Genomic DNA, 57,671 nt, shown 5'->3' on the forward strand with positions numbered 1-57,671 from the left:
GACGCACTGAACCTGCGACTGCGCACGCAGGCGCGGCAGCTCGGCGTGAGCGTGGCAAGCCTGATGCACCTGGCGCTGGCGCGGGTATTGGGCCAGTTGTCCGGGCGCACCTCGGTGGTGTTCGGCACCGTGTTGCTGGGGCGCATGGAGGCGGGTGACGGCGGCGAACAGGCGCTGGGCATGTTCATCAACACCTTGCCGCTGCGGGTCGATGTCGGCGCGCAAAGCGTTTACGACGGCGTGCTCGCCACGCATCGTCGCCTGAGCGCCTTGCTCGCCCATGAACAGGCTTCGCTGGCACTGGCCCAGCGTTGCAGCGCGTTGAGTGCGCAGACGCCGTTGTTCAGCGCCATGCTCAACTATCGCCACAGCGCTGTCGGTGATGTTGCCGCGGTGATCGAACTGGCCCCCGGCGTCCAGGTCCTGAGTGGCAAGGAGCCGACCAACTATCCGCTGACCCTGAGTGTCGATGACCTGGGCAGTGGTTTCCGGCTGTCCGCCATCGCCCCGAGCGGCATCGGCGCCGAACGGGTCTGCGCCTATGTGCAAACCGCACTCGACGCCTTGCTCGATGCCCTCGAGCAATCGCCCGAGACGCTGATCAATCAGTTGCCGGTTTTGCCGGAGCTGGAGCGGCAGCAATTGCTGGTGGGCTTCAATGACACACGTGTCGATCTTGATCTGGAGCCGACCGTTCATGGCCTGTTCGAGGCTCAGGTCCAGCGTTCGCCGCAGGCCGTTGCATTGCAGGCCGATGCGCAATCACTGACGTATGTTGAACTCAATGCCCGGGCCAATCGTCTGGCTCACCGCTTGCGTGAGCTGGGAGTCGGGCCGGATACGCCGGTGGCGATCTGCGTAGAGCGCGGGCCTGAACTGGTGATTGGCCTGCTGGGCATCCTCAAGGCCGGCGGCGCTTATGTGCCGCTGGACCCGGCGTACCCGGCGGAACGCCTGAACTACATGCTCAAGGACAGCGCCCCGGTGGCGCTGCTGGCGCACGGCGCGACCCGGGCGCTGTTCGAGGCGGGTGGCGTGCCGCTGCTCGATTTCGATCAGGATCACTGGCAGGACTACCCCGATCAAAACCCTCAGGTGCCGGGCCTGAACGCTTCGAACCTGGCCTACGTGATCTACACCTCGGGCTCCACCGGCACGCCGAAAGGGGTGATGGTCGAGCATCGTGGCCTGGGTAATCTGCTGCATTGGAGCTCGCAGGTGTGCCCGCCTGTGACAGACGGCGCCCTGTTGCAGAAAACCCCTTACAGTTTCGACGCCTCGGTCTGGGAGCTGTTCTGGCCGCTGACATCGGGTCTGCGTCTGGTACTGGCGCGCCCCGACGCGCACTTCGAACCGGCGTACTTGACGCAAGTGGTGCGCGAGCAGCGCATCAGCGTGATCCAGTTCGTGCCGGCGCTGTTGCAACAGTTCCTCGACGTGGAAGACATCAGCCAGTGCACCAGCCTCACGGATGTGTTCTGTGGCGGCGGCGAGCTGACGCCGGCGTTGGCCCGTCAAGTCCGCGAGCGTCTGCCGCAGGTGCGCTTGCATAACGTCTACGGCCCGACCGAAACCACGGTCGACAGCACGGTGTGGACGCTGGAGCCGTCGATGCCAGTGCCTGAAGTGCTACTGCCCATCGGCCGGCCGGTCAGCAATACCCGTTTGTACATCCTCGATGAACAGTTGCAACCGTTGCCGCTGGGCGTGGCCGGCGAGCTGTACATCGGTGGCGTGCAGGTGGCGCGTGGATACCTGAATCTTGCGTCGCTCACCGCCGAGCGTTTTCTCGACGATCCATTCAGCGACCAGCCCAATGCGCGGCTGTACCGCACGGGCGACCTTTGCCGTTACCGGGCTGACGGCAACCTCGAATACCTCGGTCGCAACGACGATCAGGTGAAGATTCGCGGCTTGCGTATCGAGCTCGGGGAAATCCAGGCGCGGCTGATGCAACTCGACACCGTGCTCGCCGCCGAAGTACTGGTGCGCGAAGACGTGGCCGGCGATCCACGGCTGGTGGCGTACTACAGCGGTGAGCCGCTGGACATCGGCGAACTGCGCAGTCATTTGCTGGAGCAACTGCCGGATTACATGGTGCCGACGGCGTTCGTCCATCTCGACGCCATGCCCCTGAGCCCCAACGGCAAACTCGACCGCAAGGCGTTGCCGGCGCCGGATCAAAGCGCCCAGTTGCTGCGTGGGTACGAGGCGCCGGTCGGCGAGGTGGAATGCCGTATCGCCGAGATCTGGCAGACCCTGCTGAACGTCGAGCAGGTCGGGCGCCATGACAATTTCTTCGAGCTGGGCGGCCATTCCTTGCTGGCGGTGAAACTGGTAGAGCGCATGCGCCAACAGGAAATGAGCTGCGATGTCCGGGTCCTGTTCGGTCGGCCTACCGTGGCAGGACTGGCGGTAACCCTGGGCGCGTCGTCCGGCGTTCAAGTTCCGGTCAATCGCATCACCCCTGACTGCCAACACATCACGCCCGACATGCTGCCCCTGGCTTCACTCGATCAGGCCGGCATCGACCGGATCGTGGAAAGTGTCCCCGGTGGCGTCGCCAACGTGCAGGACATCTACGCCCTGGCGCCGTTGCAGGCGGGGATTCTGTATCACCACATGGCGGCAACTGCCGGTGATCCTTATGTGTTGCAGGCGCAGTTCGTGTTTGACGGGATCAAGTCGATCAAAGCGTTCGTCCGCGCCGTCAACGTGGTGATCGCGCGCCACGACATCCTGCGTTCAAGTGTGGTCTGGGAAGGCCTCGAAGAGCCGGTGCAAGTGGTCTGGCGTGCGGCGCCATTGGCGCTTGAACGGGTGGATGACGAAGCACTGGCAGGCGACGTGCTGCAACAGATGCAGGCGCGTTTCGACCCGCGTCACTACCGTCTGAACCTGGGCCGCGCACCGATGATGCGTTTTGCCTACACCGAGGATCCGCAGCACAAGCGCTGGGTCGGCATCCTGCTGATGCATCACCTGATGCTCGACCACACCGCGCTGGAAGTGCTGGTGAGCGAGATGAACAGCGTGCTGCACGGTCACGCCGCCGAACTGGCGACCCCGGTGCAGTACCGCAACTACGTCGCACAGGCCCGGCTTGGCGCGGATGCCGAGGCGCATGAAGAATTTTTCCGCGACATGCTCGGCGACATCGACGAGCCGACCCTGGCGTTCGGTGTGCAGGACGTGCACGGCGACGGCAGCGCGGTGCTCGACAGCCAACTTACGCTGGACACCGCGCTGGCCTCGCGTCTGCGTGAACAGGCGCGCCGGCTCGGTATCAGCGTGGCGAGTCTGGCGCACCAGGCCTGGGCGCAGGTCCTGGCGCAGATCAGCGGCCGGGACGAAGTGGTGTTCGGCACCGTACTGCTGGGCCGGATGCAGGGCGGCGAGGGCGCCGACCGGGCGCTGGGCCTGTTCATCAACACCTTGCCGCTGCGCGTCAGCGTGACCGCCACGGCGGTGCGCGACAGCGTGCTCGCCACCCATGAACGGCTGGCGCAATTGCTCGCGCATGAGCAAGTGTCGCTGGCGCTGGCCCAGCGTTGCAGCGGGGTTTCCGGTTCGCTGCCGTTGTTCGGCACGTTGCTCAACTATCGCCACAGCGCACCGCAGGCTGCGGGGCTGACGCTGGATGGCATTGAACTGCTCAGCTCCCGCGAGCGCAGCAACTATCCGCTGGTGGTCAGCGTCGATGACCTTGGCGAAGGTTTGCGTCTGAGTGTGCAAGCGGTGCCGGGCATCGACGGTGCGCGGATCTGCGAGTACATCAACATTGCCTTCGACAGTCTGGTGCAGGCGCTGGAGCAGACGCCGTATGTGGGCGTCGATCAACTGTCGATCCTGCCGCAGGATGAGCGGCGGGAGTTGTTGGTCGGGTTCAATGCCACTGAGCGGGAATACCCGTCAGGTTCGACGGTTCATGGTCTGTTCGAACAGCAGGTGAAACTGCATCCGCAAGCTGTGGCGGCGGTGCATGGCCACACAGCGCTGACGTATGAGGAACTGAATCAACGGGCCAACCGACTGGCCCACCATCTGATCGGGCAGGGCGTGCAGCCGGGGGATCATGTGGCGATCCTGCTGCCGCGCTCGCTGGATCTGCTGGTCGCACAACTGGCCATCGGCAAATGCGCGGCGGCTTATGTGCCGCTGGACATCAATGCGCCGGCTGAACGTCAGGCGTTCATGGTTGAGGACTGCGGGGCGAAAGCGCTGTTGACCTTGAGCACGGAGTCAGTCGACTACACCGTGCGCCGGATCGATCTGGATGCGCTGAAACTCGACGCGCAACCGACGGACAACCCGGACCTGCCGCAGTCTTCGGAATCCGTGGCCTACATCATGTACACCTCCGGCTCCACCGGTACGCCGAAAGGGGTGATGGTGCCGCACCGGGCCATCGGGCGACTGGTGATCAACAACGGTTACGCCGATTTCAATCCGCAGGACCGCGTGGCATTTGCGTCCAACCCGGCGTTTGACGCCAGCACCATGGATGTCTGGGGGCCGTTGCTCAACGGCGGGCGAGTGGTGGTTATCGATCATGACACCTTGCTTGATCCAGACGTGTTCGGGCAGGTATTGGCCGCTTCGGGCGTCACGATCCTGTTCGTCACTACTGCGTTGTTCAACCAGTATGTGCAGTTGATCCCTGAAGCCCTGAAGGGCCTGCGCATGGTGCTCTGCGGCGGTGAACGTGCCGATCCGGCTGCGTTCCGCCGCTTGCTGGCCGAGGCGCCGGATCTACGCATCGTCCACTGCTACGGCCCGACCGAAACCACGACTTACGCCACGACGTTTGAAGTGCGCGAAGTGGCAGAAACCGCCGACAGCGTGCCGATTGGCGGCCCGATCTCCAACACCCAGGTCTACGTGCTCGACGCCCGTCAGCAACCGGTGCCGATGGGCGTGACCGGCGAGTTGTACATCGGCGGCCAGGGCGTGGCGCTGGGCTATTTGAATCGCCCGGACCTGACTGCCGAAAAATTCCTGCAAGACCCGTTCGGCGATCAACCGGGTGCGTTGCTGTACCGCACTGGCGACCTCGCACGCTGGCTCGCACCGGGGCAACTGGAATGCATCGGCCGCAACGACGATCAGGTGAAAATCCGTGGTTTCCGTATCGAACTGGGAGAAATCGAAAACCGTCTGCTGAACTGCGAAGGGGTCAGGGAAGCCATCGTGCTGGCGCGTCAGGACGGCCAGGAGCCGCTGCGTCTGGTGGCGTATTTCACCGCCGAAGAGGGCGTGGACAGCGCCAGCCTGCGCGAACAATTGCAGGCGCGCCTGCCGGAATACATGGTGCCCTCGGCCTGGGTGCAGCTCGACGCCTTGCCGCTGAACAACAACGGCAAGGTCGACCGCAAAGCCTTGCCAATGCCGGAACCGGGGGCCTGGCTCAGCCAGGCATACGAAGCCCCGCAAGGCCCGGTGGAAACTGCGCTGGCGCAGATCTGGGCCGATGTCCTGAAGCTGGAAAAGGTTGGTCGCCACGACAACTTCTTCGAGCTGGGCGGGCACTCGTTGCTGGCGGTGAGCCTGATCGAGCGCCTGCGCCGGATCGGCCTGAGCACCGACGTGCGCGTGCTTTTCAGCCAGCCAACCCTGGCCGCGCTGGCGGCAGCGGTGGGCAGTGGTCGCGAAATCGAAGTACCGGCCAACCGCATTCCTGCCGATTGCACGCGCATCACCCCGGACCTGCTGAGCCTGACCGCACTGGACCAGGCCGGCATCGACCGGATCGTCGCCACGGTGCCGGGCGGCGCCACCAACGTGCAGGACATCTATCCGCTGGCGCCGTTGCAGGAAGGCATCCTTTATCACCACTTGAGCGCCGAGCAGGGCGACCCGTACCTGCTGCAATCGCGGCTGGCCTTCGACAGTGTCGAACGCCTGCGCACCTTCACCGACACCTTGCAACAGGTCATCGCACGCCACGACATCCTGCGCACCAGCGTTGTCCACGAAGGCCTGGCGAACCCTCATCAAGTGGTGTGGCGCCACGCCGAACTGGTGGTTCAGCACGTCGCGCTGGATTCAGCAAACGGCGACATCCTTGAACAGTTGCACGAGCGCTTCGATGCCCGTCACTACCGCCTCGACATCAGCCAGGGGCCGTTGCTGCGCATGGTGTATGCCGAAGATCCGAAGCAGCAGCGCGTGGTGGCGATCCTGCTGTCCCATCACCTGATCCTCGATCACACCGCGCTGGAAGTGATCGTCGAAGAAATGCGCGGTGTCATGTTCGGTGAGATCGACCACCTTTCGGCGCCGATCCCCTATCGCAACTATGTGGCTCAGGCACGCCTGGGGCTCGGCGAGCAGGAGCACGAAACGTTCTTCCGCGAGATGCTCGGTGACATCGACGAGCCGACGCTGCCGCTGGGACTGCGGGACGTGCAGGGCGACGGTCACGGCATCGAGGAAGCGCTGCAACCGGTGGCCACCGAGCTCAACGTGCGTCTGCGTGAACAGGCGCGGCAACTGGGCGTAAGTGCCGCCAGCCTGATGCACCTGGCCTGGGCGCAAGTGCTGGGCGTGCTGTCGAACCGCCGCGATGTGGTGTTCGGCACGGTGATGATGGGACGGATGCAGGGCGGCGATGGCGCCGACCGGGCGCTGGGGGTGTTCATCAACACCTTGCCGCTGCGTATCGATGTTGGTGCCGGCGCGCGGGACGGGGTCAAGGCGACTCACGCACGACTGACCGCGTTGCTGGGGCATGAACATGCCTCGCTGGCGCTGGCCCAGCGTTGCAGCGGTGTCGCGGCATCGTCGCCGCTGTTCAGTGCCTTGTTCAACTACCGTCACAGCGCCCCCGCGCAGTCGTCGCAGAACGGGCAGGGCATTTGGGAGGGTGTGCAGAAACTCGGTGGCGAAGAACGCACCAACTACCCGCTGACCCTGAGCGTGGACGATCTGGGCGAAGGGTTCGCCTTGTCGGTTCTGGCGGTGAGCCAGATCGGTGCGCAGCGGATTTGCAGTTACATGCACACCGCGCTGGAGCAACTGGTGCAGGCGCTGGAACAGACGCCGCAAAAACCGTTGAACCGTTTGCCGATCCTTTCGACTGCGGAGCTGGAACGTCTGGTCGAGGGTTTCAATCCTCCGGTCACGGCCTATCCCCGTGGCGCAACGATTCACGCAATGGTCGAGGCGCAGGCCGAGCGCAATCCGAATGCCCTCGCCGTGATTCAGGGCGCGCAACAGCTGACCTACGGGCAGCTCAATCAGCGCGCCAACCAACTGGCCCATCACTTGATCGGCCTCGGTGTGCAACCGGACGACCGCGTCGCCATTTGCGTGCGTCGCGGCCCGCAGATGCTGGTGGGGTTGCTGGCGATTCTCAAGGCCGGCGCCGGTTATGTGCCGGTGGATCCGGCGCACCCGGCGGAGCGCATTGCCTACCTGTTGCAGGACAGCGACCCGGTGGCCGTGCTGGTCCAGGCCTCGACCCGGGATCTGCCGGGCATGATGCCGGTGATCGATCTGGACAGCGACGCCTGGCAACACCTGCCCGACAGCAACCCGCAACTGCCGTACCTGACTCCGGCAAATCTTGCGTACGTGATCTACACCTCGGGCTCCACCGGCCAGCCGAAAGGGGTGATGGTCGAACACGCGACTTTGGAAAACCTCGTGCACTGGCACGCCGAAGCCTTCGACCTGCACGCCGGCAGCCACACCGCCAGCGTTGCCGGTTTCGGTTTCGACGCGATGGCCTGGGAAGTCTGGCCGGCACTGTGCGTCGGCGCGACCCTGCATCTGCCGCCGGAATCGGTGAGCAATGAACACCTGGACGAATTGCTCGACTGGTGGCGGGCGCAGCCGTTGCAGGTGAGCTTCCTGCCGACGCCGGTGGCCGAATATGCGTTCAGCCGCGAGCTGCAACACCCGACCCTGCGCACCTTGTTGATCGGTGGCGACAAACTGCGCCAGTTCAACCGTGCACAAACCTTCGCGGTGATCAACAACTACGGCCCGACCGAAGCCACGGTGGTCGCGACCTCCGGGCCGGTGGAGGTCGGTCAGCCGCTGCACATTGGCAAGCCGATGGCCAACGCCCGCATCTATCTGCTGGATGACCAGCAACGTCCGGTACCGGTGGGTGTGACGGGCGAGTTGTACGTCGCAGGCGCCGGTGTGGCGCGGGGTTACCTGAATCGTCCGGAAATGACCGCCGAACGCTTCCTCGCCGACCCGTTCAGCGACCAGCCGCAGGCGCGGATGTACCGCACCGGCGACCTCGCACGCTGGCTCGCTGACGGCAATATCGAATACCTGGGCCGCAACGATGATCAGGTGAAACTGCGCGGCGTGCGGGTCGAACTGGGGGAAATCGAAGCCGCGCTGGCCAGCCATCCGACGGTGCAGGACGCCGTGGCGCTGGTGCGCGACGGGCAGTTGCTGGCGTGGTTCACCGAGCGTGCACCGGCCGATATCGAAGCCCTGCGCAATCATCTGCAAGGGCTTCTGCCGCAAGCCTTGATCCCGGCAGCTTACGTGCGACTCGACGCCTTGCCGCTGACCGCCAACGGCAAACTCGACCGCAAGGCCTTGCCGGAGCCGGATCAGAACGCCTGGCTCAGCCGTGAATACGAAGCTCCGCAAGGCCCGGTGGAAACCGCACTGGCGCAAATCTGGGCCGACGTCCTGAAACTGGAAAAGGTTGGTCGTCACGACAACTTCTTCGAACTGGGTGGTCATTCGCTGCTGGCCGTGAGCCTGATCGAACGTCTGCGCCAGATCGGCCTGAACACCGACGTGCGTGTGCTGTTCAGCCAGCCAACGCTGGCTGCACTGGCCGCTGCGGTGGGCAGTGGTCGTGAGATCGAAGTACCGGCCAACCGCATTCCCGTGGACTGCACTCACATCACTCCGGACCTGCTGAGCCTGGCCGAACTGGATCAGCCGAGCATCGACCGCATCGTTGCCACGGTGCCCGGCGGCGCCGTGAACGTGCAGGACATTTACCCGCTGGCACCGTTGCAGGAAGGCATCCTTTATCACCACTTGAGCGCCGAACAGGGCGACCCGTACCTGCTTCAATCGCGGCTGGCCTTCGACAGCGTCGAACGTGTGGACGCGTTCGCGGCGGCGTTGCGTCAGGTCATTGCCCGCCACGACATCCTGCGCACGGCGGTGATCTGGCAGGAACTGGCCGCGCCGATGCAGGTGGTGTGGCGTCACGCCGGACTGGCGGTGCAGGAGATTGTGCTCGACCCGGCGGATGGCGACGTCCTTGAACAGTTGCACGGGCGTTTCGATGCCCGTCACTACCGCCTCGACATCAGCCAGGCACCGTTGCTGCGTCTGGTGTATGCCCGTGACCCGGCTCACGATCGGGTGGTCGCGATGTTGCTGTTCCACCATGTCGTGATGGATCACACCGCGCTGGACGTGGTGCAGCACGAAATGCTCGCCTGCCTGCAAAGGCGCGAAGCCTCACTGGGTGCGGCGGTGCCTTACCGCAACTACGTGGCGCAGGCGCGGCTGGGTGTCAGCGAGCAGGACCACGAAACGTTCTTCCGCGACATGCTCGGCGATATCGACGAGCCGACTCTGCCGTTCGGCTTGCAGGATGTGCAAGGCGACGGTCGCGACATCGAGGAAACGCAACAGGCCCTGACGGCTGCAACCGGCCAGCGTCTGCGCAGTCTGGCGCGGCAACTGGGCATCAGCGTGGCCAGCCTGTTCCACCTCGCATGGGCGCAGGTGCTGGCGGCGACATCCGGGCAGGATCGTGTGGTATTCGGCACGGTGCTGATGGGCCGGATGCAGGGCGGCGAGGGTGCCGACCGGGCGTTGGGGATGTTCATCAACACCTTGCCGCTGCGGGTCGATCTCGGTGAAACCCCGGTGCGTGACGGGGCTCGGGCGACGCATGCACGTCTGAGCGCATTGCTCGGCCATGAGCATGCGTCACTGGCGCTGGCCCAGCGTTGCAGTGGGGTGGCCGCGCCGTCGCCGCTGTTCAGTTCGATGCTCAACTACCGGCACAGCGCCGACGAAGCGCAGCAGCAAAACCTGCGTCAGGCCTGGCAAGGCATCGAGACCCTGAGCAGTGAAGAACGCACCAACTATCCGCTGAGCCTGGGCGTCGATGATCTGGGCAACGGTTTCGTGCTGACTGCCATGACCCCGGCGAGCATCGGTTCACAGCGCATCTGCAACTACATGCAGACCGTGCTGGAGAAACTGGCGGATGCCCTGGAACAGGCACCGGATCAGCCGCTGAATCGCTTGCCGATCCTCGACGGTGCAGAGCGTCAGCAGGTGCTGTACGACCTTAACGCCACCGGCACCGCAGACAATCTGGAGCAGACCGTTCACGGGCTGTTCGAAGCGCAAGTCCAACGTACGCCGCAAGCCATCGCGTTGCAGGCCGGTGAGCGGCGGCTGACCTACGCCGAACTCAACGCTCAGGCCAACCGTCTGGCCCATCACCTGCGCGAACTGGGCGTGGGGCCGGATTCGCGGGTGGCGATCTGCGTCGAACGCGGGCTGGAACTGATGGTCGGTCTGCTCGGCATCCTCAAGGCGGGCGGTGCCTATGTACCGCTGGACCCGGCGTACCCGGCGGAGCGTCTGGATTACATGCTCAAGGACAGCGCCCCGGTGGCGGTGCTGGTACATGGGGCGACTCGCGCATTGCTCGACGAAAGCACCGCGCTGGTGATCGATCTGGATCAGGACCACTGGACATTCAACCCGCAGGACAATCCGCAAGTACCGGGCCTCAACGCTTCGAACCTGGCCTACGTGATCTACACCTCCGGTTCGACCGGGGCGCCGAAAGGCGTGATGGTCGAGCATCGCGGCGTGGGCAACCTGCTGCACTGGAGTTCGCAGCTGTGTCCCGTCGTGACGGACGGCGCGCTGTTGCAGAAAACCCCGTTCAGTTTCGATGCCTCGGTCTGGGAGCTGTTCTGGCCGTTAAGCGCCGGGCTGCGTCTGGTGCTGGCGCGTCCTGACGGGCACCGCGAGCCGGCGTATCTGGCGCAGGTGATTCGCGAGCAGCGGATCAGCGTGATCCAGTTCGTGCCGGTGCTGTTGCAACAGTTCCTCGAGCAGGACGACGTCAGCCAGTGCAGCAGCCTCACGGATGTGTTCTGTGGCGGCGGCGACCTGACACCGGCGCTGGCGCGCCTTGTGCGCGAGCGTCTGCCGCAGGTGCGCTTGCACAACGTCTACGGCCCGACCGAAGCCACGGTCGACAGCACGGTGTGGACGCTGGAACCGTCGATGCCGGTGCCGGACGGCGCCTTGCCGATCGGGCGGCCGATCAACAACACCCGTCTGTATGTACTGGATGCCGCCGAGCAGCCGGTGCCGATGGGCGTTATCGGTCAGTTGTTCATTGGTGGTGCCGGGATCGCGCGGGGCTATCTGGGATTGCCGCAATTGATGGCCGAACGGTTTATCCCGAGCCCGTTCGTGGCCGGCGATCGGCTGTACGCCACGGGCGACCTGGTGCGCTACCGCGCTGATGGCCAGCTCGAATTCATCGGGCGCAACGACTTCCAGGTCAAGGTGCGTGGCCTGCGCCTTGAACCGGGTGAAATCGAAGCGCAACTGTTCAGCCATCCGGCCCTGCGTGAAGCCGTGGTGCTGGTGCGTGAAGATCGTCTGGTGGCGTACTTCACCTGGCACGCCGAGGCCGGGCAACCGGGGATCGAGGCGTTGCGCGAACACTTGCTCGCACGCCTGCCGGACTACATGGTGCCGTCGGCCTTCGTCGCGCTCCACAGCCTGCCGCTGAGCCCCAATGGCAAGGTGGATCGCAAGGCACTGCCGGCTCCCGGCGCCGAGTCGGTGCTGGTGCGCGAGTACGAGGCTCCGCTCGGCGAGACCGAAATCGCCCTGGCCCGACTGTGGGGCGAGGTGCTGAACGTCGAACGGGTGGGGCGCCACGATCACTTCTTCGAACTGGGCGGGCACTCGCTGCTGGCGGTGAGCCTGATCGAACGCATGCGCCAGATCGGCCTGAGCACCGATGTGCGCGTGCTGTTCAGTCAACCGACCCTGGCCGCGCTGGCTGCGGCCGTGGGCAGCGGTCGAGAAATCGAAGTACCGGCCAATCGCATCGCGGCCGATTGCACCCGCATCATTCCGCAGATGCTGACGCTGGTTTCGCTGGATCAGGCCGCCATCGACCGCGTGGTGTCCAGCGTGCCGGGCGGCGCAGCCAATGTGCAGGACATCTATCCGCTGGCGCCGTTGCAGGAAGGCATTCTTTATCACCACTTGAGCGCGGGAGAGGGCGATCCGTACCTGCTGCAATCGCGTATCGCGTTCGACAGTCTTGAGCGTGTGCAGCGTTTCACTGCGGCATTGCAGCACGTCATCGACCGCCATGACGTGCTGCGCACGGGCGTGGTGTGGGAAGGCTTGAGCGTGCCGGTGCAAGTCGTGTGGCGAAAGGCTGAGCTGGTGGTGCAGGAGGTCGTGCTGGATCCTGCGGCCGGCGACATCCTTGAACAGTTGCATGCCCGCTTCGATGCCCGGCATTACCGCCTCGACATCGCCCAGGCGCCGTTGTTGCGTCTGGTGTATGCCCGGGATGCGGCCCGTGGCCGGGTGGTGGCGATGCTGCTGTTCCATCACATTGTGCTCGACCACACCGCGCTGGAAGTGGTGCGCCACGAAATGCAGGCGTACTTGCGCGGGGCCGACGAGCCGTTGCCGGCGGCGGTGCCGTATCGCAATTACGTGGCGCAGGCGCGGCTGGGTGTCACCGAGCAGGAGCATGAAGCGTTTTTCCGCGACATGCTCGGCGACATCGACGAGCCGACCCTGCCGTTCAGCCTGCGCGATGTGCGCGGCGACGGACGCGGCATCGAGGAAGTGCAGCAGGTCCTCGACAGCGGCCTGAATCTGCGCCTGCGCAGTCAGGCGCGGCAGATGGGCATCAGTGTGGCCAGCCTGTTCCACCTTGCCTGGGCCCAGGTACTGGCGGCGACCTCCGGGCAGGACAACGTGGTATTCGGCACCGTGCTGATGGGCCGGATGCAAGGCGGCCAGGGCGCCGACCGTGCACTGGGCATGTTCATCAACACCTTGCCGTTGCGGGTCGATCTGGGCGAAACCCCGGTGCGCGAGGCGGTCAAGGCGACGCATCAGCGTCTCACCGCGTTGCTGGGCCACGAACACGCTTCGCTGGCACTGGCCCAGCGTTGCAGCGGGATCGCGGCGCCGTCGCCGTTGTTCAGCGCGATGCTCAACTATCGACACAGCCACGGTGCAGAGCATGCGGACAGCGTGGTTCAGGCCTGGCAAGGCATCGAGACCCTGAGCAGCGAAGAGCGCACTAACTACCCGCTGAGCCTGAACGTCGATGACCTGGGCAACGGCTTCTCGCTGATTGCCATGGTGCCGGCGGACATTGGCGCGCAGCGGATTTGCGGCTACATGCAGACGGCGTTGATGGCGTTGGTGGAGGCGCTGGAACAGGCACCGACGCAAGCGATGAATCGTTTGCCGGTTCTTGAGGGGGCGGAGCGGCAGCGGCTGCTGTTCGACTTCAATGCGACCGATGTCGGTTATGACCTTCAGCAGAGCATCCATGGCTTGTTCGAGGCGCAGGTCTTGCGGTCGCCGCAGGCTGTGGCGGTGCTTTCCGGCGAGCAGCGACTGAGTTATGCCGAGCTGAATGCTCGGGCCAATCGCTTGGCCCATCACTTGCGCGGACTGGGTGTTGGCCCGGATGCGCGGGTGGCGATCTGCGTCGAGCGGGGGCTGGAAATGGTGGTCGGGCTGCTGGCCATTTTGAAGGCTGGCGGCGGTTATGTGCCGCTGGATCCGGCGTATCCACTGGAACGGCTGGCCTACATGTTGGAGGACAGCGCGCCTTCGGCGGTGCTGGTGCAGGATTCGACTCGCTCGTTGCTGGGTGAAGTCGCGGTGCCGGTGGTCGATCTGGATCACGACACCTGGCAATCGTTGTCGGCGGATAACCTTTCCGTCGATGGGCTGACTCCGCAACACACGGCTTACGTGATCTACACCTCGGGCTCCACCGGCCAGCCGAAAGGTGTGATCAACGAGCATTCCGGGGTGGTCAACCGCCTGCTGTGGATGCAGAACGCTTATCGCCTGACATCTGAAGATTCGGTGCTGCAAAAGACCCCGTTCAGCTTCGACGTGTCGGTGTGGGAATTCTTCTGGCCGTTGATGACCGGCGCGAGACTGGTGATGGCCCGTCCGGGCGGCCATAAAGATCCGCTCTATCTCAGCGAAGTGATTGAAGCCGAACGCATTACCACGCTGCACTTCGTGCCGTCGATGCTCGACGTGTTCCTCGCCCATGGCGACACCGCACGTTGCCACGGTTTGCGTCAGGTGATGTGCAGCGGTGAAGCGCTGCCGGGCAGTCTGGTGCGGCGCTTCAAGCAGCAATTGCCGAACAGTGGTTTACACAACCTCTACGGCCCGACCGAGGCGGCAGTGGACGTCACCGCCTGGGATTGCTCTGGTCCGCTGGAGCAAACCCCGGACAACACGCCCATCGGCAAACCGATTGCCAACACCCGCATGTACATCCTCGATGCCCAGCAACAACCGGTGCCGCAAGGCGTGGTCGGCGAGCTGTACATCGGTGGTGTGCAGGTGGCGCGGGGTTACCTGAATCGTCCTGAACTCAGCGCTGAACGGTTCCTTCAGGATCCGTTCCAGCCCGATGGCCGCCTGTACCGCACCGGCGACGTCGCCCGTTATCTGGCGGACGGCAACATCGAATACCTGGGCCGCAACGACGATCAGGTGAAGATCCGTGGTCTGCGCATCGAACTGGGTGAAATCCAGTCACGCCTGACCGACATCGGCGGCGTGCAGGAAGCGGCGGTGCTGGCCCGCGAAGATGTGCCGGGGGACAAGCGACTGGTGGCCTATTACACCGGCGCCCGACTGGAAATCGATGTGCTGCGTGGTCATCTGCTGGAGCACCTGCCGGACTACATGGTGCCGGCGGTGTTCGTGCATCTCGATGCATTGCCGCTGAGTCCGAACGGCAAGCTCGACCGCAAGGCCTTGCCGGTGCCGGATCAGGCCTCGGTCGTCACTCGTGAATACGAAGCGCCGGTCGGCGAGGTGGAAATCCTGCTGGCCGGACTCTGGGCCGAACTGCTCAACGTGGAGCGGGTAGGGCGACACGACAACTTTTTTGAACTGGGCGGGCACTCATTGCTGGCGGTCAGTCTGATCGGCCGGTTACGTCAGGAAGGCATGGAAGCCGAGGTCAGGGCGTTGTTCGAACAACCGACCCTGGCCGGATACGCCGCAATTACGGAAAGAATGGAGATCGTCCTGTGAACGTGATCGAACTGTTGGCAACACTTAAAGCGAAAGACATCCAGTTGGCGGTCACCGACGACCAGTTGCGCGTACAGGGCAACAAGCAGGCGCTGAGCGATCCGGCGGTGCTGGCGCTGTTGCGCGAGCACAAACCAGCGCTGATCGAGCTGATCAAGGCCGGGCAATATTCAGCGACCAAGAGCGGTCAGGTCGACGTGCCGGCCAATGGCATTGCACCCGGCACCACGCGCATCACTCCGGCGATGCTGACCCTGGCCGAACTCGATCAGGTGACCATCGACCGTCTGGTCAAAGACGTGCCGGGCGGCGCGGCCAACGTGCAGGACATCTACCCGCTGGCGCCGTTGCAGGAAGGCATCCTTTACCACCATGTCAGCGCTACCCAGGGCGATCCGTACGTGATGCAAGCGCATTTCGCCTTTGCCGATCGCGGGCGTTTGAACGCGTTCGTTGAGGCCTTGCAGGCCGTCATCGATCGCCACGACATCCTCCGTACGGCGGTGGTCTGGGAGGGGCTGGATACACCGCAGCAAGTGGTCTGGCGTAAGGCCGAGTTGCCGGTGGAAGAGATCGATGCCGAAGGCGATGCGCTGGCGTACTTGCACGAGCGTTTCGACGCCCGGAAATTCCGTATGGACGTGAGCCGGGCGCCGATGATGCGCCTGGCCCATGCCTGGGACGAAGCCGGGCAACGAGTCGTCGCGACGCTGCTGTTCCATCACATGGCGCTGGATCACTCGGCGCTCGATGTGGTGCGCCATGAGATGCGCGCGTTCCTCACAGGGCAGGGCAATCTGCTGGGCCGGCCGGTCGCGTTTCGTGACTACGTGGCGCAGGCACGGCTGGGTGTCAGCGAAGCCGAGCACGAAGTGTTTTTCCGCGACATGCTCGGCGACATCGACGAACCGACCCTGCCATTCGGCCTGCAGGATGTGCAGGGTGACGGGCACGGCATCACCGAACTGAGCGTGCCGGTCGATCCGGCCTTGGGCCAACGCCTGCGGGGGCAGGCACGGCAGCTCGGGGTGAGCGCGGCCAGTCTGTTCCACCTGGCCTGGGCGCAGGTGCTGGCCACGCTTGCCGGCAAGCAACGCGTGGTGTTCGGCACGGTGCTGATGGGCCGTCTGCAAGGCGCCGAAGCCACCGACCGGGCGCTGGGCATTTTCATCAACACCTTGCCGGTGCGGGTAGACGTCGATGCTCAGAGTGTGCGCAGCGCCGTGCAGGCAACCCACGCACGCCTGACCACCTTGATGCGCCATGAACACGCGCCGCTGGCGCTGGCCCAGCGCTGCAGCAGCGTGGCCGCACCGACGCCGTTGTTCAGCGCCTTGCTCAATTACCGTCACAGCCATGGCGCCGCTTCGGCCAGCGCACAAACCCTGTCGGCATGGGAAGGCATCACCACCCTGCACTCGGAAGAGCGCACCAACTATCCGCTGACCCTGAGTATCGACGACCTGGGCGACACCTTCAGCCTGACCTTGCTCGCCACCAATGAGGTCGCCCCGCAACGGGTGTGCGATTACATGCTCGGCTCCCTGAACGGTCTGGTGTCCGCGCTGGAGCAGGCGCCGGATTCGCCGATCAGCCAGGTGCCGATCCTGCCGGAGGCGGAGCGCGAGCAGATCCTGCGCGGCTTCAACGCCACTCGGGCCGAATATCCGCAAGGGCTGACGATTCATCAGCGTTTCGAGGCGCAAGTCATCGAACGGCCGGAAGCGGTGGCGGCGGTGTTCCTTGGTGAACAAGTGACCTATGCCGAGCTGAACCTGCATGCCAACGCCCTGGCCCATCATCTGATCAGTCTGGGCGTTCGCCCTGATGATCGCGTGGCCATCGTCGCCCGCCGCGGGCTCGATACGCTGGCGGGGCTGCTGGCGATTCTCAAGGCCGGGGCCGGTTATGTGCCGGTTGACCCGGCGCATCCGCCCGAACGCCTGAGCTACCTGCTCAGCGACAGCGCCCCGGCGGTGGTGCTGACCCAGAGCGATCTGCGTGATCGGTTGCCGACACTGGACGTCCCGGTGATCGACCTCGACCGCCGCACCTGGCCACTGAGCCTGGCCCTTGATCCGCAGGTGCCGGGCCTGACCGCCGAGCATCTGGCCTACGTGATCTACACCTCGGGCTCGACCGGTCTGCCCAAGGGCGTGATGGTCGAACACCGCACCCTGTCCAACCTCGTCGACTGGCATTGCGGCGCGTTTGACCTGTGCGCCGGCCGCCACACTTCAAGCCTTGCCGGCTTCGGCTTCGACGCCATGGCCTGGGAAGTCTGGCCCGCCCTGTGTGCCGGCGCGACGCTGCACCTGGCCCCGACCCGCGACGGCAACGAAGACATCGACGCCTTGCTCGACTGGTGGCGTGCGCAACCGCTGGATGTGAGCTTCTTGCCGACCCCGGTGGCCGAATACGCCTTCAGTCAAAACCTCGAACACCCGACCTTGCGCACACTGCTGATCGGCGGGGATCGCTTGCGGCAGTTCAGCCGTCACCGGCATTTCGACGTGATCAACAATTACGGCCCGACCGAAACCACGGTGGTGGCGACCTCGGGCAAGGTCGAAGCCGGGCAGGCGCTGCATATCGGCCGGCCGGTGAGCAATGCCACGGTGTATCTGCTGGACGAGCAGCAACGTCTGGTGCCCATCGGCGTAGCGGGGGAGTTGTATGTCGGTGGCGCCGGGGTTGCCCGGGGTTATCTGAACCGTCCGGACCTGACGGCCGAACGCTTTCTCGACGATCCGTTCAACGGCGGGCGCATGTACCGCACCGGTGACCTGGCGCGCTGGCAGGACGACGGCACCCTCGAATACCTGGGACGCAACGACGATCAGGTGAAAATTCGCGGGGTGCGCATCGAACTGGGCGAGATTGAAACCCGTCTCAACCAGCTCCCCGGCATTCAGGAAGCGGTATTGCTGGCCCGTGAAGACGAACCCGGCCAGCCGCGCCTTGTCGCCTATTACACCGAACAGGCTCAAGTCGAACCGCAACCGGTGGCTGAGCTGCGCGCCTGCCTGCTGGCGCAGTTGCCCGAGTACATGGTGCCAGCGGCCTTCGTGCGCCTGGACGCATTGCCGCTGACCGCCAACGGCAAGGTCGACCGCAAGGCCTTGCCGGCGCCGGATCGCGCGGCGTTGTTCACCCGTCATTACGAAGCACCGCACGGCGAACTGGAAATCGCGCTGGCACGGATCTGGGGCGAAGTGCTGCAGGTCGGACAGGTCGGGCGCCGGGATCACTTCTTCGAACTGGGTGGCCACTCGTTGCTGGCGATGCGCATGGTGTCCCAGGTGCGCCAACGTCTGGGCGTCGAACTGGCCCTGAGCGACTTGTTTGCCAATGCCGAACTGGCAGCGGTCGCCGAGGTACTGGCCCAGGCCGGTCGTAGCTCGCAACCGGCCATGTTGCCGGTGCCACGGGACGGCGCGCTGCCGCTGTCGTTCGCCCAGCAGCGGCTGTGGTTCCTGGCGCGCATGGAAGGGGTCAACACCGCCTACAACATCCCGCTGGGCCTGCGCTTGCGCGGTCATCTCGACGAGGCGGCGCTGCAACGGTCACTGGCGCGGATCATCGACCGCCACGAAACCCTGCGCAGCCGTTTTGTCCCGCACGACGATGATGTGCAGGTGATGATTGCGGCCGCCGACAGCGCAGTGCTGCTGCGGGTCGAAGATCTGCGTCAGCATCCACACGCCGACGACGCCATGCAGACGTTGATCCGTGAACAGGCCTCGACCCCGTTCGATCTACAACACGATCCGTTGATTCGCGGATGTCTGGTGCGGTTGGCCGACGATCACCATGTTTTGCTGCTGACCCTGCACCACATCATTTCCGATGGCTGGTCGATGGGCGTGCTGACCCGCGAGCTGATGGCGTTGTATCAAGCGTTCAGCCAGGGCGAGGCCGATCCGCTGCCGCCACTGGCGCTGCAATACGCCGACTACGCGATCTGGCAACGCCGCTGGTTGAGCGGCGAAGTGCTGCAGCAACAGAGCGATTACTGGCAGCAGACCCTGGCCGGGGCCCCGACCTTGCTGGTGTTGCCAACCGACCGTCCGCGTCCGGCGCAGCAGGATTACACCGGCAGCAGCGTCGAGTTCCGGTTGGACGAGCCACTGAGCGCCGGCCTCAAGGCACTCAGCCAGCGCCATGGCGTGACGATGTACATGACGATGGTGAGCGCCTGGGCCCTGTTGCTCAGTCGCTTGTCCGGTCAGTCGGACGTTGTGATCGGCTCGCCGGTTGCCAACCGTGGTCGCGCGGAAGTCGAAGGGCTGATCGGCTTGTTCATCAATACCCTGGCCCTGCGCATCGACACGTCCGGCGGGCTCAGCGTCGAGGCGCTGCTGGCCCGGGTCAAGACGCTGACATTGCAGGCCCAGGCCCATCAGGACCTGCCGTTCGAGCAGGTGGTGGAAGTCACCCGGCCGGCGCGCAGCCTGTCCCACAGTCCGTTGTTCCAGACCACGTTGAGCTGGGAAAACAGCGTCGGGCCGGCGCTGGAACTGGGGGAGATGGCGCTGGAAAACGTGGGCGGTCCGGCGCGGTTTTCCAAGTTCGACCTGTCGCTGACGTTGGGCGAAACCCGCGATGGCATTCGCGGCGTGCTGGAATACGCCACGGCGCTGTTCGATGAATCGACGATCCAGCGTTATGTCGGCTACTTCGAGCAACTGCTGCACGCGATGGTCGCCAACGATCAGGCGCAGCTGGAACAGCTCGATATGGTGCAGGCTCACGAGCGTGAACAGTTGCTGGTTGCGTTCAACGACTCGCACGTGGAGTTTGTGTCGGGGCTGACCATTGCGCAGCGATTCGAAGCGCAAGTGATCGAGCGGCCTGAAGCGGTCGTGGCGGTCTGTCAGGGGCAGGCGTTGACCTTTGCCGAGCTGAACCGGCAGGCCAACACCTTGGCCCATCACCTGATCGGGCTGGGCGTTCGTCCTGATGATCGCGTGGCCATCGTTGCCCGACGCGGGTTGGATACGCTGGTCGGGCTGGTGGCCATTCTCAAGGCCGGGGCCGGTTATGTGCCGGTGGATCCGGCGCACCCTGCGGAGCGTTTGAACTATTTGCTGAGCGACAGCGCGCCGGTGGCGGTGCTGTGCCTGAGTGATTTGCGTGAACGACTGCCGGCGCTGGACGTGCCAGTGATCGACCTCGATTTGCAGGCCTGGCCGGACACCGAAACCGGCAATCCGCAGGTGCCGGGCATGACCCGCGAACACCTGGCCTATGTCATCTACACCTCGGGCTCCACCGGCCTGCCCAAAGGCGTGATGGTCGAACACCACACCTTGAGCAACCTCGTCGACTGGCACTGCAAGGCTTTCGACCTGTGCGCCGGGCGCCACACGTCGAGCCTCGCCGGATTCGGTTTCGACGCCATGGCCTGGGAAGTCTGGCCGGCCCTGTGCGCCGGCGCGACCCTGCATCTGGCGCCGGCCCGCGACGGCAGCGAAGACGTGGATGCGCTGCTCGACTGGTGGCGCGCGCAGCCGCTGGACGTGAGCTTCCTGCCGACACCCGTGGCCGAATACGCGTTCAGCCAGAACCTCGAACATCCGACCCTGCGCACGCTGCTGATCGGTGGCGACCGTCTCCGTCAGTTCAATCGTCAGCAGTCGTTCGATGTGGTCAACAACTACGGCCCGACCGAGGCCACGGTGGTTGCCACCTCGGGCATCGTCGAGGCGGGACAGGCGCTGCACATCGGCAAACCGATCGCCAACGCGACGGTGTATCTGCTCGATGAACAGCAGCGTCCGGTGCCGGTTGGCGTGGCTGGAGAACTTTATGTGGGTGGCGCCGGTGTGGCCCGGGGTTACCTGAATCGTCCGGACCTGACTGAAGAGCGCTTCCTGCGCGACCCGTTCAACCAAGGGCGCATGTACCGCACCGGCGACCTGGCGCGCTGGCGCGCGGACGGTTCCATCGAGTACCTGGGGCGCAACGACGATCAGGTGAAAATCCGTGGCGTACGCGTCGAGCTGGGGGAAATCGAAACCCGCCTGAACCAGTTGCCCGGCATCCAGGAAGCGGTGCTGGTAGCCCGCGAAGATGAACCCGGGCAAGTGCGGCTGGTGGCGTATTTCACTGAACAGGCGCAGGGCGAAGCGCTGGCGGTGTCCGACCTGAGGGCGCACCTGCTCGGTCAACTGCCGGAATACATGGTGCCGGCGGCCTTCGTCAGACTCGACGCGCTACCGCTGACCGCCAACGGCAAAGTCGATCGCAAGGCCTTGCCGGTGCCGGATCGCAGCGCCTTGTTCACCCGCGACTATCAGGCACCGCAAGGTGAACTGGAAACCACCCTGGCGCAGATCTGGGCCGAGGTGCTGCAGGTCGAGCAGGTCGGACGGCAGGATCATTTCTTTGAACTGGGCGGCCACTCGCTGCTGGCGATGCGCATGCTGTCTCAGGTGCGCCAGCGGCTGGGGGTGGAACTGACCCTCGCCGAACTGTTTGCCAACGCCGAACTCGCCGCTGTGGCCGAGGTGCTGGCCCAGGCCGGACGCTGCACGCAACCGGCGATCATGCCGGCGCCGCGTGACGGCATGCTGCCGTTGTCGTTTGCCCAGCAACGGTTGTGGTTCATGGCGCAACTGGAAGGGGCGAATACCGCCTACAACATTCCCCTCGGGCTGCGCCTGCGCGGTCGCCTCGACGAAGCGGCCCTGCAACGGGCATTGGCGCGGATCGTCGAGCGTCACGAAACCCTGCGCAGCCGCTTCGCCCAGTTCAACGATGAAGCCCAGGTGCTGATCGCGCCCCTCGACAGCGGAGTGCTGCTGCGGGTCGAAGACTTACGCCGGCACCCGCAGGCCGACGACGCCTTGCTCGCGCTGATTCAGGGCGAAGCCTCGGGGCCGTTCGATTTGCAGGACGATCCGCTGATTCGCGGGCGTCTGGTGCGACTGGCCGATGACCATCATGTGTTGCTGCTGACCCTGCACCACATCGTCTCCGATGGCTGGTCGATGGGTGTGCTGACCCGCGAGCTGATGGCGCTGTACCAGGCGTTCAGTCACGGCGAGGCCGATCCGCTGCCACCGCTGGCGTTGCAGTACAGCGACTACGCCGTGTGGCAGCGCCGCTGGTTGAGCGGCGAAGTCTTGCAGCGACAGAGCGACTACTGGCAGCAGACCCTGGCCGGTGCGCCAGCACTGTTGATGCTGCCAACGGACCGTCCACGACCGGCCTTGCAGGATTACGCCGGCAGCAGTGTCGACATCCGGCTGGATGAGCGTTTGAGCGCCGGTCTCAAGGCGCTGTGCCAACGCCACGGCGTGACGCCGTACATGGCGGTGATGAGCGCCTGGGCGATGCTGCTCGGTCGCTTGTCCGGGCAGCCGGATGTGGTGATCGGTTCGCCGGTCGCCAACCGTAACCGGGCGGAAATCGAAGGGTTGATCGGGCTGTTCGTCAACACGCTGGCCGTGCGCATCGACACCTCGGGCGCGCTCACCGTCGAGGCGTTGCTGGCTCGGGTCAAGGCTCGCACGCTTGAGGCGCAGGCCCATCAGGATCTGCCGTTCGAACAAGTGGTGGAAATCACCCGGCCGGTGCGCAGCCTGTCCCACAGCCCGTTGTTCCAGACGTTGCTGAGTTGGGACAGCGGCAGCGGTGCGACCTTGGCCCTCGGTGACCTGACACTGGAAGGCGTGGCCGAGCCGAGTCACTTTGCCAAGTTCGATCTGTCGTTGACGTTGGGCGAGGCCCAGGGCGTGATCCGGGGTTCGCTGGAATATGCCACGGCGCTGTTCGATGAATCGACGATCCAGCGTTACGCCGGTTACTTGCAGCAGTTGCTGCAGGCCATGGTCAGCAATGATCAGGCATTGCTGGAGCAGGTCGATGTGCTGGCGGAGGATGAGCGCCGGCATTTGCTGTACGGCTTCAATGCCACTGACGTTGATTACAACCTTCAGCAAAGCATTCACGGTCTGTTCGAGGCGCAGGTGTTGCGCACGCCGCAGGCTGTGGCGGTGCTTTCCGGCGAGCAGCGACTGAGTTATGCCGAGCTGAATCAGCGGGCCAACCGTCTGGCGCATCACTTGCGCGGTCTGGGTGTTGGCCCGGATGCGCGGGTGGCGATCTGTGTCGAGCGCGGGCTGGAAATGGTGGTCGGGCTGCTGGCGATTCTGAAGGCCGGCGGTGGCTATGTGCCGCTGGATCCGGCGTATCCGCTGGAGCGGCTGGCGTACATGCTGGAGGACAGCGCGCCGTCGGCGGTTTTGGTGCAGGGTTCGACCCGCTCGTTGCTGGGTGAAGTCGCGGTGCCGGTGGTCGATCTGGATCACTGCACCTGGCAATCGCTGTCGAGCGAAAACCCTTCGGTCGATGGACTGACCCCGCAACATACGGCCTATGTGATCTACACCTCGGGCTCCACCGGCCAGCCGAAAGGTGTGATCAACGAGCATTCCGGGGTGGTCAACCGCCTGCTGTGGATGCAGGACGCCTATCGCCTTGGTTTCGAAGATGCGGTGCTGCAGAAAACCCCGTTCAGCTTCGACGTCTCGGTCTGGGAGTTCTTCTGGCCGCTGATGATCGGCGCGAGACTGGTGATGGCCCGTCCGGGCGGCCATAAAGATCCGCTCTATCTCAGCGAAGTGATTGAAGCCGAACGCATCACCACGCTGCACTTCGTGCCGTCGATGCTCGACGTGTTCCTTGCCCATGGCGACACTGCGCGTTGCAACGGTTTGCGGCAGGTGATGTGCAGCGGCGAGGCGTTGCCGGGCAGTCTGGTGCGGCGCTTCAAGCAGCAATTGCAGGGCTCTGGATTGCACAACCTGTACGGCCCGACCGAAGCGGCGGTGGACGTTACCGCGTGGGATTGCGCCGGGCCTGTCGACACTACGCCGGACAACACGCCGATCGGCAAACCGATCGCCAACACCCGCATGTACATTCTCGATGCCCAGCAACAACCGGTGCCGCAAGGCGTGGTCGGCGAGCTGTACATCGGTGGTGTGCAAGTGGCACGGGGTTATCTGAACCGTCCTGAGTTGAGCGCCGAGCGGTTCCTCAACGATCCGTTCCAGCCAAACGGCCGCCTGTACCGCACCGGCGACGTCGCCCGTTATCTGGCGGACGGCAACATCGAATACCTGGGTCGCAACGACGATCAGGTGAAGATCCGTGGTCTGCGCATTGAGTTGGGTGAAATCCAGTCACGCCTGACCGACATCGGCGGCGTGAAGGAAGCGGCGGTGCTGGCCCGCGAGGACGTGCCGGGAGACAAGCGACTGGTGGCCTATTACACCGGCGCCCGACTGGAAATCGATGTGCTGCGTGGTCATCTGCTGGAGCACCTGCCGGACTACATGGTGCCGGCGGTGTTCGTGCATCTCGATGCATTGCCGCTGAGCCCCAACGGCAAGCTCGACCGCAAGGCCTTGCCGGTGCCGGATCAGGCCTCGGTCATCACTCGCGAATACGAGGCGCCGGTCGGCGAGGTGGAAATCCTGCTGGCGGGGCTCTGGGCCGAACTGCTCAACGTGGAACGGGTAGGGCGCCACGACAACTTCTTCGAACTGGGCGGACATTCGCTGATGGCGGTCAATCTGGTTGCGCGGATGCGCCATGTCGGGCTGACGGCCGATGTGCGTGTGCTGTTCAGCCAGCCGACGCTCGCCGCTCTGGCCGCTGCGGTCGGCGATGAGACGGAGGCCGAAATCCCGGCCAACCGGATTGCGCCGGACTGTAGACACATCACCGCTGACATGCTGCCACTGGTTGCACTGGATCAGCCCGCCATTGACCGCATCGTCGCCAGCATTCCCGGCGGCGCCGCGAATGTGCAGGACATTTACCCGCTGGCACCGTTGCAGGCCGGCATCCTGTTCCATCACTTGTCGGCACCTCAGGGCGATCCGTATGTGTTGCAGGCGCAATTCGCGTTCGCCGATGAATCCCGTCTGCGGGTGTTCGCCGAAGCCTTGCAGGCCGTGATCGAACGCCATGACATCCTGCGCACGTCGCTGTTCTGGGACGGGCTGGAAGAACCGGTGCAAGTGGTCTGGCGTCAGGCGTCGCTGGTGTGTGAAACGGTGGAGCTGGACGAGAGTGAAACGGATGCATTGAGCCAGTTGCGCAGCCGGTTCGATACCCGGCACTACCGCATGGCCGTCACTCAGGCGCCGCTGATGCGCGTGGTGCACAGCTGGGACGCGGTCAATCGGCGTGTGGTGGCGCTGCTGCTGTTCCATCACCTGGTCATGGACCACATTGCGCTGGAGGTGCTGCGCCACGAGATGCAGTCGGTCCTGCTCGGCCAGGTGCGGCAGCTGGCCGAACCGGTGCCGTATCGCACCTATGTTGCCCGCACTCGCTCGGGGCTGAGCGAGGAGGAACATGAGACGTTCTTCCGCGACATGCTCGGCGATATCGACGAACCGACCCTGCCGTATGGTCAGGGCTCCGTTGCTGACAGCGGCAACGGGCATGCGCAGCGGCTACTGAACACCGCGCTGAGCCAGCGGGTCAGGGTCAAGGCCAGGCGTCTGGGCATCAGTGCTGCCAGCCTGATGCACCTGGCCTGGGCCAGCGTGCTGGGGCAACTGTCGGGGCGTGAAAACGTGGTTTTCGGCACCGTGATGCTCGGCCGCTTGCACGGTGGTGAAGGTGCCGAACGGGCGCTGGGCGTGTTCATCAACACCTTACCGCTACGCATCGATCTGGGCGGGAAAACGGTGAAAGAAGCCGCGTTGGCGACCCATCAGCGCTTGAACCGCTTGCTGCATCACGAACACGCGCCGCTGGCGCTGGTACAACGTTGCAGCGCCATGGCGCCGGGGGTTCCGCTGTTCAATGCCTTGTTCAATTACCGCCACAGCGGTGGCGGGGGCACGCCGTCCGACGAAGTCGTGGCGGCATGGCAGGGCATGCAGTTGCTCGATGCCGAAGAACACAGTAACTACCGCCTGAGCCTGAGCGTCGATGACCTGGGCGAAGACTTCAGCCTGACCGCGTTGACCATGGCGGGGATCGACGCCGGTCGGATCTGCGACTACATGGAACTTGCGGTCGAGAGCCTGTTGCAGGCGCTGGAGCGGACGCCGCAACTGGGCATCGACCAATTGTCGATCCTGCCGCGGGATGAGCGGCGGCAATTGCTGGTCGAGTTCAACGCCACGCAGCGGGATTACCCGGCGACGTTGACGGTTCATCGACTGTTCGAGCTGCAGGTGACGAAGCAACCGCAAGCGGTGGCGGTGGTGCATGGCCGGGCGGCGTTGACTTATGAAGAGTTGAATCAACGGGCCAATCTCCTGGCCCATTACTTGATTGGACATGGTGTGCAACCGGGTGATCATGTGGCGATCCTGTTGTCGCGTTCGCTGGATCTGTTGATCGCACAACTGGCCATCGGCAAATGTGCGGCGGCTTATGTGCCGCTGGACATCAATGCGCCGGCTGAACGTCAGGCATTCATGGTTGAGGATTGCGGGGCGAAAGCGCTGTTGACCTTGAGCACTGAGTCAGTCGGCTACAGCGTGCGCCGGATCGATCTGGATGCACTGAAACTCGAGGCGCAACCGACGCACAACCCGGACCTGCCGCAGTCCTCGGAATCCGTGGCCTACATCATGTACACCTCCGGTTCCACCGGCACACCGAAGGGTGTGATGGTGCCGCACCGGGCCATCGGTCGACTGGTGATCAACAACGGTTACGCCGATTTCAATCCGCAGGACCGCGTGGCATTTGCGTCCAACCCGGCGTTTGACGCCAGCACCATGGATGTCTGGGGGCCGTTGCTCAACGGCGGGCGCGTGGTGGTCATCGATCACGACACCTTGCTTGATCCAGACGTGTTCGGGCAGGTATTGGCGGCTTCGGGCGTCACGATCCTGTTCGTCACTACTGCGTTGTTCAACCAGTATGTGCAGTTGATCCCTGAAGCCCTGAAGGGCCTGCGCATGGTGCTCTGCGGCGGTGAACGCGCCGACCCGGCTGCGTTCCGCCGCTTGCTGGCCGAGGCGCCGGATCTGCGCATCGTCCACTGCTACGGCCCGACCGAAACCACCACCTACGCCACAACCTTCGAAGTGTGCGAAGTAGCAGAAACTGCCGACAGCGTGCCGATTGGCGGCCCGATCTCCAACACCCAGGTCTACGTTCTCGACGCCCGTCAGCAACCGGTGCCGATGGGTGTAACCGGCGAGCTGTACATCGGCGGCCAGGGCGTGGCGCTGGGGTATTTGAATCGCCCGGACCTGACCGCCGAGAAATTCCTGCAAGACCCGTTCGGCGATCAGCCGGGCGCGCTGCTTTACCGCACCGGCGACCTCGCACGCTGGCTGGCACCGGGGCAACTGGAATGCATCGGCCGCAACGACGATCAGGTGAAGATCCGTGGTTTCCGTATCGAACTGGGAGAAATCGAAAACCGTCTGCTGAACTGCGAAGGGGTCAGGGAAGCCATCGTGCTGGCGCGTCAGGACGGCCAGGAGCCGCTGCGCCTCGTGGCCTATTTCACAGCCGATGAGGGCGTCGACAGCGCTACTTTACGCAGCCAATTGCAGGCGCGTCTGCCGGAATACATGGTGCCCTCGGCCTGGGTACAACTCGACGCGTTGCCGCTGAACAACAACGGCAAGGTGGATCGCAAGGCCTTGCCGATCCCGGCGCAGGACGCGCTGCTCAGCCGCGCCTATGAAGCCCCGGCCAATCCGCTGGAGGAAACCCTCGCTCAGTTGTGGGCCGAGGTGTTGCAGGTCGAGCAGGTGGGTCGTCACGACAACTTCTTCGAACTGGGCGGGCATTCGTTGCTGGCGATTCGTCTGGTCAATCTGATGCAGCAGAACGGGCTGGAAGTGACGCTGGCCGAGCTGTTCCAGCACGCCAGCATCGAGTCGCTCGGCACGTTGCTCAGCCAGCGCACCGGTGCAGAACAACAGGATGACGGGCTGGTCGTGGTGCGGGCCGGTGGTGCAGGCACGCCGCTGTTCCTGATGCATGAGTTCAGCGGGATGGACGCGTACTTCCCGGCGCTGGGCCTGCACATCGAGGGCGATTTTCCGATCTACGGCCTGCCGGGCATCCCGTTCGGCCAGGCACCGCTGCGCACCATGGAATGCCTGGCGGCGCGCCTGGTGGAGATCATCCGTACGGTGCAGCCGCACGGGCCGTATCGTCTGGCCGGCTGGTCGTTCGGCGGGGTGCTGGCTTATGAAGTGGCGATGCAGTTGCTCGGCATGGATGAGACGGTGGCGTTCGTCGGCCTGATCGACAGTTTCGTGCCGCGCCTGACCGATCAGGGCAAGGCGCGCTGGAGCGACGAACATGCGCACAAGCGCCAGTTGCTGCAGCACTGCACGATGTACCGGGCCTCTCTTGGCGACGCGGGGCAAGCCGCACTGGCGCATCTGGCGCTGTTGCAGACCGAACTGGAACAGATCGACTTCCAGCCGCTGTTGCAACGCTGTCGGGACGAGCAATTGCTGCATCCGGAGATGGCCGCCGCTGCACCGCAAGACCTTTGGCATTACCTCGACCGCGAGGTCGCCCACGGGCATGCGCTGGCGCATTACCGGATCAATCCATTGGGCTTGCCGCTTTACCTGTTCCGGGCGCAGGAGCATCCGACGGAGCTGTCTCGTCGTCATCCGACCCTGGGCTGGTCGGATGAAGTGCCGGCCACGCTCCTGCACTGCATCGATGTGCCGGGCGATCACCAGAGCATGATGCAGGCGCCGCATGTGCAGGTGCTTGGTCAGGCGCTCGGTCAGGCAGTTCAGGCTTCGGCAGTGATCGAATCCCGGGCCTATCAGCCGCTGTTGACGATCCAGACCGGTCACGCCGGGCATGCGCCGATTTTCTGTGTGCCGGGGGCCGGCGACAGTGTCACCGGGTTCATCCACCTGACCGAGGCGCTGGGGCCGGAGTGGCCGATTTACGGGCTGCAACCCCGTGGCCTCGACGGCGCCACCGTGCCGCACAGCCGAGTCGAAAGTGCCGCCACGTTCTACCTGCGGGCACTTGAACAGTTGTATCCGCAAGGACCGGTGCACCTGATCGGGCATTCGTTCGGTGGCTGGGTGGCCTACGCCATGGCGGCGCAGTTGCAGGCGGTGGGGCGCGAGGTGGCGTCCCTGACCCTGATCGACAGCGAATCGCCGGGTGGCAACAGCGTCGTGGGCAAGCCGTACACCACGACGGCGGCGTTGTTGCGACTGATCGAGTCTCTGCAACTGTCCAGCGGCAAGTCTTTGGCGATCGATGCACTGGCCTTCGCCGAAGCCGATGACACCACGCAAATGCGCTTGCTGCATGACGGCATGGTGCATGCCGGCGTGCTGTCCGAACGTTCGGCGACGAATGCGATGCAGGGCCCGGTGCGCACCTTCGCCACCGCGCTGCGCACGGTCTATCGGCCTGCACTGGCCTATACCGGGCCGGTGCGTCTGGCGCTGGTGGACGATCCGACACTGGACGCCTCGGGCAACCAGCGCGAACAGGCAGCGATGCTCGAAGGCTGGCAGCGCGAGGCCCGGGATCTGGCGGTGTGGTACGGCCCCGGCAACCACTTCACGATCCTCAAGGCGCCCAACGTCTTCAGTCTCGCGGCGTGGTGGCATGACGGGCTGACGGTGGCGGCGGGTCAAGTGTTGTCCTGATTGAAGTTTTTATCCTGGAACCCGGCCGCTGGCCGGGCTCAACCCTGAACGGAATTGTGGTCATTTATGGAACAGTCGAAGTTGCGCAAAGTCGGTCTGGGAATCGCGTTGACGCTGGTGGCCGGGTTGGTGTTCTACACGGTGCAGGCACCGGCCGAAGCACCGCAGTACCTGACCGCCACGGTTGAACGCGGTGACATTGAAAACGCAGTGCTGGCCACCGGATTGCTGGAAGGCATCAAGCAGGTGGACGTCGGTGCCCAGGTCTCGGGGCAGTTGAAGTCGCTGAAGGTCAAGGTCGGCGACAAGGTCAAGAAGGGTCAGTGGCTGGCGGAAATCGACCCGCTGGTGCTGCAGAACACGTTGCGTCAGGCGCAGGTCGACGAAGAGAACCTGCAAGCCCAGCGCCGGGCAACTCAGGCTCAATTGCGCCAGACCAAGGCAATCTACGAGCGCTATCAGAACCTGCAGGAAGACGCCTCGATCTCGCGGCAGGATTTCGAAACCGCGCAATCGAACTACGAGGTGCAGCAGGCCAACCTGTTATCGCTGGACGCGCAGATCAAGAGCGCGCATATCCAGATCGACACGGCCAAGGTCAATCTGGCCTACACGCGGATCGTCGCGCCCATCGACGGCGACGTGGTGGGCATCGTCACCCAGGAAGGCCAGACCGTGATCGCCAACCAACTGGCGCCGATCCTGCTGAAACTGGCGGACCTGGACACCATGACCGTCAAGGCTCAGGTGTCGGAGGCCGATGTCATTCACATTGCGCCGGGGCAGGAGGTGTATTTCACCATTCTGGGCGAGGACAAGCGTTACTACGGCAAGCTGCGCGGTACTGACCCTGCGCCGCAGAACTTCCTCGAAACCCCGCCCGCCGGCACGCCGAAACAGAACACGGCGGTGTTCTATAACGCGCTGTTCGAGGTGCCGAACCCGGATCATCGCCTGCGTATTTCCATGACGGCGCAGGTGCGCGTGGTGCTCGACACGGCCAAATCGGTGCTGACGATTCCGGTGGCGGCGCTGGGCCCGCGCAATAACGACGGCAGCTTCCCGGTGCGGGTGCTGGACGCCAAGGGCCAGGCGCAGTCGCGCAATGTGCAGACCGGGATCAACAACAACGTCAAGGTGCAGGTCAACGACGGTCTGGCCGAAGGCGACCGGGTGGTGATCGGTGATCCGGTGGCGAAAGTGGCAGGGGCATGAGCATGACCGAACCTCTGCTGCAACTGAGCGGCATCAGCCGCAGTTTCACCGCTGGCGATCGTGAATTTCTGGCGCTGAAGAATATCGACCTGACGATCAACGCCGGGGAAATGGTGGCGATCATCGGCGCTTCGGGCTCCGGCAAATCGACCCTGATGAACATCCTTGGCTGCCTCGACTACGCCACGGCCGGCAGCTACAAGATCAACGGCCGGGAAACCCGTGATCTGGACAATCAGGCGCTGGCCGAACTGCGACGCGACTATTTCGGCTTCATCTTCCAGCGCTATCACTTGCTGCCGCATCTGAGCGCGATGCATAACGTCGAAATGCCGGCGATCTACGCCGGCACGCCAGAGCCGCAGCGCCACGCCCGGGCCCGTGAGCTGTTGGCACGGCTGGGGCTGGAAGGGCACCTGACGCACCGCCCCAGCCAGCTGTCGGGTGGCCAGCAGCAGCGGGTGAGTATCGCCCGGGCCTTGATGAACGGCGGCGAAGTGATCCTCGCCGATGAACCGACCGGTGCCCTCGACACTACCAGCGGCAAGGAGGTGATGCGCATTCTGCTGGAGCTGCACGCCGCCGGGCACACAGTGATTCTGGTGACTCACGACCCCAAGGTCGCCGCCAACGCCGAACGCATCATCGAAGTCAGCGACGGCGAAATCCTCAGCGACCGCCGCAACGAGCGCGACACCACGGCACTGACCAACGAAGACGCCGTGTCGCGTAAATCCGGTGCGGCACGACGTCTGGTGGCCAGCTTCGGCTTGTTCAAGGAAGCGTTCAACATGGCCTGGGTCGCACTGATCTCCCATCGGATGCGCACCTTGCTGACCATGCTCGGGATCGTTATCGGTATCACCTCGGTGGTGTCGATCTCGGCCATCGGCGAAGGGGCCAAGCGCTATGTCTTGAAAGACATTCAGGCCATCGGCAGCAACACCATCGATATCTATTCCGGCACCAGTTTCGGCGACAGTCGCTCGGCGGCCATCGAAACCCTGGTGCCGGCAGATGTGACGGCGCTCAATCAGCTCTACTACGTCGACAGCGCTACGCCGGTGGTCGGACGCAATCTGTTGCTGCGCTATCGCAACATCGACCTCGATGCGCAGGTCAATGGCGTCAGCGATCTGTATTTCCAGGTACGCGGAATCAAGATGGAGTCAGGCATCCCGTTCAGTGAAAGCGATGCCCGGCGACAGGCGCAGGTGGCGGTGATCGATCACAACACCCGTCATCGGCTGTTCGGCGAGGGGGTCGATCCATTGGGGCAGGTGATCCTGATCGGCAATCTGCCGTGCACCGTGATCGGTGTGGCGGCGGAGAACAAGAACATCTTCTCGTCGAGCAAGTCGCTCAACGTCTGGGTGCCTTATGAAACCGCCGCCGGCCGGCTGTTGGGCCAGCGTTATCTGGACAGCATCAGTGTGCGGATCAAGGACGGTCAGCCGAGCAAGGTGGTGGAAGACAACGTCAACAAACTGATGCTGCAGCGCCACGGCACCAAGGACTTCTTCACCAACAACCTCGACAGTGTGATGCAGACCGTGCAGAAAACCAGCCGCTCACTGGCCTTGCTGCTGTCCCTGATTGCAGTTATTTCGCTGGTGGTGGGTGGTATCGGTGTGATGAACATCATGTTGGTGTCGGTCACCGAGCGTACCCGTGAGATCGGCATCCGCATGGCGGTCGGGGCGCGGCAGTCGGACATCCGCCAGCAGTTTCTGGTGGAGGCGGTGATGGTCTGCCTGCTGGGTGGCGCCATCGGTATCTCGTTGAGTTATGCAATTGGCCACCTGTTCTCGCTGTTCATCAAGGAATGGGAAATGGTGTTCTCGCTGACCTCGGTACTGACTGCCGTGATCTGTTCGACCCTGATTGGCATCGTGTTCGGCTTCGTGCCGGCACGCAATGCGTCGCGGCTCGATCCGATCGAAGCGCTGGCCCGGGATTGAAGAGGGCACGAAAAAACCGCCGTCCTTTGCAGGAGGGCGGTTTCGTCAGAGGTGTGTGAGCCTTCAGGCGGCGTTCGAAGGGCCGCAGGCTGTCGGGCAGTCCTGCGGCGAGTACATCCAGCGCATCAGCGAGTGACGTCCGCTGATGCCCAGTTTGATGGCTGCGCGTTTGAGGTAGCTTTCCACGGTATTGACCTTCAGTTGCAACTGTTCGGCCAGTTCAGGCGCGGTGCGCCCTGCGAGCAGGCCGACACACACTTCCATTTCGCGGTTCGAAAGGCTCAGCCCCAGTTGCTCCACCCGTTCGCAAAAGCGCAGGCGCAGGGTTTCCAGGCCCAGCAGGGTGGAATCCGATTGTTCCTGGGTTTGTCCCAGGGCGTCAGTGTTTGCCGGCTGCAGGGCGTTGATGTGTTTTTCCACCATCGGCAGCAGCACTGGAGAAATGTCCTGCAACAAACTGCGCTCGTGAGCGGAGAAGCGTTTTGCCGGGCCGCAACGGTAGACCGAGATCACATAGCGGTAACCGTCCTTGCGCCGGGTCAGGTGCAATTGCGAGGCGTCGGTGACCGTCGAGGGCTCGGGAGCGGGCAAATCATTGGCACTCGGCAGGGTGCTCAGTTCGGAATACACCGTTTCAGCCGGCAGCGGCGCTTCCTTGATGCATTCGGGTTCGCCGCGTGGTTGCGTGCGTCCGACCGGTTCCACGCGCATCTGCCGGATATGTGTGGCGTCCACCGCCAGTTGGGTCAGGATCAGGTCATGCAGCATCCGTGGGAAATGTCGGCTGCCAGTGCTGGCGATGACCTTGCCAATGTGAGGAAACAGCTGTGAGTTCATGTCGTTCATCCATGAGTTGCAGTGTGGTACTCGTGTTCCTGAACCACCGGAAAACAGCTCCATGCCCGGCGACAGCGAATCAGGAAATTGGATCCTATCCTAGTACAACGTTTCAGCGACGGTTTAATGAAGGTGCTATTAGCTCATAACTGACGGTGAGGAGGATGTCGGGATGACAGATGTCAGAGAAATGCCTTACAGCTGAACAGGATCAATTTTATAAAAAGTCCTACAAGTGACAGTTTTTAAGAGCAAAAAAAGCCCGTTTCAGCCGAAGCCAAAACGGGCTTTTTCCCGCATCGACAACCGTTACTTCAGGTTGTCAAAGTGGTCTCGCAGGAACTCGTAAAAGCGAAACGCTTGAAACGATCTCCATACGAGGCTCAGCGTACGCAGCAAAAGCTTCATACGTTTTGGCCTCCAGGTCGGGGGCCAGACCTCCAGCGCACTTACCGGACCATGTGTGCCTTCGGACATAAACGTCAGTTCTGTCCATGAGGCGGCCGGTTGTGATCCCTCCGAGCCATCATTCCGGCACGGGTGCAAAACCGTGTCGAAGGGCATGAAACCGTTATGGTTCCAGCCAAACCTCATGGTCATACTGACGAGTGAGCGCTGGCATATTAACCTGCCTTGTGGCGGGGTTTTGAGGAACATGGATAAAGGTTTTATATGTTTTGTAATTCGTTATTTCTGTCAGCATGTTTTTGGGTGGTTAACGTCCGTCAGCATCTACCTTGTCTTCGTGTAGCACGCAAAATAACGTTGCAACGAAGACCAAAGATTAATAGTATTCCGGCACGTCAGTTCTGTCCGTGAGACAAAACAGGTCCCAGCCGCAAACTGAGGCCTACCGAAAAACCGCCCCGCTAAGGCGGTTTTTTTTCGCCCATCATTTGACCACTGCCAGCAATCCTACGCGTCGCTCACCAAGGGCAGTGCGGCATCCACCAGCTCGATCCAGTGCCTGACCGGCGTGCATCCCGCGCCGTCGAGGTGGGTCTGGCAGCCGATATTGGCGGTAGCGATGACATCCGGATGATCGCTTTCCAGTGCATTGAGCTTCTGGTCGCGCAGTTGCCGGGCCAATGCCGGTTGGGTTATCGAATAGGTGCCCGCCGAGCCGCAGCACAGATGGGCGTCCGGCACGGTCGTGAGGCTGAAGCCCAGCCGGGTCAGCACCGACTCCACCGCACCGCCGAGTTTCTGTGCGTGTTGCAAAGTGCAGGGGCAGTGGAAAGCCAGGCGTTGATCGGCATGGATGCCAAGAGATTCGAGCGGTTCCTCGCGCAGCACTTCCACCAGATCTTTCGCCAGTGCACTGACGACTTTCGCCTTCTCGGCATAGACCGGGTCGGTGTACAGCAGGTGCCCGTAATCCTTGATGAACGCGCCACAACCGCTGGCGGTCTGCACGATCGCTTCGGCGCCTTGCTCGATGGCCGGCCACCAGGCGTCGATGTTCTTACGGGCCCGCTCAAGTCCTTTGGCCTGGGCATCGAGGTGATAGTCCACGGCGCCGCAGCAGCCGGCGTTCAGCGCCGGAGTAATGCCGATCCCCAGTCGATCCAGCACCCGTGCCGCCGCCGTATTGGTGTTGGGCGACAGACCCGGTTGCACGCAGCCTTCGAGAATCAGCACCTTTCGGGCATGCCGGGTTACCGGACGGCGCTCGGTTGCAGAAGTGCTGCGCGGCAGTTTTGTTTGCAGAGTCTCCGGCAACAATGCGCGGAAGATCTGGCCAGCGCCGAGCAGTCCCTTGAACAGAGAGGCATCGGGCGCCACTGCGCGTAAACCTTCGCGCAACAAGCGTTGGCCGATGGGCCGCGGCACAGTGGCATCCACCACGGCGCGGCCGATATCGAGCAGGTTGTGGTAATCCACGCCCGAGGGGCAGGTGGTTTCGCAATTGCGGCAGGACAGGCAACGATCCAGATGCATTTGGGTCTTGCGAGTGACCTCGTGGCCTTCCAGCACTTGCTTGATCAGGTAGATGCGACCCCGTGGGCCGTCGAGTTCATCGCCGAGCAACTGATAGGTCGGGCAGGTCGCGTTGCAGAAGCCGCAGTGCACGCAGGTGCGCAGGATGCTTTCGGCTTCTTTGGCGCGGGGCAGTTGTCGGGCCTTTTCGCTGAGAGTGGTTTGCATGGCTCAAAGCTCCCCGTACAGGCGACCGGGGTTGAAGATGCCCTGAGGGTCGAGTTGCTGTTTGAGACGACGGTGATAGTGCAGGAGGGCAGGTGGCAGCGGATGAAACGGCGCGTCGATCAAACCATGGCTGTAGCAGGTAGCATGGCCGCCAACAGCCGAAACCACCTGGCGAATCAGAGCAGCTTCGGCGCCTGATTTTAGCCAACGCTGGGCGCCGCCCCAGTCGAGCATTTGTACACCGGCCAAGGCCAGCGGCGGGGTGTTGTTCGGCACTGAAAGGCGCCACAGGGGCTGGTCTTCATCAAAAAAATCCAGGCGCTGTTCATTCAGATCCGACCAATAAGCGCCATCAAGCAGTTCGCCACCGAGACGATCACGGGCCGCCGCCACCGAGCCTTCGCCACCTTCCAGACGCAAGTGCAGGTGCTGGCCATCATGGCAGGCAGCGCTGATCGGCAACGGTTGCTGGCCCCATTCCGCCAGGCGCTGCAAGGCACGCTCGCTGTCCATTTCCAGGCTGATGCTCAGGCACTCACGGGGTTTGGGCAGGACTTTAAGCGAGACTTCGGTAATCACCCCCAACGAACCATAACTGCCAGCCATCAGCCGCGACAGGTCATAACCGGCGACGTTTTTCATGACTTCACCGCCAAAGCGCAGGTGCTTGCCATGACCCGTGATGATCCGCGTACCCAGCACGAAATCCCGCACCGACCCCGACCACGGGCGCCTCGGGCCAGACAGTCCGCTGGCGATCATCCCGCCCACCGTCGCATCGTCGGCGAAGGCCGGTGGTTCGCACGGCAACATCTGTTGTGAAGCATCCAGCACCGCAAGCAGTTCGCTCAGCGGTGTGCCGCAACGTGCGGTGATCACCAGTTCCGTCGGGTCGTAGCTGACGATGCCGCGATGGGTGCGGGTGTCGAGGATTTCTCCGGCAACGATCCGCCCCAGAAACGCCTTGCTGTTGGCGCCCTGAATCCGCAAGGGCGTGGCGTCCTGCAACGCCTGATTGACCTGATCGAGCAGCGCGGCGCTGTCGTCGACATCCTTTTCTCGGACCATCAGAAACGCTCCAGCTCGGGGAAGGGCAATTGCCCGGCATGAACATGCATGGCGCCGAATTCGGCGCAGCGGTGCAGGGTCGGGATGTTTTTGCCCGGGTTGAGCAGACCGCCGGGGTCGAACGCAGCTTTGACGGCGTGAAACAGCGTCAGCTCATCGTTGTTGAACTGCGCGCACATCTGATTGATTTTCTCCCGCCCCACGCCGTGCTCGCCGGTGATGCTGCCGCCGACCTTCACGCACAATTCGAGGATTTTTCCTCCCAGAGCTTCGGCGCGTTCCAGCTCGCCGGGTTGATTGGCGTCGAACAGAATCAACGGGTGCATGTTGCCGTCGCCGGCATGGAACACGTTCGCCACCCGCAGGCCGTATTCGGCGGACAACTGCGCAATGGCTTGCAGCACACCGGGCAGTTCACGGCGCGGGATGGTGCCGTCCATGCAGTAATAATCCGGTGACAAGCGGCCCACGGCCGGAAAGGCATTCTTGCGACCGGCCCAGAAGCGCACGCGCTCGGCTTCGTCCCTGGCCTGACGCACTTCGGTCGCGCCAGCGTTTTCCAGCACCCGGCGCACGCGGATGCAGTCATCGTGGACGTCGGCTTCGACGCCATCGAGTTCACAAAGCAAAATGGCTTCGGCCTCCACCGGGTAACCCGCGTGGATGAAATCCTCGGCGGCGCGGATCGCCAGGTTGTCCATCATTTCCAGGCCGCCGGGGATGATGCCGGCGGCGATGATGTCGGCCACGGCGCGGCCGGCGTTTTCCACGGAATCGAAAGCGGCCAGCAGGACTTTGGCGGTCTGCGGCTTGGGCAACAGCTTGACCGTGACTTCGGTGATCACGCCCAGCAGGCCCTCGGAACCGGTGAACAGCGCCAGCAAGTCGAAGCCGGGGGAATCGAGCGCATCGGAGCCGAGCGTGAGGTGTTCGCCCTCGACGGTCAGGATCTCGACCTTGAGCAGGTTATGCACGGTCAGGCCGTACTTGAGGCAATGCACGCCACCGGCGTTTTCCGCGACATTGCCGCCGATGGAACAGGCGATCTGCGAGGAAGGATCCGGCGCGTAATACAGGCCGAACGGAGCGACAGCCTGGGATATCGCCAGATTGCGCACGCCGGGCTGAACCCGCGCGGTGCGGGCGGCCGGATCGATGTGCAGGATGTTGTTGAAGCGCGCCATCACCAGCAGCACCCCTTTCTCCAGCGGCAACGCGCCGCCGGACAATCCGGTGCCGGCACCCCGGGCAACCACCGGCACGTTCATCTCATGGCAGGTGCGCAAGATGCCCTGCACCTCATCCAGATGCCGGGGCAAAACCACCAGCAGCGGCGTGGTGCGGTAGGCGGACAAACCGTCGCATTCGTACGGGGCGAGATCCTCGCGCTGATGCAGGATTTCCAGTGCCGGCCAACGGGTTTGCAGCGCCTGCAACAGCGCGGTTTTATCGACCTCCGGCAGGGCGCCGTCGATCTGTTCGTCGTAGAGAATGTTCATGCGGGCGCCCCTTGGTTTTTGTTATCGGGTGCGAGCGATCAGTCCAGATCAGCAGCCTCATGTCGTTCCGGCACCTGGCTCGCCTCATCGCCCCAGGTACGGTTGACACGCTGCCCACGAATGACCGCCGGCCGCTTCGCAATGTCCTCGGCCCAGCGTTGCACATGGGTGTATTCGTGCGCCGAGAGAAATTCGGCCGCGCCGTACACGTTGTTGCGCACCAGTTGCCCGTACCACGGCCAGACCGCGATATCGGCGATGGTGTAGCGGTCGCCGGCAAGGTAAGGACTCTCGGCAAGACGCCGGTCGAGCACATCCAGCTGACGCTTGGCCTCCATGGTGAAACGGTCGATCGGGTATTCGAGTTTCTCCGGTGCATAGGCATAAAAATGCCCGAAACCGCCGCCCAGATAGGGAGCGGAGCCCATCTGCCAGAACAGCCAGTTCAGGGTTTCGGTGCGGCCGGCGAGGTCAGTGGGCAGGAAGGCGCCAAACTTTTCGGCGAGATAAAGCAGGATTGAGCCCGACTCGAAAACCCGGATCGCCGGCTCGACGCCGCGATCCAGCAGTGCCGGAATCTTGGAGTTCGGATTGATCTCGACAAAGCCGCTGGAAAACTGATCGCCTTCGCCGATACGGATCAGCCAGGCATCGTATTCAGCCCCGGTGTGCCCGAGCGCCAGCAACTCTTCGAGCAGGATCGTGACCTTGACGCCGTTGGGCGTGGCCAGCGAGTACAGCTGCAACGGATGCTTGCCGACGGGCAGGGTTTTGTCGTGAGTCGGCCCGGCAATCGGGCGGTTGATGTTGGCGAACTGGCCGCCGGACGGAGCGCTGTGTTTCCAGACCTTGGGTGGTACGTAAGGCGTTTTGCTCATGAAACGAACCTCATCGTCAGCTGCTGAACAGGCGTGAACCGGCGGAAAAACCACCGGCTCCTGACGAACAGAACACCACAGAAGGGCGTTTGAATTCCACCCTGTTGTCCCATCAACTCTTTATATCGTTATTCGATTCGCGGGTGCTGCTGCACGAGGTGCTCGCGTTTGGCTTCCAGCTCGGCGATTTCGGCGTCGATGTCTTCGATCTTCTGTTCGATGTTGTCGTGATGCTCCTGCAGCAGCTCCTTGGCTTCTTCGATATCGGAGGCTGCAGGAGCCGCGCCGCGCAGCGGTTTGTTGGCGGTTTCCTTCATGGTTACACCGGTGATCAGCCCGATGACGGCAGTCACCATCAGGTAATAGGCCGGCATGTACAGGTTCTGGGTGCTTTCCACCAGCCAGGCCACGACGGTCGGCGTCACACCGGCGATCAGCACCGAGACGTTGAAGGCACTGGCCAGCGCGCTGTAGCGGATGTGAGTCGGAAACATCGCCGGCAGCGTAGAGGCCATGACACCAATGAAGAAATTAAGCACCACGGCCAGTATCAGCAGGCCGGAAAAGATCAGGCCGATCTTGCCGCTGTTGATCAGCATGAAAGCGGGTATGGCGAGGATGAACAGGCCGATGCTGCCGAAGATGATGAAGGGACGACGGCCGATCTTGTCGCTGATGAAACCGATGGCAGGCTGCACGAACAACATGCCGACCATGATCGCGATGATGATCAGCACCCCGCGATTTTCGCTGTAGTGCAGGTTGTGCGACAGGTAGCTCGGCATATAGGTGAGCAGCATGTAGTAGGTGACGTTGGTTGCCGCCACCACGCCGATGCAGGTCATCAGGCTGCGCCAGTGTTTGGTCGCGACTTCCTTGAACGACACTTTCGGGCCGCCGGCCAGGCCTTCGCGGTCACCTTGTTCAAGCTTCTCGACATGCTGCTGGAATGCTGGCGTCTCCTCGAGCGCATGGCGCAGGTAGAGCCCGATCATGCCCAGCGGCAGGGCGAGGAAGAACGGCAGGCGCCAGCCCCATTCCTGGAATTTTTCTTCGCCGATGATCGCGGAAATCAGCACCACCACACCGGCGCCGAGAACGAAACCGGCGATGGAACCGAAGTCCAGCCAGCTGCCGAGGAAGCCGCGTTTGCGATCCGGAGCATACTCAGCGACGAAGATTGAAGCGCCGGTGTATTCCCCCCCGACCGAAAACCCTTGAGCCATTTTCGCCAACAGCAGAAGGATCGGCGCCCAGATGCCGATCGAGGCATAGGACGGGATCAACCCGATGGCAAAGGTGCTGAGCGACATGATCACGATGGTCGCCGCGAGGACTTTCTGCCGTCCGTACTTGTCCCCCAGCGCACCGAAGAACAGCCCGCCCAGCGGCCGGATCAGGAACGGCACCGAGAAGGTCGCCAGTGCCGCGATCATTTGTACGCCGGGATCGGCACCGGGGAAGAAAACCTTGCCCAGCACATAGGCGACGAAGCCGTAGACGCCGAAGTCAAACCACTCCATCGCGTTGCCCAGCGCGGCGGCCGTAATGGCTTTGCGCATCTTGGCGTCGTCGACAATGGTGATGTCTTTCAGTCCGATCGGGCTGACGCTTTCCTTTGATTCCATGGGATTCACTCTGCATCTGATCTGTCTTTGTGCAAACCGCGAGGCCCGGTGAGGCTTGAGTCAGAGCGGTTTGTCGTGACCGATGCCATCTCTGTGATGGCACGGCTTCTTTCAGATCAGATACAAGTGGACACGAAAAAATTCACCACTGATTTTGTTTTTGCTGGTGACGGAAGTAGTCGATACGTCAGTGGGGGGGGCTGGCATCCGAGGTAGCCGAAGTCAGAAGTCAGTTTTGGCGTTACTGCTCGGGCCTTTTCTATAGTCAGAAAAATGCTAGCACATTGCCTTGATTCTCCTTGGCTAGCCACTAACCTCGATAGCAGCTTTCATTGAATACAGGGCAGTTCGCGTCGTTCGTGCGTATTGAGAACAGGGAGAGTCGATATGAACAGAACATACTTTGTGGCACTGCCAGCGCTGTTGACGCTCAACTCCTGCGCGCTGTTCGATCCTTACATACCTTCGGCGCAGATCGAGCGCGAAGTCCTTATTGAGCGGCAATGTTCAAGACCCTTGGAGGAAGCCGGACAATCCGGGCGAACAAAACCGGCAAGGGCGAATGAGACGACGAAACCACCTTGCTCTGTGGGGGCTTTGTCTCAGCGATATCGCGAAGCGTTCCAGTCCAATGCTTCGACTCTGGCGCGGACTTCCAGTGGTTCCACCGTCCTGCTGGCGGGGTTGCTGGGGTTTGCTGGCTACAAAGGCATAACGGGCGGCGGTGCGCATCAAGTGGCAGCACTCGGCGCCGGTGCTGCCGTGACTTATGGCGTGCAAGGTGCACTCTATTCGCCGTCTCGCGAACAAATCTATCAGGGCGGTGTACAGGCATTGGAATGCCTGGACCGGTTGTACGGTGGATTCAACTCGGCAGAAGGAGAGGCGTTGGCCGCGCCAAAACTCGGTGAGCCAGGGTGGCCTGCCTATTCGCCCAGATACTACGCCACGCTCTCGATGGTGAAACAATATGAGACTGAGTACCGGTATCGAGTGCTGGAGGTTCCGGCATCGATCAACAAACTTCTGGCTGCGCAGCAACCAAGCACGGAGCAGTCTTATGCCTTCATATCCAGTGTGATTTCGGGGCCAGTTCCGGGTATTGGTTCAAGTGGGCCCAAAAAACCGAGTATTTCCCCGTATTATTTATTGGGTCAGATTTATTCTGCACAGAGCAACCCATTTCCGGCCGTGGAAGATTGGGTTGAAAAATCCCTCAAACAGGAGAAAGCCTTCAAGGCCGCTCCGAACAAAGACTGTCCGACCCTCGGTAATCTTTCACCGATGATCAGGCGAGACCCGGTTCCCATCACGGAGTTGGCTGTCAATACTAAAAGCCAGTTCGTCATCGAGAACTCCAGCGGCACGCTGGCGGCCACAGTGACTCCCCAAGACTCAAGCGACAAGAGCGCCATTGACACAAAAATACTGACCGATAAGGGCGTGTTTTCCCTCGAGATCGACGCCAAGGCCAAAACCAACAAGGCAGTCTGGGTCAGTGTCGTAGACTATGGTCGTGGAGGGGTGTCGAGCGGATTCTGGGTGAACGTTAAATAGACGGATGCTTGCAACGGGGGCCTGGAACAATACTTCGCAACTGCGCCGGACTTACGCCAAGTCGCAGTCTGAATACGGTGGTCATATGCGCCTGCGAGTTGAAACCACAGGCCAGAGCAATCTCCGACAGGCTGGCCGTGGAGTCGCGCATCAGCGCTCGAGCCCGGGCCAGGCGGCGGTCGATCAGGTAACTGTGGGGGCTTTTGCCGGTCGCCTGCTTGAAGGCTCGAATGAAATAGCCTTCGGACAGCTCCAGCAGTTGCGCCATGGTGTGAAGACCGAGCGGGCCGTCGAGACCGGCGTCGATGAACTCGTCGAGCAGGCGCATCCGGTTGCCGGTGATCGAACCCTGGAGCGACAAGGTGTCTTTGCCTGCGGTGCGCTCGGCCAAGGCGAGTGCCCAGGTTTCCCAGTCATCGTCCACCGAGGCATTCAACAAGGCACGCCGCATTCGCGAGGCGAGGTGGATGGCCTGTGGATCGATGCGATTGTTGAACGCGTGCTCACCTGCCAGTGCGATGCCGTCGGTGCGGACCACCCGCAGGTATTCACCGCCCATGGGCGATTCGGACATCACGTCACAGCCGGCAGGCACAAACGCCAGGCCATTGGGCATGGCATCGAAGGGGCGCACCCGGTCGCTGCCGATGGCGTGCACGCCGCGCTGGCTGTCGAAGGCGAAGCCGATCGCCGACTGGCTCGCCACATATCGGGTGGCGTAGGCGGCGCCGGGCAGCAATTCGATCGCCCACGGGCCGGCTTCGATACGACGGACCGGTTCCGGGACGACGGCTGGCTGCTGGCGGTTTCGATGGCTCATGAGCGCCATAGTAGTGAAGAGTGCAAACAAAAGTCAGGTCAGTTTTTTGAAAGCCGACGTGCCGTGCCCATGCCTAGACTGGGGCCAGGCACAAGGAGATTCCCATGCATTCACTCACTCGCGAAGACATCGAACAGGCTGCCCGTCAGGTTTACCAGGTGATGCCGGCCACTGCCCAATATCGCTGGCCATTGCTGGCCGAGCGGCTGGGCTGCACCGTGTGGGTCAAGCACGAAAACCACACACCCACCGGCGCGTTCAAGGTACGTGGCGGCATTACCTTCATGCACTGGCTGCGGCGCGAACATCCCAACGTCAAAGGCATTGTCTCCGCGACGCGTGGCAATCACGGGCAGAGCCTGGCGCTTGCAGCCAGTGCCGTCGGTTTGAGGGCGTTGATCGTGGTGCCGCAGGGCAATTCGCTGGAAAAGAACAACGCCATGCGCGGCTTTGGCGGCGAAGTGGTCGAGTACGGGCGTGATTTCGACGAGGCCCGCGAGGAAGCGGCACGTCTGGCGCTGGAACACGGACTCTATCTGGTGCCACCGTTCCACACCGAGCTGGTCAAGGGCGTGGCGACCTATGCGCTGGAGCTGTTCAGCGCGGCGCCGGATCTGCACACCGTCTATGTGCCGATCGGCTGCGGCTCGGGCATTTGTGGCGTGATCGCCGCTCGTGATGCGCTGGGCCTGGATACCCAGGTGGTGGGAGTCGTCTCGACCGAAGCGGCCGCCGCAAAGCTGTCCTTCGAGGCGAAAACGATCTGCGAGACCGCCTCCGCCAATACCTTTGCCGACGGCCTGGCCGTGCGCAAGCCGATTGCCGAGGCGTTCGATGTCTATGGGGCCGGCGCTGCACGAATCGTGTCCGTCAGCGAGGACGAAATCGCCGAAGCCATGCGCGTGTATTACACCGACACCCACAACCTTGCCGAAGGTGCCGGCGCCGCCGCGCTGGCTGCATTGATGCAGGAGCGGGACAGGATGCAGGGCAAAAGGGTGGGGGTGATTCTGTCCGGGGGCAACATCGACCGGGCGGTGTATGCGCGGGTGATCGGCTGATAGACGACGGCTGGCTGCGGGGCATCGCTTTTCCGCTTGTGATTCGTCCTGACTACCCCTTATAAGATCGGCTTTCACTTTCGATATAAAAAGGGTGTCACGCATGAGCAATGCCTGGAACGAAGGTTATTTCACGGACGAAGGTTACACCTACGGGTATAGCCGGGAGATCAATCCGGTATTCCAGCGCTATTGTTTGTTGTTGCGGGGTTTCGCCACGCTGGAGAGTACCGACGGCTATCACTGTGAGCTGGGTTTTGGCCAAGGCGTTTCGATCAATATCCATGCGGCGGGTAATCCGGGGACCTATGTCGGTACGGATTTCCATCCGGGCCAGGCCGCCCATGCCATCGGGCTGGCGAACGACTGGGGCAGCGATGCGCGGCTGTATGACGACAGCTTCGAGCAACTGCTGGCACGCCATGACCTGCCGCAGTTCGACAGCATCAGCCTGCATGGCATCTGGACCTGGGTCAGCCGTGACAATCACAAGCTGATCGTCGAGTTTGTCCGTCGACATCTGAAGCCGGGCGGTCACGTGTACATCAGCTACAACTGTTTCCCGGGCTGGTCGCCCATGGCGCCGTTGCGCCAATTGTTCAGCCTGCATGACCGTTTTGCCACACAAACTTCGGCACGCCCGGACCAGCGGATCGACGCCGCGCTGCAATTCTCCGAAGCGCTGTTGGCGGCCAACCCCAACTACGCCAATTCGGTGCCGGGGCTGGATGCGAAGCTGCAGAGCATCAAAGGCCAGAATCGTCAGTACGTCGCCCATGAATACTTCAACCGCGACTGGAATTGCATGTACTTCACCGACGTGGTCGATGCCCTGGCTCCTGCCAAACTCGACTACGCCACCACCGCCGTGCCGCTGGACACGGTGGACCCGCTCAACCTGAGCGCCGAAGGCATGGACTTTCTGGAAGGCATCGAGCATCCGGTCATGCGCGAACAGGTGCGCGATTACTTCGTCAACCAGAACTTCCGCCGGGATCTCTACGTACGCGGCGCCAACCGGTTGTCCGCCAGTGAACACCGCGAACGCATGCTCAGTACCCGATTCGTTCTGATGCAACTGGCAGACAGCGTAGCGGGCAGCGTCACGGGCCCGGCAGGCTCCGCGACGTTGCAGGCAGATATTTACGGCCCGGTGCTGGACGCGCTGGCGGACGATGCCTATGTGCCGAAAACCCTGCGTCACTTGCTGGAAGCGTCACCTTCATTGAGTTATGGCGATGTGGAGCAGGCTCTCAACGTGTTGATCGGGATGGGCGCCGTTGCACCGTGCCAGAGCGAAGCGGCCGAGAAGCTGGCACAGGCGCGCTGCAACACCCTCAACCTGCAACTGTGCAGACGCTCGTTGTTCGAACACAAGATCCAGGTGCTGGCCAGCCCGGTCACCGGCGGTGGCGTAACGGTCAGCCGTTTCCAGCAGTTGTTCCTGATATCGATCAAACAAGGCAAAACCCGTCCGGCCGAGTGGGCATTGCTGGCGTGGGGCATCATTGGTGGCCAGGGTGAAGGTCTGCTGAAAAACGGCAAGGCACTGACCACCGCCGAAGAAAACATTGCCGAACTGAGCGAACAGGCCGAGGCGTTTGCCGAGCAGTCGCTGGTCGTTCTCAAGGCGTTGAAAATCGTCTAGCGACAAGAAGTCTTTTTGGGTCCGGTTTTTTCATCGAACCGGCCGATCAGCGAACAGTTCTTCGAGGGCCTGACACGCCGTTGCTGCGCCTTCGATGGACTGCTTGTATCCTGCGCGGCCCGGGACATACGGTCGCTGTTGTGGCCCCGGTTCGACAACGGCCGTGACGGAAAACGGACTTTCCAAAAGGTACTGATGTGAAGCGTGATACCCACCTCGTGATGTTGTTGCTGTTGGTGATCGGCTGTTCCCTGGCGTCGCTGACCATCTGGAAGGTACTGGGCTCTCGGGAGCGGGCGCTGGACGAGGTGAACGTCCACGGGTTGAACCTGACCCAGGCGCTCGCGACCTATTCCGAAGGCATCGTCCGGCAGAGTTCGCTGCTCTTGCTCGGGCTCGTCGAGCGTCTGGAAACCGAGGGCAGCGGCCCCGCGCAGATCGAACGATTGAATGCGCTGGTCAACCGTCAGCAGCCGCTGATGCCGCAGCTCAGCGGCATCACCGTTTACGATAATCGCGGCCACTGGCTGATGTCCTCCAACCGACCGATTCCAGCCGGGGTCAACAGCAGTGACCGGGACTACTTCATCCATCACCGTGACGATCCTTCCCGTGAGCCCTTCATCGGCCCGCCCATCCGTAGCCGCTCGAATCAGGAGTGGGTGATTACCGTCAGCCGCCGCTTCAATGACGCGCGCGGAGAGTTCGCCGGCGTGGTGGCGGTCACCCTGGGGGTCGAAAACTTCCTGCGACTGTTCGGCAAGCTCGATGTGGGGCAGGAAGGCGCCATCGGTCTTTCCTACACCGACGGTACGTTGCTGGTGCGTTATCCCTTTCGCGAACAGGACATGGGGCGCAATTTCTCCAAGTCGCCCATTTATGCGAAGTACCTGGTGGACCAATCGGTGGGCACCGCATCCTTCACGTCCAGCCTCGACGGGGTGGAGCGGCTTTACGCGTTTCGCAAGAGTGAAAAGCTGCCGCTGATCACCACGGTCGCGCTCGGCAAGCGCGAAGCACTGGCGGCGTGGCGACTGGAGGCGCTGCTGTCGATCGTGGTGGTCGCATCGTTGCTGGGGCTTACTGGCGTGATCGGCTGGTTTCTCATTCTCGATATACGTCGACGGACCGAGGTGGAGGGGGAGTTGCGGCTCACTCAACAGCAGTTGCTCGGATCAAACCGGCAGCTGGAGTTGCTGGCGATGAAGGATGCGCTGACGGGCCTGGCCAATCGCCGCTGCTTCGATGAAACACTGGCCATGGAAGCGCGCCGGGCTCAGCGGGACGGGACTTCGCTGGCCTTGCTGATGATCGATATCGACTACTTCAAGCTGTTCAACGATTCCCAGGGGCATGTTGCCGGCGACGCCTGCCTGCAACGGGTGGGGAAAGTGCTCGAGGCCTGTGTGCGGCGACCGTCGGATCTGGTGGCGCGCTATGGCGGGGAAGAGATGGCGATCATCATGCCCGACACCGATGGCGAGGGGGCGGCGGTCGTGGCGCAGCTGGTTCTGGAGCGACTGACGCAAGAGCACATTGCTCATCCGGCGAGCCCGTTCGGTCGGGTGACGGTCAGTATCGGCGTCACTGCGGCGGCGGGGCCGCAACTGGCCGTGGTGCAAGCGCTGATCGAGACGGCAGATCAGGCGCTGTACCAGGCGAAGACCACAGGGCGGAACCGGATGGCAAGGAAAGCTCCCGGCGACAGCATCCCTTCAGCACAGCCAGTGTGAGCGGTGCTGAAGGAGCGGGTGTCGCGCCTTACCGAGAATCGGCAGTCATCACGCGTACTCGGGGTAGTCCACATACCCTTCGGCATTGCCACCGTAGACCGTGGCCGGATTCAGTGAATTCAGCGGCCAGTCATTGGCGATGCGCGCCGGCAGGTCCGGGTTGGCCATGAACGGGCGACCGAAAGCCACGAAATCCGCCAGCCCGGAATCGAGCAACCGCGCACCGGTTTCTGCGGTGTAACGCCCGGCGTAAATGATCGCGCCGCTGAAGGTGTCGCGCACGGCCTGACGGAACGTGAGTGGCATCACCGGCGCATCGTCCCAGTCGGCTTCGGCGATGGACAGGTAGGCGATGCCCACGTCCTGCAGCACCTTGATTGCTTCGATGTAAGTGGTGTGCGGATCTTCCTCGACCATGCCCAGGTAGGTGCGCGCCTCGTCGGTGGTGGTGAACAGCGGGGCGAAACGCACACCGACTTTTTCACGACCGATGCACTCGGCAACACCGGCCACCACTTCACGCAAAAAGCGCAGGCGATTGTGCAGCGAGCCGCCGTACTGATCGGTGCGCAGATTGCTGTGGGCCGAGATGAACTGGTTCACCAGATAACCATTGGCGCAGTGCAGTTCGATCCCGTCGAAACCTGCTTCCATGGCATTGCGCGCGGCCTGGATGTACAGCTGAACCAGTTCCTGCACTTCATCGGTGGTCAGTGCGCGCGGGGCGGACGGCGGCACCAGGGCGCCGGCACCAGGCGCGGTTTCGATGAATACGCTGACCCGGTCAGTGGCCACCGCAGAGGCCGAAACCGGTGCGGCACCGTCGGGTTGCAGAGCCGTATGGGACACGCGCCCCACATGCCAGAGCTGGGCGAAGATCACGCCGTCCCGCGCATGGACAGCCTCGGTAACCTTGCGCCATCCGGCGATCTGCTCCGGGGTATGAATGCCCGGCGTCCACGCATAACCCTGGCCGCGCGGCTCGATCTGCGTACCTTCCGTCACCAGCAGACCGGCGCCGGCGCGCTGCTGGTAATACTCGGCCATCAACGCGTTGGCGATATTGCCCGGTTGCGTGCTGCGCTGGCGGGTGAGGGGCGGCAACACGATGCGGTTTTTCAGGGTGTGACGACCCAAAGTGGCGGGCTTGAAGAAACTGCTGTGATTCATGAATGTGCCTTGATTGGGGTTTATTAGACCAGTCGACTAGTTGTCGGGCGAAAAAAAGACGCCGTGCAACACGCGCACGGCGTCCGGGTGGATGACGGCTGAAAAGTCAGCCGAGCAGCTTCAACAGTTTCTCGGCGACAGCGGCGGAACTGGCAGGGTTCTGGCCGGTGACCAGTTTCCCGTCAGTCACCACGTGCACTTGCCAGTCGGCGACTTTGGAGTAGCGAGCGCCGAGGCGCTGGAACTCGTCTTCGACCAGGAACGGCACCACATCCGTCAGACCGACCGCCGCTTCTTCGGAATTGGTGAAACCAGTGACGTCACGATCCTTGACCAAGGCTTTGCCGTCGGAGCCGAGCACATGACGCAGCACGCCGGGGGCGTGGCAGACGAAACCATGAGGCTTGTTGCTGCGGGCGAACGCTTCGATCAGGGCAATCGAATGCTTGTCCTCGGCCAAGTCCCAGAGCGGGCCGTGGCCACCTGGATAAAACACGGCATCGAAATCCTCGGCGCTGACATCGGCCAGGCGCCCGGTGTTCGCCAGCGCTTGTTGCGCCGCCGAATCCTTGCGGAAGCGGTCGGTTTCGGCGGTCTGGGCGTCGGGTTCGTCACTTTTCGGATCCAGCGGCGGCTGGCCGCCGGCGGGCGAGACCAGCGTGATATCGGCGCCGGCGTCCTTGAAGGCGTAGTAGGGCGCAGCGAATTCTTCGAGCCAGAAGCCGGTTTTCTTGCCGGTGTTGCCGAGCTGATCGTGGGAAGTCAGAACCATCAAGATTTTCATAGAGCACCTTGGGTGGGTCGGGTGTCGTGGCTGTGCGAGGGATTCGCACTTGATCGACACCGGGGAAAAGGTTTGTCGGGGCGCAGCATAGATTCCAATTAGACCAGTCGTCTAGTAATTTTTTATCCGCATGTTTTTCATGGACCGGTGTGGCAAACTCCCGTTCCTTCGAGTTAAACGACTGGTCTATTGCCTGGTAATCTGCGCCCCGATGAAACCGACCTACGACGACACCCGCCAACACCTGCTCGACACCGGCCACCGGATGATGGCCGAGAAAGGCTTTACCAGTGTCGGCCTGAACGAGATCCTGCAAACCGCCGGCGTGCCCAAGGGCTCGTTCTATCACTACTTCAAATCCAAGGAACTGTACGGCCAGGCGCTGCTTGAGGATTACTTCGTCTGTTACCTGGCCGACATGGAGCGGCGCCTGACACTGCCCCACCTCAATGCCCGCGAGCGGCTGATGGACTACTGGCAGGGCTGGCAGGATCGCTGCACGCTGGAAGGGCACGGCGACGAGTGTCTGGTGGTCAAGCTCAGTGCCGAAGTGGCCGATCTGTCCGAAGCCATGCGCCTGACCTTGCGCGATGGCGCCGAGCGCGTGGTGGCTCGCATCACCACTTGCATCGAGCAGGGCCAGGCCGATCAATGCCTGCCTGACGGCGATGCCCGGCAACTGGCGGAAACCCTGTATCAGCTTTGGCTGGGGGCCAGTCTGTTGAACAAGTTGCAAAGGACGGGGCAGTCGCTGGACACGGCGATGACGACCACCAAGCGACTCTTGGACGTCTGAACTTTCAGCGCTCCTGTCCCTTGCTGATCGAATGCCGGCGAAGTTTCAGGGCCGTATCGAGGCGGCTCACCCAGTTGATGTCATTCAGATCCGCGCCCAGCAGATTCTCGATGCGTCCTGTCCGGTAATTGAGGGTGTTCGGGTGGATACCGAGGGTCTTGGCGGTCTGGGCGCGGTGACGGCCGCTCGAGAAAAACGCTTCCAGTGTCAGCAGCAGGTCGGGTTCATGGCTGAGTTGCTCGATGAGCGACATCAGGTACCTGAGGGTATTGTCGTGGCTGCGCACGCTGTCTTCGATCAGCACGCTTGAGTAGCGTCGGACACGGGTTTCGGCCCCGTCGAAAGGGAACAGGTCGATGGCCTTGATCGCTTCTTCCGCCGTGCCGATCCAGCCGGCGATCCCCTGATTCAGCAGACCGATGCCGATGCCACGCAACGACGGCAGCAACGCCGGCAGTGACGCGGCGCTGTCGCTCATGCGCTGATCGCATTGCGTGAGGGTTTCACCTTTAATGCCCGGCAGCCAGATCACCAGTCTGTCGCGGTACCAGACGCGGATCAGTTCCTTGACGGGAATCTTCAGGTGCCGGGCAACCTGCAGGGTCAAACGGTCGAATTCGTCTTCGCGCTGCAACGGCTGAACAGGCCGCAAGGGCAGTTCCAGCGCGAGCGCCACGCGGGGCGTGCTGGCGTCCAGGCCGAGTGCCGACAGGGTGTCTTCGAATCCCTCGATATCGTGCGGTGAATGCAGCAGGAAGTGATAAAGCCGCTGGTGCAGATGTTCCCGCCAGCGAACTTTCTGAATCTGTTCTTCCAGATACGCCTGGACCACTTCTTCGGCAATGTCGTCGAAGAAGTCGAACATGTAGCCGGAAATCTGCAACAACAACTCTTTGCTCAACGCATCGTCGTCTCTGGCGAGCTCCAGGTAGCCGCTCCAGATTTCACGCACCCCAAGACTGAACCCGCGCATCAGCGATTGCAGGGGCACACCCTGATGGACGCGCCGGCAACCGATCTCCTTCAGCGTACGGCGAGTGTCCTGCGACAAGCCCTCGCCGGTCAGCAGCGTTTCGCACCACAGGCGCGCGGTGTAGCTCAGGGAGTTTTCCAGATCCCTGCGGGCTTCGGGCGTGAGGTCTTTGTAGCCCGCCATCCCGTTGAGCTGGCTGTTGATCTTTGCGGTGAGCAGGGAAGGGGTGTTCGCAAACTCGCGGGTGATCGTTGCAAGTCGAGCGCTGAGGGTGGGAATGGGCGTCATTGCGTTCACCTTTTTGCGCCTGGAAGTGTCGGTTTCACTCGCCGGCGAGTGTCTGTGCGCGCTCTATACTCTTACGTTCACCAAGCCAGTTCAACAGCGCTTTCAGCCCGGTTTTGCGGTTGTTTACTGTCACAACGAAGTTATGTTTTTTTCCAATATCGGGGCCGTCTTCGGATCGGTAAGGTGCGCAGGTCAATTCCTTGCCCAGAGGTTCCGGTTTGCGTCAGTCGTCACTCGCGGAGGTAGACATGCCTTCATTCGATCCCGTCAGGCTGGCACTGATACCTGTCGTTCTTCTGCTCAGTGGATGCTCCACGTCCCCCTCGCTTGTACTGTTCGGTGCGGCTTTTCCCGACTGGCTGTTCTGCATTGTCGGCGGCGTTCTGGCGACCACGGCGATCCACGTGATCCTGGGCAAATATTCGCTGCGCGAACGCATTTCTCCTCTGGCACTGAGTTACCCGGCACTGACCGGGCTCCTGGCGATGCTGTTGTGGCTCGTCGTCTTCCACGGATGAGTGCCCGCCATGAATAAACCCGACGCAAAACCGCATTCAAGCCGTGTGCCGGCGCTGTTGATCGTGCTGGCGGCGTTCCTGCTGCTGGGTTATGTGCTCTGGCAAACCGAAACCCGGCCGAGTACCGATGATGCCTACGTGTACGCCGACACCATCGATGTCGTTCCGGAAGTGAACGGCCGGATCGTCGAGATGCCGGTGCGCGACAATCAGTTGGTCAAGCAGGGCGATCTGTTGATCCGCATCGACGCGCGTCCGTATCAGGACGCGCTGGATCAGGCCAAGGCGCGGCTGGTGACCCTCAATCATCAAATCGGTTTGACCCAGCGCAGCGTGAACGCCCAGCAATACGAGGCCGCATCGGCGGTGGCGTCGGTCGAGCGGGCCCGGGCGCAAGCCACACAGTCCAACGACACCCTTCAACGTCTGGAGAAGTTGCTCGCCAAGGGCTACGTGTCCGTGGAGGCCGTGGATCAGGCGCGGACGGCGCAGCGTTCGACGGCCGCCGAACTCAACGCCTCGCGATTGCAGGCGCAACGTGCGGGAGCTGCCGTCAGTGGCGTGGATGCGTTGGTAGCGCAACGGGCCGAGGTCGAGGCGCAGATTTCTCTGGCCGAACTGAGCCTGGAGTTCACCGAAGTGCGCGCACCTTTCGACGGGCGAATCGCGTCCCTGCGCACCACCGTCGGCCAGTTTGCCTCGGCCTACAAACCGATCTTCACGCTGATCGATACGCGCCACTGGTACGTGGTGGCGAATTTTCGCGAGACCGATCTCAAAGGCATCAAGACCGGCACGTCCGCCACGCTTTATCTGTTGGGCGACACCGGCAAGCGCTTTCAGGGGCGGGTCGACTCGCTCAGTTTCGGCGTGCTGCCGGATGACGGCGGAACCGTCATCGAAGGCCTGCCGCGTGTCCAGCGCACCATCAACTGGGTCCGGGTTTCGCAACGGTTTCCGGTGAAGATCTCGGTGCAGGATCCCGACCCGGAGCTGTTCCGCATCGGCGCCTCGGCCGTCGCGGTACTGCGCCCTGACGAACCGGCCAAGACCGGTCAATGAAACACTCGGCGGAAGACTGGAACCGGGGCGGCCTGGAGCGCCTGTACCGGTTTCTGGTCGATGAGCTTCAACCCTATCCCGGTCGTATGAACCTGTTGCTGCGCACGCTGCTCGGCAGTGCGCTGGTGATCATCATCTCGATGACCCTGCAGGTGCCGTTGCTGGCGCTATCGCTGATCGTGGTGTTCTACGTGACGCAGACCAACGTGGTGCTGACCCGCATGGTCGGGATGCTGTTCCTGGTCGGTGCGACACTGGCCATCGGCTTGACCATCCTGCTTCTGAAATTCACCTACGGATACCCGCTCCTGAGAATTCTCGGCGCCAGCGTGCTGTTTTTCTGCAGTGCGTATCTGATTCGTGTGACCCGGATCGGCGTGGTGTTTTTCGTCGTCGGCATAGTGGTGATTTATGCCCAGACCTTCGTCGACCTGACCGATCAGGCTGAGGCCGTTTTGCGTCTGGTGCTCTGGGTGTGGGTGTCGGTCAGTTACGCCATCGGCCTGACGCTGTTGGTCAACACGTTGCTGTTGCCGTCTGAGCCTGTCAGGCAATTGCAGAATCATCTGCGCTCACAGTTGTTGATCGTTGCCCGGTGTTTGAGCGGCGAGCAGAGCGGGGCAGAGTTGGGTGCCGCCGCGATTCAACGCAGCGTGCTGGCCTCGCAACAACTGTTGCGGTTCGCCTGCATGCGCGACGCTGACTTTCGCAGTCAGCAGGCCGCGCATCTGGCACGCATCAGCAGTATTTCCCGGTTGTTGACGCTGGCGGCTCAACTGCCGCCGCCCACAGCCAATGCCCGGGCCACAGAGTTATTGCGTCAGGCCGTGCTTGATCTGAAGGCCTCTCTGGAGACGGGCCAGGTGCCTGAAGGATTGTCTGCACTTGATCAGATCGATACGACAGGTCTGCCCGGCGTGTACGAGGAAATGCGTCTGGAGTTGCTGTCTTTTCTCAATGTGCAAGAGGCTGACAGCGCCCCGGAATCCAAGGCGAAGGGGCCGCCGATGTGGGTACCGGATGCGTTCGAAAACCCGGTCTACACACAGTTCGCCGTCAAGACGCTACTGGCGGCGTCGCTTTGCTATCTGTTCTACATGGGCACGGACTGGCAAGGCATCCACACCATTATGCTGACCTGCCTGATCGTCGCTCAGCCCAGCCTCGGCGCGACCGGGATGCGTGCGACGTTACGTGTCGGTGGTGCGCTGGTGGGCAGTGCTTTGGCATTGGCGATGGTGATTCTGGTGGTACCGCACATCGATGGAATCGTCGGCCTGTTGTTCATGTCGTTGCCGGTGATTGCGCTCGGTTCCTGGATCGCCGCCGGCTCCGAGCGAATCAGCTATGCCGGTGTGCAGATCGTGTTCACCTTTGCGTTGGCATTGCTGGAGCAGTTTGAACCCAGCACCAATCTCACCGAGATTCGCGATCGCATCATCGGTGTGCTTTTGGGTGTCGGGATTTCCCTATTGATTCACGCTTTCCTGTGGCCCGAGGCAGAGGGTGAAACGCTGCGTCAGCGATTGGCGACGCTGGTTGGCCGGCTCGCGGATTCGCTGAAAACCAGACGAACAGCTGACGATGCCCCCCGTGATTTGCGGGTGTGGAGTGAGTTGGCCGATTGCCAGGCGATGGTGGCCCGGGTGGCACTGGAACCCGGTTGGCAAGTCGCCGAGAGTCATCAGGAAGTGCTGGTCTTGCGCATGCAGGAACTGCTGGTGCGACTCAGAACCATCGCCATGGCAATCGATGCGTTGCAAGTGGAGTTGACTCACGGTCAGTCCCAAGGCGAGTCTTGGCTGGCATCCCTTGAACTGTGCAACGAAACAGCGGCCGTGCTGGGTGACTACGCGCAACAACTGAAAGGTCAGCAGGGCTTTGCGGTCGTGAGCGGGGAGTTGGAGCGCTTGCGGGAATACGCCACGGCAAGGCTGGCGGACGATGTACTCAAGGCGCGTTTTCTTCAGTTGCTGGCCAGCGTGGAAAACCTGCCCGCCAGTTAATGCGACGAAACATACTCCGAGGGTGTAGTCGGCGCAGGCAACGCGTACGTCGCCTTCATCCACTCGATCTCCGCCTGCGGCGTTCTGCCAAAGAAGCGTTTGAACTCGCGACTGAATTGCGAGGCGCTTTCATAACCCACGTTGAACGCCGCTGCCGAAGCGGTCATGGCATTGCGCAGCATCAACAGCCGCGCCTGATGCAAGCGTGTCGACTTCAGATATTGCATGGGTGAGGTGTCCGTCACACCGCGAAAGTGCAGGTGAAAATTCGGCACGCTCATACTGGCTTCGTGGGCGAGTTGCTCGACGTCCAGGCGCTCCTGATAGCAGCTGTGAATTTTGCGGATCGCTCGAGTCACCTTGCCGAAATGCCCGTGTCGATTGAGCGCGGCACGCATCGATCCGCCTTGTTCGCCCGTCAGAATGCGGTAGTAGATTTCCCGCAGCAGCGATGGCCCCAGAATCTGCGCGTCCCCGGGAATGCTCATCGCCTCGAGAAAACGCAACGTCGAAGCGCGGAGTTTGTCGTCCATCGGCGAAGCGTACATGCCCTTGGGTAACGCATTGCTTGGGCCGTGAAGGTCATCCACTTGCTGCATCAACTCGCTGGCCAGCTGGAAGTCGAGGTGCATGTAGATCGCGAGCATCGGCTCGGCCTCGGTGGCATCGGTTTCCATGGTGAAGGGGATCGGCACGGACACCACCAGATAATGCTGGGCGTCGTAGACGTAGATGTCATCGCCCAGATAACCGCGTTTCAGGCCCTGACAGAGGATCACAATGCCCGGGTCGTACAGCACCGGTGTGCGGGTCAGCGGCCGGTTCGAGCGCAGGAAACGTACGCCTTCAAGCGCGCTGAGGTTGTAGCCCTCAACTGGTGCGAGGGTTTCCATGAGCTGCACCATGCGCGAGGTGCCTGCGTCGGCCTGCTTCATTGCGTTCTCTCTGTTGGCCACTCAATGGTCGGTGGAGCGAGTCAACGCTTCCCACTGATCGATCTCGTTGGCGGCGTGTTTGAGCTTTTCACGCACCAGGCGCAACGCGTCACTGCCCAGGAGCAGGTGCGCCGGTGGTGTCGGGCTGGCGATGATCTGCAACATCGCCCGGGCGGCTTTTTGCGGATCGCCGAGTTGCTTGCCGCTCTTTTCTTCGCGGGCCTTGCGCACCGGATCGAAACTGGCGTCGTAGTCGGCAATGCTGCGCGGCGTGCGCTGCATCGAGCGACCGGCCCAGTCGGTTCGAAATGAACCCGGCGCAACGGCGGTCACGAAAATATTGAAGGGCGCCAGTTCCTTGCTCAGCGTATCGGAGATGCCTTCGAGCGCAAACTTGCTGCCGCAGTAGTACGCGATGCCCGGCATTGTGATCGTGCCGCCCATCGAAGTGATATTGATGATGTGGCCCGCACGCCGCTGGCGAAAGAACGGCAGGAACGCCTTGATCACGGCGACCGCGCCGAACACGTTCACGTCGAACTGGCGGCGCATCTCTTCCAGCGGCGACTCTTCGAAGATGCCTTCGTGACCGTAACCGGCGTTGTTGATCAGCACATCGACCGGGCCATGAGTCGCTTCAACATCTGCGATGACGCCGTCGATCCGGTCGAAGTCCGTGACATCCAGCATCACCCCGTAAGCGTTATCCACGGAGAGCGCTTGAAAGGCGTGCAAGTCGGCTTCCTTGCGCACGGTGCCAATCACGCGATGGCCGGCCGCGAGTGCTTCCCTGGCCAGCGCATGGCCGAAGCCGCTGCTGACGCCGGTAATGAACAGGGTTTTGGTGGTGGAGGAGACGGGCTCCGGTGAATGGGGTTCAGCTCATGGTATCCATCGAGGAAACGCCCACCTATGTCGGTTTGTCTTTGAGCATTGCCTATTCCTATCAGCGATGCGAGATAACGGCCGATGAACTTTTTGCATGGCTCCGGGCATCCAAGAAGGAACAGACCCAACGCGCTGATATCAGCCAAGGACAGACGATGACCTTTCTAATTTTCCTGTTGGCCTGCGGTGCGGCAGCGAGCACCGGGATGATTTTCCAGCCGGGCCCATGGTACGA

25 protein-coding genes (2 of these 25 running past the window's edge) are annotated in these 57,671 nt (G+C 62.6%); 13 read left to right on the forward strand and 12 right to left on the reverse strand.

From position 1 onward, the window contains the following. The 4 genes from M5B98_RS18050 to M5B98_RS18065 all read left to right on the forward strand — a co-directional run. Positions 1-15,318, forward strand: partial view of a non-ribosomal peptide synthetase gene (locus tag M5B98_RS18050; protein ID WP_248743497.1) — the 3' portion only. The gene continues 951 nt to the left of window position 1, outside the view; only the last 15,318 of its 16,269 coding nucleotides appear in the window; its start codon lies beyond the left edge, outside the window; it ends in the stop codon at positions 15,316-15,318. Further along, the gene (locus M5B98_RS18055; protein ID WP_248743498.1) at positions 15,315-29,963 is read left to right on the forward strand and encodes a non-ribosomal peptide synthetase; all 14,649 of its coding nucleotides are present in this window, start codon (positions 15,315-15,317) and stop codon (positions 29,961-29,963) included. Before M5B98_RS18050 ends, M5B98_RS18055 begins: the two co-directional genes overlap by 4 nt. A gap of 66 nt (positions 29,964-30,029) precedes the next feature. Beyond that, positions 30,030-31,178 carry a macrolide transporter subunit MacA gene (gene macA / locus M5B98_RS18060; protein WP_248743499.1) on the forward strand — a complete coding sequence of 383 codons (1,149 nt, stop codon included), beginning with the start codon at positions 30,030-30,032 and terminating at the stop codon, positions 31,176-31,178. Positions 31,179-31,180: 2 nt separating this feature from the next. Beyond that, complete coding sequence (locus M5B98_RS18065) at positions 31,181-33,139, forward strand: MacB family efflux pump subunit (RefSeq protein ID WP_248743500.1); 1,959 nt, start codon at positions 31,181-31,183, stop codon at positions 33,137-33,139. A gap of 63 nt (positions 33,140-33,202) precedes the next feature. Here the strand turns inward: M5B98_RS18065 and M5B98_RS18070 are convergent, their stop codons facing one another. The 6 genes from M5B98_RS18070 to proP all read right to left on the reverse strand — a co-directional run bounded on the left by M5B98_RS18070 (position 33,203) and on the right by proP (position 41,197). Continuing rightward, positions 33,203-33,976 carry a helix-turn-helix transcriptional regulator gene (locus M5B98_RS18070; protein WP_248743501.1) on the reverse strand — a complete coding sequence of 258 codons (774 nt, stop codon included), beginning with the start codon at positions 33,974-33,976 and terminating at the stop codon, positions 33,203-33,205. A gap of 915 nt (positions 33,977-34,891) precedes the next feature. Then, positions 34,892-36,124: a glycolate oxidase subunit GlcF gene (gene glcF / locus M5B98_RS18075; RefSeq protein WP_248743502.1), complete on the reverse strand. Its 1,233-nt coding sequence runs from the start codon at positions 36,122-36,124 to the stop codon at positions 34,892-34,894. A 3-nt stretch (positions 36,125-36,127) separates the two neighbouring features. Next, the gene (glcE, locus tag M5B98_RS18080; RefSeq protein WP_248743503.1) at positions 36,128-37,192 is read right to left on the reverse strand and encodes a glycolate oxidase subunit GlcE; all 1,065 of its coding nucleotides are present in this window, start codon (positions 37,190-37,192) and stop codon (positions 36,128-36,130) included. Beyond that, on the reverse strand, positions 37,192-38,691 hold the full coding sequence (gene glcD / locus M5B98_RS18085) for a glycolate oxidase subunit GlcD (protein ID WP_248743504.1): 1,500 nt from the start codon (positions 38,689-38,691) through the stop codon (positions 37,192-37,194). Before glcD ends, glcE begins: the two co-directional genes overlap by 1 nt. A 38-nt stretch (positions 38,692-38,729) precedes the next feature. Next, positions 38,730-39,569 (reverse strand): glutathione-dependent disulfide-bond oxidoreductase, encoded by an 840-nt coding sequence (yghU, locus tag M5B98_RS18090; protein WP_248743505.1) that lies wholly within the window; start codon positions 39,567-39,569, stop codon positions 38,730-38,732. Between the two features lie 128 nt (positions 39,570-39,697). Next, a complete protein-coding gene (proP, locus tag M5B98_RS18095; protein ID WP_114882313.1) occupies positions 39,698-41,197 on the reverse strand; it encodes a glycine betaine/L-proline transporter ProP in 1,500 nt (499 codons plus the stop codon). Between the two features lie 387 nt (positions 41,198-41,584). Here proP and M5B98_RS18100 point away from each other — a divergent pair, with 387 nt between their 5' ends. Then, positions 41,585-42,754, forward strand: coding sequence for a hypothetical protein (locus M5B98_RS18100; RefSeq protein WP_248743506.1), 1,170 nt, complete (start codon positions 41,585-41,587; stop codon positions 42,752-42,754). Here the strand turns inward: M5B98_RS18100 and M5B98_RS18105 are convergent. Beyond that, positions 42,747-43,574 (reverse strand): helix-turn-helix transcriptional regulator, encoded by an 828-nt coding sequence (locus tag M5B98_RS18105; protein WP_248743507.1) that lies wholly within the window; start codon positions 43,572-43,574, stop codon positions 42,747-42,749. The two genes, M5B98_RS18100 and M5B98_RS18105, sit on opposite strands and share 8 nt — an antisense overlap. A 104-nt stretch (positions 43,575-43,678) precedes the next feature. On the opposite strand from M5B98_RS18105, the gene M5B98_RS18110 reads away from it, so the two are divergent. The 3 genes from M5B98_RS18110 to M5B98_RS18120 all read left to right on the forward strand — a co-directional run bounded on the left by M5B98_RS18110 (position 43,679) and on the right by M5B98_RS18120 (position 48,016). Next, positions 43,679-44,635 carry a threonine dehydratase gene (locus M5B98_RS18110; protein ID WP_248743508.1) on the forward strand — a complete coding sequence of 319 codons (957 nt, stop codon included), beginning with the start codon at positions 43,679-43,681 and terminating at the stop codon, positions 44,633-44,635. A 103-nt stretch (positions 44,636-44,738) separates the two neighbouring features. Next, positions 44,739-46,283, forward strand: a complete 1,545-nt coding sequence (locus tag M5B98_RS18115) for a class I SAM-dependent methyltransferase (protein ID WP_248743509.1) — start codon at positions 44,739-44,741, stop codon at positions 46,281-46,283. A 197-nt stretch (positions 46,284-46,480) separates the two neighbouring features. Continuing rightward, positions 46,481-48,016 (forward strand): diguanylate cyclase, encoded by a 1,536-nt coding sequence (locus M5B98_RS18120; protein ID WP_248743510.1) that lies wholly within the window; start codon positions 46,481-46,483, stop codon positions 48,014-48,016. 48 nt (positions 48,017-48,064) lie between these two features. On the opposite strand, the gene M5B98_RS18125 is transcribed toward M5B98_RS18120, so the two are convergent. Further along, positions 48,065-49,186, reverse strand: a complete 1,122-nt coding sequence (locus M5B98_RS18125; RefSeq protein WP_248743511.1) for an alkene reductase — start codon at positions 49,184-49,186, stop codon at positions 48,065-48,067. Between the two features lie 106 nt (positions 49,187-49,292). Then, positions 49,293-49,970, reverse strand: coding sequence for a type 1 glutamine amidotransferase domain-containing protein (locus M5B98_RS18130; protein WP_248743512.1), 678 nt, complete (start codon positions 49,968-49,970; stop codon positions 49,293-49,295). 211 nt (positions 49,971-50,181) lie between these two features. On the opposite strand from M5B98_RS18130, the gene M5B98_RS18135 reads away from it, so the two are divergent. Continuing rightward, on the forward strand, positions 50,182-50,766 hold the full coding sequence (locus M5B98_RS18135) for a TetR/AcrR family transcriptional regulator (RefSeq protein WP_248743513.1): 585 nt from the start codon (positions 50,182-50,184) through the stop codon (positions 50,764-50,766). Positions 50,767-50,770: 4 nt separating this feature from the next. On the opposite strand, the gene M5B98_RS18140 is transcribed toward M5B98_RS18135, so the two are convergent. After that, positions 50,771-52,027 carry a PucR family transcriptional regulator gene (locus M5B98_RS18140; RefSeq protein WP_248743514.1) on the reverse strand — a complete coding sequence of 419 codons (1,257 nt, stop codon included), beginning with the start codon at positions 52,025-52,027 and terminating at the stop codon, positions 50,771-50,773. Positions 52,028-52,275: 248 nt separating this feature from the next. Between M5B98_RS18140 and M5B98_RS18145 the strand changes: the two genes are divergently transcribed. From M5B98_RS18145 to M5B98_RS18155, 3 genes are read left to right on the forward strand one after another with little or no spacing between them, the layout of a single operon-like run. Next, on the forward strand, positions 52,276-52,545 hold the full coding sequence (locus tag M5B98_RS18145) for a YtcA family lipoprotein (protein WP_085708555.1): 270 nt from the start codon (positions 52,276-52,278) through the stop codon (positions 52,543-52,545). 9 nt (positions 52,546-52,554) lie between these two features. Then, the gene (gene mdtN, locus M5B98_RS18150) at positions 52,555-53,607 is read left to right on the forward strand and encodes a multidrug transporter subunit MdtN (protein ID WP_248743515.1); all 1,053 of its coding nucleotides are present in this window, start codon (positions 52,555-52,557) and stop codon (positions 53,605-53,607) included. Further along, entirely contained in the window at positions 53,604-55,613 is a 2,010-nt protein-coding gene (locus M5B98_RS18155; RefSeq protein ID WP_248743516.1) for an FUSC family protein, read from the forward strand. The genes mdtN and M5B98_RS18155 overlap by 4 nt, the downstream gene beginning before the upstream one ends. Here the strand turns inward: M5B98_RS18155 and M5B98_RS18160 are convergent. Then, positions 55,610-56,548, reverse strand: coding sequence for an AraC family transcriptional regulator (locus M5B98_RS18160; RefSeq protein WP_248743517.1), 939 nt, complete (start codon positions 56,546-56,548; stop codon positions 55,610-55,612). The two genes, M5B98_RS18155 and M5B98_RS18160, sit on opposite strands and share 4 nt — an antisense overlap. Before the next feature lie 21 nt (positions 56,549-56,569). Next, positions 56,570-57,385 (reverse strand): oxidoreductase, encoded by an 816-nt coding sequence (locus M5B98_RS18165; RefSeq protein WP_248743608.1) that lies wholly within the window; start codon positions 57,383-57,385, stop codon positions 56,570-56,572. A gap of 206 nt (positions 57,386-57,591) precedes the next feature. On the opposite strand from M5B98_RS18165, the gene tspO reads away from it, so the two are divergent. Beyond that, a protein-coding gene (gene tspO, locus M5B98_RS18170; RefSeq protein WP_207865964.1) for a tryptophan-rich sensory protein TspO crosses the window boundary here: on the forward strand, positions 57,592-57,671 show its 5' end (the start). 364 nt of this gene lie beyond the right edge of the window; the window shows 80 of its 444 coding nt (coding positions 1-80); the start codon lies at positions 57,592-57,594; its stop codon lies off the right edge, out of view.

It is taken from the genome of Pseudomonas sp. MWU12-3088 (assembly GCF_023242405.1).
GTDB classification, from domain to species: domain Bacteria; phylum Pseudomonadota; class Gammaproteobacteria; order Pseudomonadales; family Pseudomonadaceae; genus Aquipseudomonas; species Aquipseudomonas kribbensis.

What these genes read in the sequence shown, in the direction of transcription:
- macA (WP_248743499.1), top strand. Translation starts at nt 30,030, where the DNA reads ATGGAACAGTCGAAGTTGCGCAAAGTCGGTCTGGGAATCGCGTTGACG.
- M5B98_RS18065 (WP_248743500.1), top strand. Translation starts at nt 31,181, where the DNA reads ATGACCGAACCTCTGCTGCAACTGAGCGGCATCAGCCGCAGTTTCACC.
- M5B98_RS18070 (WP_248743501.1), bottom strand. Translation starts at nt 33,976, where the DNA reads ATGAACTCACAGCTGTTTCCTCACATTGGCAAGGTCATCGCCAGCACT.
- glcF (WP_248743502.1), bottom strand. Translation starts at nt 36,124, where the DNA reads ATGCAAACCACTCTCAGCGAAAAGGCCCGACAACTGCCCCGCGCCAAA.
- glcE (WP_248743503.1), bottom strand. Translation starts at nt 37,192, where the DNA reads ATGGTCCGAGAAAAGGATGTCGACGACAGCGCCGCGCTGCTCGATCAG.
- glcD (WP_248743504.1), bottom strand. Translation starts at nt 38,691, where the DNA reads ATGAACATTCTCTACGACGAACAGATCGACGGCGCCCTGCCGGAGGTC.
- yghU (WP_248743505.1), bottom strand. Translation starts at nt 39,569, where the DNA reads ATGAGCAAAACGCCTTACGTACCACCCAAGGTCTGGAAACACAGCGCT.
- proP (WP_114882313.1), bottom strand. Translation starts at nt 41,197, where the DNA reads ATGGAATCAAAGGAAAGCGTCAGCCCGATCGGACTGAAAGACATCACC.
- M5B98_RS18100 (WP_248743506.1), top strand. Translation starts at nt 41,585, where the DNA reads ATGAACAGAACATACTTTGTGGCACTGCCAGCGCTGTTGACGCTCAAC.
- M5B98_RS18105 (WP_248743507.1), bottom strand. Translation starts at nt 43,574, where the DNA reads ATGAGCCATCGAAACCGCCAGCAGCCAGCCGTCGTCCCGGAACCGGTC.
- M5B98_RS18110 (WP_248743508.1), top strand. Translation starts at nt 43,679, where the DNA reads ATGCATTCACTCACTCGCGAAGACATCGAACAGGCTGCCCGTCAGGTT.
- M5B98_RS18115 (WP_248743509.1), top strand. Translation starts at nt 44,739, where the DNA reads ATGAGCAATGCCTGGAACGAAGGTTATTTCACGGACGAAGGTTACACC.
- M5B98_RS18125 (WP_248743511.1), bottom strand. Translation starts at nt 49,186, where the DNA reads ATGAATCACAGCAGTTTCTTCAAGCCCGCCACTTTGGGTCGTCACACC.
- M5B98_RS18130 (WP_248743512.1), bottom strand. Translation starts at nt 49,970, where the DNA reads ATGAAAATCTTGATGGTTCTGACTTCCCACGATCAGCTCGGCAACACC.
- M5B98_RS18135 (WP_248743513.1), top strand. Translation starts at nt 50,182, where the DNA reads ATGAAACCGACCTACGACGACACCCGCCAACACCTGCTCGACACCGGC.
- M5B98_RS18140 (WP_248743514.1), bottom strand. Translation starts at nt 52,027, where the DNA reads ATGACGCCCATTCCCACCCTCAGCGCTCGACTTGCAACGATCACCCGC.
- M5B98_RS18145 (WP_085708555.1), top strand. Translation starts at nt 52,276, where the DNA reads ATGCCTTCATTCGATCCCGTCAGGCTGGCACTGATACCTGTCGTTCTT.
- mdtN (WP_248743515.1), top strand. Translation starts at nt 52,555, where the DNA reads ATGAATAAACCCGACGCAAAACCGCATTCAAGCCGTGTGCCGGCGCTG.
- M5B98_RS18155 (WP_248743516.1), top strand. Translation starts at nt 53,604, where the DNA reads ATGAAACACTCGGCGGAAGACTGGAACCGGGGCGGCCTGGAGCGCCTG.
- M5B98_RS18160 (WP_248743517.1), bottom strand. Translation starts at nt 56,548, where the DNA reads ATGAAGCAGGCCGACGCAGGCACCTCGCGCATGGTGCAGCTCATGGAA.